This window comes from Photobacterium swingsii, assembly GCF_024346715.1.
In the GTDB taxonomy this organism is placed as follows: domain Bacteria; phylum Pseudomonadota; class Gammaproteobacteria; order Enterobacterales; family Vibrionaceae; genus Photobacterium; species Photobacterium swingsii.
In genome coordinates this window covers 1,037,933-1,095,603 of sequence record NZ_AP024853.1, presented here as the reverse complement: position 1 = coordinate 1,095,603, position 57,671 = coordinate 1,037,933, and the positions used below count along the sequence as shown (strand labels likewise).

At 44.4% G+C, this 57,671-nt stretch carries 49 protein-coding genes (2 of these 49 running past the window's edge); 38 read left to right on the top strand and 11 right to left on the bottom strand.

The window, feature by feature from the left end; genetic code table 11:
• Together OCU77_RS22205 and OCU77_RS22200 are read right to left on the bottom strand one after the other, a co-directional pair.
• Positions 1–2,108: the 5' portion of a TonB-dependent siderophore receptor gene (locus OCU77_RS22205; protein WP_048897482.1), read on the bottom strand. It extends 25 nt beyond the left edge of the window; only the first 2,108 of its 2,133 coding nucleotides appear in the window; it begins with the start codon at positions 2,106–2,108; its stop codon lies off the left edge, out of view.
• A gap of 136 nt (positions 2,109–2,244) precedes the next feature.
• Positions 2,245–3,171: a helix-turn-helix domain-containing protein gene (locus OCU77_RS22200; RefSeq protein ID WP_048897483.1), complete on the bottom strand. Its 927-nt coding sequence runs from the start codon at positions 3,169–3,171 to the stop codon at positions 2,245–2,247.
• A 211-nt stretch (positions 3,172–3,382) separates the two neighbouring features.
• Between OCU77_RS22200 and OCU77_RS22195 the strand changes: the two genes are divergently transcribed.
• The 3 genes from OCU77_RS22195 (at position 3,383) to OCU77_RS22185 (ending at position 7,214) form a co-directional block, all read left to right on the top strand.
• The gene (locus OCU77_RS22195; RefSeq protein ID WP_160314694.1) at positions 3,383–3,520 is read left to right on the top strand and encodes a hypothetical protein; all 138 of its coding nucleotides are present in this window, start codon (positions 3,383–3,385) and stop codon (positions 3,518–3,520) included.
• A gap of 113 nt (positions 3,521–3,633) precedes the next feature.
• On the top strand, positions 3,634–5,430 hold the full coding sequence (locus tag OCU77_RS22190; protein WP_048897484.1) for an ABC transporter ATP-binding protein: 1,797 nt from the start codon (positions 3,634–3,636) through the stop codon (positions 5,428–5,430).
• Entirely contained in the window at positions 5,424–7,214 is a 1,791-nt protein-coding gene (locus tag OCU77_RS22185) for an ABC transporter ATP-binding protein (RefSeq protein ID WP_107302583.1), read from the top strand. Before OCU77_RS22190 ends, OCU77_RS22185 begins: the two co-directional genes overlap by 7 nt.
• 68 nt (positions 7,215–7,282) lie before the next feature.
• Here the strand turns inward: OCU77_RS22185 and OCU77_RS22180 are convergent, their stop codons facing one another.
• Entirely contained in the window at positions 7,283–8,302 is a 1,020-nt protein-coding gene (locus OCU77_RS22180; protein WP_048897485.1) for a hypothetical protein, read from the bottom strand.
• 735 nt (positions 8,303–9,037) lie between these two features.
• Here OCU77_RS22180 and OCU77_RS22175 point away from each other — a divergent pair.
• From OCU77_RS22175 to OCU77_RS22165, 3 genes are all read left to right on the top strand, one after another.
• Positions 9,038–10,246 carry a dicarboxylate/amino acid:cation symporter gene (locus OCU77_RS22175; RefSeq protein WP_048897486.1) on the top strand — a complete coding sequence of 403 codons (1,209 nt, stop codon included), beginning with the start codon at positions 9,038–9,040 and terminating at the stop codon, positions 10,244–10,246.
• A gap of 166 nt (positions 10,247–10,412) precedes the next feature.
• Complete coding sequence (locus OCU77_RS22170; protein ID WP_048897487.1) at positions 10,413–10,787, top strand: hypothetical protein; 375 nt, start codon at positions 10,413–10,415, stop codon at positions 10,785–10,787.
• Positions 10,788–10,940: 153 nt separating this feature from the next.
• Complete coding sequence (locus OCU77_RS22165; protein ID WP_048897488.1) at positions 10,941–11,684, top strand: DsbA family protein; 744 nt, start codon at positions 10,941–10,943, stop codon at positions 11,682–11,684.
• An 89-nt stretch (positions 11,685–11,773) separates the two neighbouring features.
• Here OCU77_RS22165 and OCU77_RS22160 read toward each other — a convergent pair whose 3' ends face one another.
• The gene (locus tag OCU77_RS22160; RefSeq protein ID WP_048897656.1) at positions 11,774–12,496 is read right to left on the bottom strand and encodes an oligogalacturonate-specific porin KdgM family protein; all 723 of its coding nucleotides are present in this window, start codon (positions 12,494–12,496) and stop codon (positions 11,774–11,776) included.
• 49 nt (positions 12,497–12,545) lie between these two features.
• A complete protein-coding gene (locus OCU77_RS22155; RefSeq protein ID WP_107302584.1) occupies positions 12,546–14,099 on the bottom strand; it encodes a sulfatase family protein in 1,554 nt (517 codons plus the stop codon).
• A gap of 464 nt (positions 14,100–14,563) precedes the next feature.
• Here OCU77_RS22155 and agaR point away from each other — a divergent pair, with 464 nt between their 5' ends.
• The 12 genes from agaR (at position 14,564) to OCU77_RS22095 (ending at position 26,395) form a co-directional block, all read left to right on the top strand.
• Positions 14,564–15,340, top strand: a complete 777-nt coding sequence (gene agaR / locus OCU77_RS22150) for a transcriptional repressor AgaR (protein WP_048897489.1) — start codon at positions 14,564–14,566, stop codon at positions 15,338–15,340.
• A gap of 49 nt (positions 15,341–15,389) precedes the next feature.
• On the top strand, positions 15,390–16,676 hold the full coding sequence (kbaZ, locus tag OCU77_RS22145) for a tagatose-bisphosphate aldolase subunit KbaZ (protein WP_048897490.1): 1,287 nt from the start codon (positions 15,390–15,392) through the stop codon (positions 16,674–16,676).
• Positions 16,677–16,686: 10 nt separating this feature from the next.
• Positions 16,687–17,850 (top strand): SIS domain-containing protein, encoded by a 1,164-nt coding sequence (locus tag OCU77_RS22140; protein ID WP_048897491.1) that lies wholly within the window; start codon positions 16,687–16,689, stop codon positions 17,848–17,850.
• A 15-nt stretch (positions 17,851–17,865) separates the two neighbouring features.
• Positions 17,866–18,366, top strand: coding sequence for a PTS N-acetylgalactosamine transporter subunit IIB (gene agaV / locus OCU77_RS22135; protein WP_107302585.1), 501 nt, complete (start codon positions 17,866–17,868; stop codon positions 18,364–18,366).
• Positions 18,367–18,414: 48 nt separating this feature from the next.
• Positions 18,415–19,185, top strand: coding sequence for a PTS N-acetylgalactosamine transporter subunit IIC (gene agaW / locus OCU77_RS22130; RefSeq protein ID WP_048897492.1), 771 nt, complete (start codon positions 18,415–18,417; stop codon positions 19,183–19,185).
• Positions 19,175–20,068, top strand: coding sequence for a PTS system mannose/fructose/sorbose family transporter subunit IID (locus tag OCU77_RS22125; RefSeq protein ID WP_048897493.1), 894 nt, complete (start codon positions 19,175–19,177; stop codon positions 20,066–20,068). The genes agaW and OCU77_RS22125 overlap by 11 nt, the downstream gene beginning before the upstream one ends.
• Positions 20,069–20,124: 56 nt before the next feature.
• Complete coding sequence (agaF, locus tag OCU77_RS22120) at positions 20,125–20,568, top strand: PTS galactosamine/N-acetylgalactosamine transporter subunit IIA (protein ID WP_048897494.1); 444 nt, start codon at positions 20,125–20,127, stop codon at positions 20,566–20,568.
• Positions 20,569–20,570: 2 nt separating this feature from the next.
• A complete protein-coding gene (gene nagA / locus OCU77_RS22115) occupies positions 20,571–21,740 on the top strand; it encodes an N-acetylglucosamine-6-phosphate deacetylase (RefSeq protein ID WP_048897495.1) in 1,170 nt (389 codons plus the stop codon).
• A gap of 57 nt (positions 21,741–21,797) precedes the next feature.
• Positions 21,798–22,628, top strand: a complete 831-nt coding sequence (kduI, locus tag OCU77_RS22110) for a 5-dehydro-4-deoxy-D-glucuronate isomerase (protein ID WP_094958079.1) — start codon at positions 21,798–21,800, stop codon at positions 22,626–22,628.
• Positions 22,629–22,713: 85 nt separating this feature from the next.
• Positions 22,714–23,469 (top strand): 2-dehydro-3-deoxy-D-gluconate 5-dehydrogenase KduD, encoded by a 756-nt coding sequence (gene kduD, locus OCU77_RS22105; protein ID WP_048897496.1) that lies wholly within the window; start codon positions 22,714–22,716, stop codon positions 23,467–23,469.
• 35 nt (positions 23,470–23,504) lie between these two features.
• Positions 23,505–24,554: a glycoside hydrolase family 88/105 protein gene (locus OCU77_RS22100; protein ID WP_048897497.1), complete on the top strand. Its 1,050-nt coding sequence runs from the start codon at positions 23,505–23,507 to the stop codon at positions 24,552–24,554.
• Positions 24,555–24,784: 230 nt separating this feature from the next.
• Positions 24,785–26,395, top strand: coding sequence for a sulfatase-like hydrolase/transferase (locus OCU77_RS22095; RefSeq protein WP_261856006.1), 1,611 nt, complete (start codon positions 24,785–24,787; stop codon positions 26,393–26,395).
• 62 nt (positions 26,396–26,457) lie between these two features.
• On the opposite strand, the gene OCU77_RS22090 is transcribed toward OCU77_RS22095, so the two are convergent.
• Positions 26,458–29,538, bottom strand: a complete 3,081-nt coding sequence (locus OCU77_RS22090; protein ID WP_048897498.1) for a chondroitinase family polysaccharide lyase — start codon at positions 29,536–29,538, stop codon at positions 26,458–26,460.
• A gap of 558 nt (positions 29,539–30,096) precedes the next feature.
• Between OCU77_RS22090 and OCU77_RS22085 the strand changes: the two genes are divergently transcribed.
• The 8 genes from OCU77_RS22085 (at position 30,097) to OCU77_RS22050 (ending at position 39,621) form a co-directional block, all read left to right on the top strand.
• Complete coding sequence (locus tag OCU77_RS22085; protein ID WP_048897499.1) at positions 30,097–30,357, top strand: hypothetical protein; 261 nt, start codon at positions 30,097–30,099, stop codon at positions 30,355–30,357.
• A gap of 1,521 nt (positions 30,358–31,878) precedes the next feature.
• Positions 31,879–33,132, top strand: coding sequence for an anaerobic sulfatase maturase (locus OCU77_RS22080; protein ID WP_048897502.1), 1,254 nt, complete (start codon positions 31,879–31,881; stop codon positions 33,130–33,132).
• A 50-nt stretch (positions 33,133–33,182) separates the two neighbouring features.
• Entirely contained in the window at positions 33,183–34,790 is a 1,608-nt protein-coding gene (locus tag OCU77_RS22075; RefSeq protein WP_048897503.1) for a sulfatase family protein, read from the top strand.
• Between the two features lie 62 nt (positions 34,791–34,852).
• Positions 34,853–36,334: a DUF2264 domain-containing protein gene (locus OCU77_RS22070; protein WP_048897504.1), complete on the top strand. Its 1,482-nt coding sequence runs from the start codon at positions 34,853–34,855 to the stop codon at positions 36,332–36,334.
• Between the two features lie 109 nt (positions 36,335–36,443).
• Positions 36,444–37,298, top strand: coding sequence for a tagatose bisphosphate family class II aldolase (locus OCU77_RS22065; RefSeq protein WP_048897505.1), 855 nt, complete (start codon positions 36,444–36,446; stop codon positions 37,296–37,298).
• Between the two features lie 121 nt (positions 37,299–37,419).
• Complete coding sequence (locus OCU77_RS22060; protein ID WP_390624775.1) at positions 37,420–38,400, top strand: sugar kinase; 981 nt, start codon at positions 37,420–37,422, stop codon at positions 38,398–38,400.
• A complete protein-coding gene (locus OCU77_RS22055) occupies positions 38,390–39,043 on the top strand; it encodes a bifunctional 4-hydroxy-2-oxoglutarate aldolase/2-dehydro-3-deoxy-phosphogluconate aldolase (RefSeq protein WP_107302587.1) in 654 nt (217 codons plus the stop codon). The genes OCU77_RS22060 and OCU77_RS22055 overlap by 11 nt, the downstream gene beginning before the upstream one ends.
• A gap of 11 nt (positions 39,044–39,054) precedes the next feature.
• Positions 39,055–39,621 carry a DJ-1/PfpI family protein gene (locus OCU77_RS22050; protein ID WP_048897506.1) on the top strand — a complete coding sequence of 189 codons (567 nt, stop codon included), beginning with the start codon at positions 39,055–39,057 and terminating at the stop codon, positions 39,619–39,621.
• 98 nt (positions 39,622–39,719) lie between these two features.
• Here the strand turns inward: OCU77_RS22050 and OCU77_RS22045 are convergent, their stop codons facing one another.
• The gene (locus OCU77_RS22045) at positions 39,720–41,405 is read right to left on the bottom strand and encodes an ABC transporter substrate-binding protein (protein ID WP_107302621.1); all 1,686 of its coding nucleotides are present in this window, start codon (positions 41,403–41,405) and stop codon (positions 39,720–39,722) included.
• A gap of 66 nt (positions 41,406–41,471) precedes the next feature.
• Between OCU77_RS22045 and OCU77_RS22040 the strand changes: the two genes are divergently transcribed.
• Positions 41,472–41,627 carry a hypothetical protein gene (locus OCU77_RS22040; protein ID WP_162845614.1) on the top strand — a complete coding sequence of 52 codons (156 nt, stop codon included), beginning with the start codon at positions 41,472–41,474 and terminating at the stop codon, positions 41,625–41,627.
• 33 nt (positions 41,628–41,660) lie between these two features.
• On the opposite strand, the gene OCU77_RS22035 is transcribed toward OCU77_RS22040, so the two are convergent.
• The gene (locus OCU77_RS22035; RefSeq protein ID WP_048897507.1) at positions 41,661–42,257 is read right to left on the bottom strand and encodes a TetR/AcrR family transcriptional regulator; all 597 of its coding nucleotides are present in this window, start codon (positions 42,255–42,257) and stop codon (positions 41,661–41,663) included.
• 46 nt (positions 42,258–42,303) lie between these two features.
• On the opposite strand from OCU77_RS22035, the gene OCU77_RS22030 reads away from it, so the two are divergent.
• A complete protein-coding gene (locus OCU77_RS22030; protein ID WP_204375141.1) occupies positions 42,304–43,251 on the top strand; it encodes a DJ-1/PfpI family protein in 948 nt (315 codons plus the stop codon).
• 134 nt (positions 43,252–43,385) lie between these two features.
• On the opposite strand, the gene yidA is transcribed toward OCU77_RS22030, so the two are convergent.
• Complete coding sequence (gene yidA, locus OCU77_RS22025) at positions 43,386–44,195, bottom strand: sugar-phosphatase (protein WP_048897658.1); 810 nt, start codon at positions 44,193–44,195, stop codon at positions 43,386–43,388.
• A 293-nt stretch (positions 44,196–44,488) separates the two neighbouring features.
• Between yidA and OCU77_RS22020 the strand changes: the two genes are divergently transcribed.
• The 4 genes from OCU77_RS22020 (at position 44,489) to OCU77_RS22005 (ending at position 50,224) form a co-directional block, all read left to right on the top strand.
• Positions 44,489–45,289, top strand: a complete 801-nt coding sequence (locus tag OCU77_RS22020) for a TetR/AcrR family transcriptional regulator (protein ID WP_107302588.1) — start codon at positions 44,489–44,491, stop codon at positions 45,287–45,289.
• 461 nt (positions 45,290–45,750) lie between these two features.
• Positions 45,751–48,078 (top strand): efflux RND transporter permease subunit, encoded by a 2,328-nt coding sequence (locus OCU77_RS22015; protein ID WP_239685831.1) that lies wholly within the window; start codon positions 45,751–45,753, stop codon positions 48,076–48,078.
• A 79-nt stretch (positions 48,079–48,157) separates the two neighbouring features.
• The gene (locus tag OCU77_RS22010) at positions 48,158–48,940 is read left to right on the top strand and encodes an outer membrane lipoprotein-sorting protein (RefSeq protein ID WP_048897659.1); all 783 of its coding nucleotides are present in this window, start codon (positions 48,158–48,160) and stop codon (positions 48,938–48,940) included.
• A gap of 132 nt (positions 48,941–49,072) precedes the next feature.
• Positions 49,073–50,224 carry a hypothetical protein gene (locus OCU77_RS22005; RefSeq protein WP_048897660.1) on the top strand — a complete coding sequence of 384 codons (1,152 nt, stop codon included), beginning with the start codon at positions 49,073–49,075 and terminating at the stop codon, positions 50,222–50,224.
• An 81-nt stretch (positions 50,225–50,305) separates the two neighbouring features.
• Here the strand turns inward: OCU77_RS22005 and OCU77_RS22000 are convergent, their stop codons facing one another.
• Positions 50,306–51,313: a S66 family peptidase gene (locus tag OCU77_RS22000; RefSeq protein ID WP_204375147.1), complete on the bottom strand. Its 1,008-nt coding sequence runs from the start codon at positions 51,311–51,313 to the stop codon at positions 50,306–50,308.
• A gap of 224 nt (positions 51,314–51,537) precedes the next feature.
• Here OCU77_RS22000 and OCU77_RS21995 point away from each other — a divergent pair, with 224 nt between their 5' ends.
• Genes OCU77_RS21995 through OCU77_RS21985 form a run of 3 tightly spaced genes read left to right on the top strand, consistent with a single transcriptional unit; the run spans position 51,538 to position 53,597 of the window.
• Positions 51,538–52,161, top strand: coding sequence for an HD domain-containing protein (locus OCU77_RS21995; protein WP_048897510.1), 624 nt, complete (start codon positions 51,538–51,540; stop codon positions 52,159–52,161).
• 40 nt (positions 52,162–52,201) lie between these two features.
• On the top strand, positions 52,202–52,834 hold the full coding sequence (locus OCU77_RS21990; RefSeq protein WP_107302589.1) for an ABC transporter ATP-binding protein: 633 nt from the start codon (positions 52,202–52,204) through the stop codon (positions 52,832–52,834).
• On the top strand, positions 52,827–53,597 hold the full coding sequence (locus OCU77_RS21985; protein WP_107302590.1) for an ABC transporter permease: 771 nt from the start codon (positions 52,827–52,829) through the stop codon (positions 53,595–53,597). Before OCU77_RS21990 ends, OCU77_RS21985 begins: the two co-directional genes overlap by 8 nt.
• A 179-nt stretch (positions 53,598–53,776) precedes the next feature.
• Here OCU77_RS21985 and OCU77_RS21980 read toward each other — a convergent pair whose 3' ends face one another.
• Complete coding sequence (locus OCU77_RS21980; protein WP_048897511.1) at positions 53,777–54,826, bottom strand: trypsin-like serine protease; 1,050 nt, start codon at positions 54,824–54,826, stop codon at positions 53,777–53,779.
• 278 nt (positions 54,827–55,104) lie between these two features.
• Between OCU77_RS21980 and OCU77_RS21975 the strand changes: the two genes are divergently transcribed.
• The 3 genes from OCU77_RS21975 to OCU77_RS21965 form a co-directional block, all read left to right on the top strand.
• Positions 55,105–56,001 (top strand): LysR substrate-binding domain-containing protein, encoded by an 897-nt coding sequence (locus OCU77_RS21975; protein WP_048897512.1) that lies wholly within the window; start codon positions 55,105–55,107, stop codon positions 55,999–56,001.
• Between the two features lie 135 nt (positions 56,002–56,136).
• Complete coding sequence (locus OCU77_RS21970; protein WP_048897513.1) at positions 56,137–57,021, top strand: carbohydrate ABC transporter permease; 885 nt, start codon at positions 56,137–56,139, stop codon at positions 57,019–57,021.
• Positions 57,022–57,031: 10 nt separating this feature from the next.
• Positions 57,032–57,671, top strand: partial view of a carbohydrate ABC transporter permease gene (locus OCU77_RS21965; protein WP_239685833.1) — the 5' portion only. 329 nt of this gene lie beyond the right edge of the window; the window shows 640 of its 969 coding nt (coding positions 1–640); it begins with the start codon at positions 57,032–57,034; its stop codon lies off the right edge, out of view.

Sequence of the window (57,671 nt, the reverse complement as noted above, 5' to 3'; positions counted from 1 at the left end):
TCAACGGTACGCTCTGCACCAACCCAGCAGTTCATTGAGTTGTAGCATGAATAGTACTCTTTGTTGAATAGGTTCTTAGCGGTCAAGCTTGCACGTGCGCCTGTAAGGCTTGGAGCTAGCTCACCCAGATCATATTGCATACCTAAATCAACCACAGTGTAGCCTGGCACCATGTTAGTGTTGGCGGCATCAACATGTGTTTCACCCACGTATCGCACACCCGTTCCAGCAGTCGTACCCGCTAGTATACCGTTGTACACACTGTAGGTTGCCCAAGCAGAAGCAGAGTGTTTTGGCGTACGGATAGGCGTCTTACCTTCTAGCCCCGTATTGTCCTTGGTGATCTTCATGTCTAAGTAGGTGTAGTTCACTAGTAGGTTTACATTGTCAGTCGCATCGATTTGACCTTCAAATTCAATACCTTTTGAGGTGATTTCACCGGTTTGTACTTGGAATGTATCGCCAGGTTTGTTGTTAGGATCGGCGGTTAATGCATTTTCTTTCACGATTTGGAAGGCAGAAACAGTAGCGGTTTTGCTCATGTCGTTAGACATGTATTTCACACCAGCCTCAATTTGCTTGCCTTCAGATGGTTTGAAGTCGTTACCGCTGCGATCTTTACCTGCTACGGGTTCGAAGCTTGTCGCGTAGTTGATGAATGGAGACAGACCATTAGCGAATTCATACAGCGCACCAATACGGTAAGAGAAATTGTTTTGGTTAATGTCTGAGTTGTTTGATTTGTAGTTATCGAAACGACCACCCGCCATTAGCACTAACTGGTCAAGACGTACTTGATCTTGGATATAAACACCGGTTTGCTCAGAATCAACTTCGTAGCGAGTGTCTGACGCAGGCGTTAGCTTGTCTGGGTTTATTTGATTGTTGTTTGGATTGTTGGCATCAATAGAGGCAACACTTCCGTAGTTGATGTAACGTGAGTCACCTTTTAGCGTTTGATAATCGGCACCAAACAACAGGTTATGCTCAAGATCAGCAAGGGTAATCACCCCTGATAACTGGTTATCAATGATGAAGCCTTGCGAAGATTCATCTGTGCTGTAGGCGTAACGACTGATGTTGCTTGGATCTAGCTTGTTAGGATCATTTTCTGCGTGTGCAATGTTTTTTTGCTTCAGGCTTGCATCCATAAAGCGTGCGTTTTGCAAGAAGGTCCAACGATCATTGATGTTGTGGTTGATCTTGTAGCCAGCCAATAAGAACTCACGGTCCATCTCATGCCAATTATGATCACCCAAGAAAGTGTTTTGATCTAGGTTGCCACCGTTTGGATTATCGTAAAGTGTCCCTACACCAGGAACGGCATAGTTAACGCCTGCAGAAGGATCACGCTGGTAGTATAAGTTCACGTTGATTAAGGTATCTTCAGAAACATTCCAATCTACCGATGGTGCAATTAGGTAACGGGTTTCTTTAATGCCGCTAATTTGACTATTACGCTCGCTTGCTTTGGCAATTAAACGGTAATTGAAATCACTTTCACCAATTTGACCTGTGGTATCGATGCTGGCTTCTTTTAGGTTATGTGAACCTGTTGAAACACTGACTTCGGTGTTTTGTTCTTGTTGTGGTGCTTTGGCAATAATGTTGACCATACCGCCAGGTGACATTGCACCATAAAGCACAGATGTTGGGCCTTTGAATACTTCGATTTGCTCGATAGCGACAGGATCAATTTGAGGTTGCAGGTTCCAGCCGGTTAGGTGTTGAAGCGCAAGACCATCGTAATAACTTTTTTCTACGTCGAAGCCACGAATGTTAAAGGTATCGTAAAGTTTGACCGAGCCACCACGCAGTTCTGTATTGACGCCTGATACATAACGAAGGGCTTCGTTAACGGATTTAACGTCACGGATCTCTAGGGTCGCGCTATCTAAAGTTGAGATCGCTTGTGGTGTTTCCTCTGGTAGCAAAGCGGTTTTGGTTGCTGTGTTACGATATGCCTGACCCAAAACTGTTACCGTATCAAGCGTGGTGACGCCTGAATCATAGGTGGCTTGGTTTTCTTCAGCATGTGCTAGATTGGGGAAGGCTAAAGCCGTTGTAATGGCCAGAGCCAAAACAGAATGAGAATGTTGCTGCTGCATGGATACCTCAAAAAGAAAGCAATTCTAAATAGTAATTGTTATCAGTTGCATTTTAATCAACTCAAACAGATAAGAATTAACAATTTGGGGCATGATGGTGATTAACTCATGGCTTGTGGTGGTTAATTACCATGAGTTAACGCGCTAATTCAATCGGTAACCAATATTCCATTTGTGCTTCAGCGCTGGTGTAGTCGAAAGCGACGGTATAGATTTCAATCTCGAAACCTTCAATTCCGCGGTATTTGGACTCAGGTAACCAAGCACCTAAGAACCATTCTAGGGTCTTATCCAGTTCATTGATCGGCCCGGTGTAAGGGATGACTGCGTACTCTTGCTCTGGCACAAACAGTATTTGTTCTTGAGGTAAGCGCTGTGCTTCATTTTTACTCACGGAATAACCAGCCCAGTAAGGCACTGGATTCGCTTCGTTAATGTCTCGGGTGTCGATCACACCGTAAGTTGCTATATCAAAAGGCGGGCGAAGACCTGTTTGATCAATAAATTGTTGCCAAATTTGCGGAACAGCTTGGGTGTAATTGGGGTCGTGAGAAAAAAGGCCGTTGATTTCGCCTTTAGTACCATATAGATAGAAGCCTTCTTTTCTTTCTACCCGAATTTGGAGTAGCCGCTTTTTGATTTCATGGGCTTGGTAAATCGGAAGGGTGGCTTTTAATGGCGTTTTTAAACCGATCCGTTGCCCGCGTTTGCGGTAATGACTTGGTGAACAACTAAAAAACTGTTTAAAAGCACGGGTAAAACTGACTTCAGAGTTAAAGCCTGAGTTTAGGGCGATATCGACAATACGTTCCGAGCTAGACAGCAATTGCTCCGCCGCAAGGCTAAGTTTTAATTCACGTACATAGTGAGCGACAGTTTGCTGCGTTTCGTGAAGAAACACACGTTGTAACTGCCAGCGAGACCAACAACTTTTCTCAGCCAATAATTCAACCGATAAGGGTTGATCGATATGGCTGTGAATATACTCCAGCACACGCTCAATTCGAGTGAGTTGGTTCGTTGAGGGAGGAGTTGATGCGCCTGAGTTATGTGTTTCTTTCATGTTTTATCAGTATTGCCATCGCTTAGAGTCTAATCAATATGATAGCACTGTCTGTACCTAACTATCAGTCGCGTGCCTATTGTCATTATTGATAGAAAAATTAAAATAGTAAATGATAATTATTATCATTGCTTGCGTCGGGGTTTAGTTCTACTATGTGAGCACTTTGTACGCACTAGTTCATATCTGCGGGTTGTCAAAGGATAACGGTATGAAAGCTCACTCTAACCAATGGAACGTTAACCAGCGCTTAAATGTGCTTTTTGCCCTTGATGTTTTTCCTGTAAATGCCGCTGGGCGTACATCTCACGCTTGCCTTATCGCGACTTGGCTGCTCACGCCTTCTTAAATTCTCTCCACAGTTCCTTCGCATTGTTTGGTTTTATGCCTTCTGTTTGGGCTCAACCTTGTGCGGTATTGCATGTTCTTAATGTGTTTTAAATTTTGATTTAGGGATGAAATATGAAGAACCAATCCTTCCTCTGGCTGATGGAATTGGTCGGCACACAGAGAAAACGTGTCATCACGTCAATGTGCTTGGCGGTTGTCTATTCCTTATTTGCCGTTGTGCCGTATTTGATTATCTACCATATGGTTGATGGTTTTGTGCAGGGCACAATCACAGATAGTAATGAAGTGTGGTTGTGGGTGTTAGCCGCGGGTGGCTCGCTCATCGCGAAACAAGCCTTTCAACTGGCCTCGGGCTTGCTATCTCATAAAGCGGCTTTCCAATTATTGTTTGAGGTGCGCCAAACCGTGGTTGAGCGGGTCGGGCATTTAACGCTAGGCGAAAGTAATAAAAAGGCATCAGCAAGCATGAAAAGGATCATCTCGGATGATATCGAGAAGATGGAAAACTTCATTGCTCACCATTTGCCTGATATGGCGGCGGCAATCGTAACGCCAATTATGGCAACTTGCGTGCTGTTCTATATTGATTGGCGGCTGGCTTTTTGGGTGCTATTACCTTTGCCGATTGCGATTTTCCTTCAGATGCAGATGTTTAAAGACTTCAATCACAGGGTCGAAAGCTATTACCGAGTGGTGAACAACCTTCACATCAGTATTGTCGATTATGTGAAGTCTATTTCGGTAGTGAAAGCCTTCAACATGAAAGTGGACTCGCATAAAAAATACCGAAATTCGGTTGATGAACATCACCAATTGATCACTGATTGGCTGTGGGACAGCAAAACAGCGGCTTCTTTGTTTAAGTTGTCATTAGAACTTGGTTTTATCTTCTTATTGCCGGTTAGTGTGTGGTTGTATTCGACGGGCGACTTAGCGCTACCTACCTTGTTTGTATTTATGCTGTTGGGGGTAGGCTTGATGGATCCGCTGAATAACTTGCTTCAATTTGGAGGCATGTTTAGTGAAATGCTCAAAGGGGTCGAGTCCATCAAGCAGTTCTGCACTCACCCTCCGCAAAACGAAGGCAGCAAAGAGCAGCCAATTTCCTCCACCGATATTGTGTTTGATAAGGTCGATTTTCGTCATTACCAAGCAGCGCAAAATACCTTAACCGATGTCAGCTTTGTTGCTGAGCAAGGTCAAGTGACCGCGATTGTTGGCCCTTCAGGGGCGGGTAAAACCACCATTGCACAATTGATCCCGCGTTATTTTGATCATCAAGCAGGCACCATCTCGATTGGTGGCGTCGCGATAGAGACAATGCCAATTGATCAATTGATGTCGTTGATCAGCTTTGTATTCCAAGATGTGTTTATTTTCGAGCAAACCATTGCCGATAACATTCGAATGGGTAATGAAGCGTTGACGGATCAAGACATTGAAAATGCTGCGAAGGCAGCTAGTGCCCATGAGTTTATTCAAGAGCTCCCTCAAGGCTATCAAACCAAAGTGAAGCAAGGCAGTTTGAGCGGTGGACAAGCGCAACGTATCGCCATAGCGCGCGCGATAGCGAAAGACTCACCCATCTTGATTTTGGATGAAGCTACAGCGTATGCCGATGCCCGTAACGAAGTCCGTATTCAGCAAGCAATTTCGCGCTTAATGAAAGGAAAAACCGTACTGGTGATAGCTCACCGCCTTAATACCTTAACGCAAGTCGATAAAATCGTGGTGATGAAAGATGGCTGTAAAGTAAGTGAAGGGACGCATTTACAGTTACTTACAGGGTGCGAGCTTTATCGCTCGATGTGGGAGGCTCACCAGCGTTCTAAATCATGGCATTTAGGAGGTCAGCAACCAGAGTTAGCAGAGACGGTGGCTACACGTGAAGGAGAGCAAACATGTTAGTTCTTAGACGGTTAAATAAACTGACAGGCAGCGCATTAAAAGGCTTTCGTAAAACCTTGCTGCTCACTGTGTTGGATGCGTTTTTAGCATCAGCACCGTTTGGTTTTTTGTATTACATCTTGCTCGATATGTTATCGGCAGCACCTAATGTGCAGTATCAATTTGGATTGGTGTTTGCGTGTGTGGTGATGATGGCAATACGGGCTTTACTGGCTCGTACCATTTATATGCAAATCAATCTGATTGGTTTTGGCGCAGGACGACAAATTCGTGAGCAACTGGGTAACCATTTACGTAAGCTGCCGATGGGCTTTTTCCAGCGCTCCGACTTTAGCAATGTGAATAACAGCTTGCTGAAAGACATAGATCAAATTGAGCGGATCTTCACTCACTTGTATGCCCCAATGATAGCGACCGTTGCCGTGTTACTGTTTTTTGCTATTGGCTTAACAGCAACCGACTGGCGGATGGGGTTAGCCATGTTATCGACTTTGCCGTTGGCGATGCTGGCTTACTGGTTAACCCGCAATTACGCCAGAAAGTGGCAAAGCTATATGCAAGGTTTGATGCATCAGCTTAACGATGCGGTAATGGAGTATGTGGATGGCATCAAAGAGCTGAAAGCGCACCGTATGGTGGGAGGGATGTTCGCTCGCTTAGACGAGGTGCTCCACAATACCCGTAACAATGCGCTAAAAGCTGAAGTGGCTGCGGTGTATCCGGTGTTTAGCTTTAACTTCTTAGTCGAACTTGGATTCATTATTTTGCTGGTGGCCGTGACATGGGGTTGGTTAGGTCAAACGTTGACTTTAGCCGAAGTCTTATTGTTCTTGATTGCCGCGACACGCTTTTTCAAACCATTGTTAAGTATGTCTATCTTCATGGCAGAGCTTAATTTCTTTGGTTTAGCTATTGGGCGATTAGAGAAAATCATGGCATTGCCTCAGCTTAAAAACGGAAATCAGACCCCGATTTTTGACCAACTGAACGTTGAGCTTAAGGATGTGACTTTCGCTTATCCCGGCGCTAAGCCATTGTTTAAAGATCTTAACCTCTCAATTAAACATGGCGCTGTGACTGCGTTAGTAGGGCCTTCAGGTTCAGGTAAATCAACCTTAGCAGCCTTAATTGCCCGCTTTTGGGAGTTAGATAAAGGTGACATCTGGGTTGGAGGCAATAAAGATAGCGCGCCACTAAGTGGGCTGCCGCTAAGCCAGCAACACATGGTGAGGCTGACCGACATGGATGAAGAGTATTGGTTGAAACATGTCAGTGTAGTGTTCCAATCAAGTTATCTTTTTAATGACACTATCGCCAATAACCTTCGCGTCGCCAAAGCCGATGCCAGTGATGAAGCACTATGGCAAGTGCTTGAAACTGCCAAATTAGCTGAGCGTGTGCGCATGATGCCTAATGGCTTAGCAACTGAGTTGGGGGCTGGTGGGGTGCATTTATCGGGTGGTGAGCAACAAAGGCTCGCGATTGCTCGAGCGATTTTAAAAGATGCGCCAATGGTGATTTTAGACGAAGCTACCGCCTCGTTGGATCCGGAAAATGAGTTTGATATCCAGCTTGCGATGCAGGCATTGGTCAAAGGCAAAACCGTCTTAGTGATTGCCCATAAGCTCGCAACGGTTCAGTATGCGGATCATATTGTGGTCTTAGACAGTGGCAAGGTTGTTGAACAAGGTAAGCACCAAGCATTACTCGATAACCACAGCTTGTACCATGAGCTATGGCACTTGCAACAACAAGCTCAGAGTTGGGTGTTGGCCGCTAACTAGAGTGTCTCATTTATATCTGTGATTGATGGAATGAAACCACCTGCTGATTCGGGTGGTTTCACTGCGGCTTAAGGTGTCAAGCGGCGCGAATAGCGCACTAAATTTGCGTTGCCTTCGGTTGGAGCAAGTGTCCGTATGCCATCTTTACGCCACGTTTCTTTGAGTACCGCCCCTATGAAGGTGTAGAATTTCTCTAACTCTTCAACATCTTTGATGATGTACCAGTTTCCGCGTGTGACCGCAGCAAGGGGAAAGGCTCCCGGTTGAGCAACAGCGGCAATGAATTGCTTGTCCTCATTTTGGCTTATTTCATGGCTGATCATATGATCCATGAAGTTCACCTGTGCACCATGGCGAATTGGCAAGAAATCATTCAATGCATCGTCTTTATCAATACTGCTTTTAGAAATCCCTTTCGCTTTGATGCTGTTAATCAGTTGGCTTTTTCTTTGATCTGTGAGGCTTGTTGTTCGCTTTGAGTCTTCTTGTAAGATCTCATTATTGATGGCTTGAATAATTTGCCTTTCTTCGACTGAACCTTGTAATACTGTACGTGGGCGTCCACTGCGATGAGTAAGCATGTCGTGAGTATCATAGTCGCCTGTAAAAGCGGCAAGTGTGCCATCACGGTAGAGTTTTTGCTGAAGATCGACGGGATCTAAATTATTAGTGTCTATATCAACAATGCGGTACATCCGGCGTTCAGCATGTGGTTTATTGAGTTCAGCGGCACGCTCTTCTGCTGTTAAGGTGACATAGATCCCGGTGAGTCCTTGAGTATTATCCCAATGTCCGGTTAGCCCGAATAAATTAGCGGCTTTGAGTCGTGCCATCAAAGCTTCACGCATAGCTGCATTTCCCTCACCGGCATACGCTGGTGCTTTTGAAATCGAGCCTTCTTTGATCGATTTCTCAAGGATGTCATGCCCCTTCATTGGCGCGCCTTTGCCGATGCAATTGATTGAGTGCACGCCTGTTTCACGGAACGATACGGTAAAAAGCCCTTTTTTTGATGCTTGAGTTATTGGTTCAAAGTGATCGGGATGAACAAAGGTTTTGATTACTTCACGTTTGGTAGCTTTCTTCATATTAAACCTAATGGAGAATGTTTTAAAAAAACTTACGCTGACTAAATAATTTTTGAAATTTTATATAATAAAAGCTGTAGATATTAAGCATAGCTAATACTTGATTTATATCATAGGTGCATATTATTTATCTAGGATGAAGAATATACTTAATACACCAATATAATTGTTCTTTTTGGATGTATTAAGGCTAATTGGAATATATTATTCAGCATTTCCATGCTAATTCCTTATAGATGAAAAGGTTTATTTTTAGCTTCGTTAGGAAATGAATTTTTCTATTAAAACTTCATCATCAGACAGTGACTATAAATATAAGGATAGTTTGACTAGGAATGATAGCGTTTTTGTTGCCAATTAAACCACATTATTGACTGAAAAGTTATTAAACCAAGAGTCGAACTGAGGTCACAAAACGTCAGCCAATTACGTAAAATTGTCGTAACCATGTTGACAGTCACTTTCTTATGTTGGCTTCAGTTTATAATTATGTATGTATTTAGTAATTAAAACTGTTACTTAGCATAATATATAGCAAATCGTTCAGTTCTATACTGTGCTTTTCTTATAGTATGACTAAGTTGAATTTTGCTTGTAGTACATTGTTTGCACAAGGTTGCTATTCATTCGTCTATATGGCGTTTTTTAAGCTTGTTTTGCTTTTTATTGTTTATTTTATTTGATTCCATCGAATAGCGTGAATGCTTTTGTATATTGATAAAGAAGTTATACATTATGAAAAATAAAGGGAATGTTAAAAACGAATGGTCTTTGATCATTAAATTATTGATGGGGATTGTCTTAGGATCTGTTATCGGCTTATTGGCAACTGAGTCCGTAATGTCTGTCGTGGTATCGATTAAATACGTGCTAGGGCAATTTATCTTTTTTACTGTACCTTTGGTGATAATTGCTTTTATTGCCCCTGCGATTACCAAGTTAAAAAATAATGCTAATAAGATGCTAGGGATGGGTATCGGTATGGCATATTTATCTGCAGTTGGGGCTGCCAGTTTTGCTTATATCGCTGGTGTATTAATAATACCGCATCTTTCCGTGCCAAGCGTGATGGACAGTTTACATGAGCTTCCTAAAGCGAGTTTTAAACTTGCCATTCCTCCCGTCATGTCTGTGATGTCTGCTTTGGTGATTGCTATTTTACTCGGTATTACCACGCTTAAAACCAAGGCTGAAGTTTTTGAAAAAGCCTTGCACGAGTTTGAAAAGATGATGCTAATGGTGATTAAATCAGCGGTGATCCCTGTTTTACCCTTCTTTGTTGCGAGTACTTTTGCAGGTCTAGCGTATGAAGGTACCTTGACGCTGCAATTACCTGTGTTCTTAAAAATCGTGGTGCTGGCACTGATTGGTCACATGATTTGGTTAGCCGTGCTTTACACGCTAGCGGGTGCTGTTTCTGGTAAGAATCCGTGGGAGGTGCTCAAGCATTACGGCCCTGCTTATCTAACTGCTGTCGGTACTATGTCGAGTGCGGCAACTTTGCCTGTGGCATTAAACAGTGCTCGAAAATCGACAGTGCTGAGTAAAGAAACGGTTGATTTCATGGTACCGCTGGGTGGCACGATTCACCTATGTGGTTCGGTATTGACTGAAACGCTGTTTATTATGGTGATCTCACTGATGCTTTACGGTGCGATTCCATCGGTTGGCACTATGGCGCTATTCGTGTTGTTGTTTGGTATTTTCGCCATTGGCGCGCCTGGCGTACCGGGTGGGACAGTGATGGCATCGATGGGGATTGTGGTGGGGGTTATCGGTTTTGATCCCGCAGGGGTTGCACTGCTAATCGCAATTTTTGCATTGCAAGACAGCTTTGGTACTGCGTGTAATGTGACGGGTGATGGCGCCTTAACGTTAATGCTAGAAGGCGTGTTTAATAAAGAGGGCGAACTGACTGCCCAAGTTGAACGCTCAAACGCTTAAGCCGCGAACTGAAAGGTTAAAAAATATAGCATCATCTACGAGTAACCTTGTTGCTCACTAGGTGGTGCTTTTCTGTATTTTATTCGAATAAAGTTGGCATTCGATGGAACTATCAATAGAAGCATAAGTCCTAACTAATCTACTTTTGTAAACGAAAGATATATGCATGTTTGTTGCTAAGCGAAAACAGAATGAACTAACCAAGCTAACGCTCTTGTTAGTGTGGTGGGTTATTTGTGTCTGTTTAGCGAACAATATAGGTTTACTGAGTGCGTGTTCTGCAAAGTATAACAATACCCATCAAGCTGTTGAGCAGCTTAACCAAAGTGCAGATGATCATTACGCGAAATGTGATTTATCTGAACACTTAATCAATTTTGAACAGCTCCAAATTGCGCAATATGCTTTGGTTATGCTGTTTTTCGCCTTCGCGTTATGTCTTGGGCTGCTAGCTTCCTTTCATTCTCTCCCTCTATTTGCCGAGCCTATTCTGTATAAAGGAAGGCGTCTTCATCTCACATTGTGTGTCTTTAGAGAATGAGTTTAGCTTGTGTCACTACAAGTTAAAACGCTATCCGTGGGGTAGCCATGTATCAAATAAAGACAAAGCAACAGGTATAACACTATCTTGAGAGTGCTCACTCTAAGGGTTGGTTATCTGCCGTTGCTGTTTACGATTTAAGTTGGAAACGAGATGAAAAACCAAAACCAAACCCGAACTAAGATAACGCTCATTTTTACATTTATTTTGACTGTGACTTTTTCACCTTTGACATTTGCGAAGACACAGCAAGAGAAAATTGAAGATATTAACGCGATGCTACAGGCTAACCCTGAGATCATCGATGTGCTTTATGACAACCTGAATGCCTATTTTTCGCAAGAAGAGCAGTTTAAACAGGTGCTCAGGGATAATCATGACTATATCTACAATAATCCTGATTTACCGTCATTTGGTGCGAGTGATCCTAAGTTAACCATAGTGGTACTGACTGACTTTAGCTGTCCTTGGTGTAAAAAATTAGATCCAGTTGTAGAGCGGATCGTCAAAGAAAACCCTAACGATATTAAAGTGATTCATATTTTAGTTCCGCTGAAAGAGATGTCTTCCTCGGCAAACTCAACCACATTCGCGCTTAATGTATGGAAAAATGCCCGTGATAAGTTCGATGCCGTAAATAAAATGCTGATCAGTAAGCCTGGCTTGCATGATGCACGTTCTATCATGACAGTTGCGAAAGCGAATGGTGTTGAACAATATGTTGCAGAGAATGCAGAATCGACTGAGATGGCGAAGAAAAACTATCAGCTATTTAACGATCTTGGTGTGCGAGGAACACCAGCAATGCTAATTGACGATCAGTTGCTACCTGGGTATTTACCTTATGAACAGTTAGCGCCTATGGTCGAAAAGATGATAGCGGAAAAGTCGAAGTAATCGATCTAAGCATCATGACAATTATCTTTTAGTTAATATAAAGCCTCCGTCTGGAGGCTTTACACATAGCTAGATGAGCAATGTAGATATTACCATGTGTATTTAATACCCACACGGTAACGGATTTGTCTTTCATCGGTAGTGCGGCTTTGTTTCACTTGGCCCACTTCAACAAATGGACGCCAGTTTTCACCGTCTGCGGTCTTAATGGAGTACATCACGCGCGCATTGTGTAAGTAGTCGGTAGAGCCGTTATCAAATAGTGGTTGCGCGTTGTCAGACATCTCTTTCCAGAATTGGAACTCGTACTGGAAGTCCCAGTCACCCGTTTTATAACCTAGCCAAGTATCAAATTGTTGGATTTTTGAATGGTAGCTATTGCCGTCAGTACCTTGTTGACCGTAATCCCAGAATTTCCACTTATAACGGCCTTGGATACGGAAACCATTGTCGAACGCGTAGTTCAAACGTGCATACGGCACGTAGACAAGACCCGCAGAAGTAAAGTCGAGTGAGGTACCAACTAACCCAACGATGTTCTTATTCAGTTTCTTGTAATAGAAGGCTGAAAATTCTGAGCCATTCATGGTCATCGCATCGAAGGCGCCGTCATCATTTGAGTAACGTGCATCGAGTTCAAAACCAATGTTTTTACCTGTATCTAAAAACGCTTTAAAACGATCAGCATGTTTTTCTGAACCGTCTAAATATTGGTGGCGGTATTCAACCGTAGTTTTATAGTCGTTAGCCAGTGCTTGTGCTGATGATGCTGCTAATAAAGAGGCCAGCATAAATTTTGTTGTCGTGTTCATAATAACCTTATTGTTTAAGTTGGTATTTAAGTTGGTTGTAATTGCTAAATTAGGTGTAAGCATTCGCGGTATTGGCCGGTACTTCGGTCGGGCGCCAAGGATCACCGGTATGTTCAAGCCAAGGCATCAATTCCTCTTCGACTAATTGATGTACTAGGCTTTCGTTTTGCTCAGCGATATTTTGCATTTGATAGGGATCTTGCTGGTTGTCGTGCAGCACCACAGTCAGTGGCTTACCAATTTTTCTATCCATCATGAGGGTGTAGCGATCGGTTCTTACGCCACGGCGGCCATAGGATTGCCCACCGTATGGCATAAAGGTGTAGAACTGCGAGCTAGGTTTATCATCCCCTTCGATGCCATTGATGGTATTGGCAAAGTTGGCCCCTTCAACGGTATCTGGGATCAGATCAGGGATACCCATTAAGCCAAATAAGGTTGGGTAAATATCTGGTGCTGAGAATAAGAGATCATCTTGGCGTGGGGCGAGTTTGCCCGGCCAGCGGAACATCATAGGGATCCGCATAGACTCATCGTAATGGTTGTTTTTGGTTGGCATACCGTGTGAGCCAAGGCAGCAGCCATGATCCGAGAAGAAGACCACAAGGGTTTCCTCTTCAAGGCCTAAGCGGTCAAGCTCGTCGACAATACGGCCAAACTGCTCATCAACCCCATTCACCATCGCCATGTATTCTTTGAAATACTCAGGGCCGTAACCTTCAAGGTATTCCTTATCCCATTGCACATTTGGTCGGGTATTCAGCGCTCGTGAGGTTTTATCTTTATAACGATCTAAATATTTTTGCGGTACTTGATCGTACGGAGAGTGGGGTGGGTTCATCGACACCACTAACGTAAAGGGCTTATCGCTATCACGGTAGGCGCCGTTTTCATTGCGTAAATATTTAATCGCAATGTCAGCTTCATGTTCTGGACTCCATTGATTCACTTTTATCGGTTGATCGCGTGGTGTTTCATTGGTCCAGTACATAGGTGTTAGGTGTTTATCGTAAGTGCCATAGGCATACCAGAAGTCGAAACCATGGCGACGATCTGGGGCTGTCCAATCATTCCAGTAACGACCTTCCATTGGGTTGTTATAGCTTGGAATAAAGGGAGCTTCTGGCGTATCAAGGTGCCATTTTCCGATATAGCCCATGCTATAGCCTTGATCTTTCAAAATATCTGACCAAGTACGGGTCTGTTTCTTTAATTCAATTCCAAAATCTTTACCGCCAAATTTGCCTGGCATTGCGGTATGGCTGTTGCCTTGAATGCCGTTACGGTAAGGGTATTGCCCTGTCATCAGCATGCCACGGAAAGGGGTGCAAAGCGGGAAGTTAGATACTGCCTGACGCAGTACCACACTCTGTTTCGCAAAGCGGTTCAGGTGTGGCGTGTCAGACGGGTCTTGCTTCATAAAACCTAACGCGTGGGCACGCATTTCGTCAGGAAAGACGATCAGTAAATTGGGTTGTTTCTTTGGTGGTGCTTTGCTGTCACTAGCGGTGAGGGTACTGGGTGATGTGGCACACCCTGCCGTTGCCGCGACAGCACTGGTGGCTGCCATGCCTTTTAGTAGGCTACGTCGCGAAATAGACATATGGTCTCCTGAAAGTGAAACGTATTGGATGTTTAAAAACAAATGAAAGGTCTACTTTCTTTCATTAATCTTGTGTTTGGTTATTTTTATGACCTAGCGCAATCACGTGCTTGCGAATTGCTTCGGATCGTAAGTGATCGAAATTACAATGGCTGTGTATTCGATCACAAAAAAGTAAACGAAAGTTAATTCGTGCTTTTAGCGAAAGTTTTTATCTTTATATGTCACACAATTCATTAAAATTGAGAGCGATGTTGGTGGTTAGAGTTTGGCTTTAGGGTTGGCGAGGGTTATGATATGAACAAATGCGTAAGTCTACGCAAGAGTAAACGTAACAATGCGAAAGATTGTGAAAGAGATCAAAAGTTTTCATTTCTTGCGTTGTTGCTTTCGTTTTTAGGTGTAAGCTGTATTCGAAATCAAGCGAAAGAGATTTTGCTGGTTTCGTAAGGAGACAAGGTAAAGTGAAAAGTGCAGTCGAAAGGCGCATGGAAATTGTGAACGTGGTTAACCGTGATGGTAAAGCACGTGTCGAGGACCTTGCCGCACAGTTTGATGTCTCTAGTGTCACGATTCGAAGTGATCTTAGTTTTCTAGAAAAGAATGGTTATGTTGTCCGCTCTCATGGCGCAGCCATTCCGAATACTGGGGTGATTGCAGAGCTGACTGTTCATGAGAAACGCCGCCAAAATGCGGGTATTAAATCTCTGATTGGTCAGGCTGCAGCGAAACTTATCGAAAGTGGTGACACTGTTATTCTGGATTCGGGAACGACTACGCGAGAAATCGCATCCAGCTTGAAATCGCTGGAAGATGTAGTGGTTATGACCAATGGTCTGGATGTTGCAATGGAGTTGGCATCGGCACCTGGAGTAGAGGTTCTGATGTCGGGTGGTGTACTTCGTAAGAATGCACTCTCTTTTTCGGGCTCTCAAGCTGAACACAGTTTGAAAAATTATCGTTTTGATAAAGTTTTCCTCGGTGTGGACGGTTTTGATTTAAGAGCTGGTATCACGACACACAATGAGCAGGAAGCGAGTCTTAACCGCTTAATGTGTGAGATTTCTGAGCAAGTGATTGCGGTCGCCGATTCAAGTAAGTTCGGTAAGCGTAGTTGCCACATGATTCGTGAGTTCGGAAACATTGATATCTTAGTGACAGATTCTGATATTCCTGAAGACTACGTCCAAGGTCTTCGTGAAATGAAAGTTGATGTGATTATCGTAGAAAAAGAATACTAACCCACTAACTCCATAACAGCATCTCAGATGTGGATTGTGGAGTTAGTACATGAACACCCTTCAAAATCTCGTTCAACGTCATAAAGCGGGTGAACAAAACGGTATTTATGCTGTTTGTTCTGCTCACCCTCTGGTGATAGAAGCCGCTCTCAAGCAGGCGTTGAGCGACGATTCTTTATTATTAATTGAAGCTACCTCCAATCAGGTCGATCAATTTGGCGGTTACACAGGCATGACGCCTGTCGACTTTCGAAATTTCGTATTGGAGATGGCGGAATTACTTCAATTCCCTACTGAAAAACTTATTTTAGGTGGTGATCATCTAGGTCCAAATCGCTGGCAAGGCCTTAATGCCGATGAAGCTATGCGAAATGCGGATGACTTAATTGCGGCTTATGTCGCTGCTGGCTTTAAGAAAATTCACCTCGATTGCAGCATGTCTTGTCTTGATGATCCTGTGCCGCTTTCTGATGAAATTGTCGCTGAACGTGCAGCAAGATTGGCAAAAATTGCGGAAAGTACCGCGATCTCAAATTTCGGTGCTAGCGATCTTTCCTATGTGATTGGTACCGAAGTACCAGTACCGGGTGGGGCGGCAGAAGCGCTTAATGAGCTGGAAGTCACCTCTCCTGAAGCGGCAATTGAAACCATTGAATGCCACAAAGCTGCCTTTGACGCCGCAGGTGTTGCAGATTGTTGGTCACGGGTTATCGGTTTAGTGGTGCAACCTGGTGTTGAATTTGACCACACGGGTGTTATCGATTATTGCCCAGAGAAAGCCGTGTCTTTAAGTCGCGTAGTGAACAACTACCCACACTTAGTGTTTGAAGCACACTCTACCGATTATCAAACCGATAAAGCCTATCAGGCATTAGTTGAAGGCCATTTTGCGATTCTGAAAGTAGGCCCTGCTTTAACGTTTGCAATGCGAGAAGCGCTTTTCAACCTTTGTGATATTGAAGAAGAGATTGTCGCCAAAGCACATTGTTCCAACCTCCGCGAAATGATTGAGCAGCAGATGTGTAATGCGCCCGATTACTGGAACAAATACTACCACGGTGATGAACACCAACAGCGTTTTGCACGTTGCTACAGCTTCAGTGATCGCATTCGTTATTACTGGCCGAATGAACAAATTCATCACGCACAAGAAACATTGTTTGCCAACTTATCGCGCACTGGCATTCCACTTCCTCTATTAAGTCAGTATTTGCCTGAACAGTTTCAAGCGGTTCGTGCTGGACTGATTGAATCTGAGCCTAAAGCTTTGGTTCTCGACAAAATTCATCAGGTGCTTCGTAGCTATGCGAAAGCCTGTAAACAAATTAAAGGTTAAGAGGTACTACATGAACCAATATCTGGGCTACTCAGAGCAAGATCTTGAAAGCTTAAGTGCTTTCTGGACCGCTAAAGAAGTTGAGCAGCAACCTTCATGCTGGCGTAAAACGCAGGCGACGTTTAGTGAATGCCAGCCTGCGATCGAAGCCTTTATGGCAAAGGTATCTGCACATCAAAATTTACGTATTGTGATGACGGGCGCGGGAACATCAGCTTTTGCAGGGCGAGCGCTTGCACCAGCATTAGCAGAGAAAACTGGCCGTCGTGTTGAAGCCGTTGCCACAACCGATTTGGTTTCCAATCCATACCAGTATTTTGCTGAAGACCTACCAACATTATTGGTGTCATTTGCTCGCTCAGGTAATAGCCCTGAAAGTGTTGCTGCGGTTGAGTTAGCGAACCAATGCCTGACGCATTGCTACCACCTTGTGCTGACCTGTAATGCCGAGGGGCTGCTATATAAAAATAGCGCTAACGATAGCCGCAGTTTCGCATTACTGATGCCTGAAGAAACCAATGACAAATCGTTTGCGATGACCTCCAGCTTTTCCTCAATGATGGTAGCTGCATTTTCGATTCTTGATGGGAAATGTGATCATTCGAAAGAGATTGAAAGGTTATCCTTATGTTCTGAGGAGCTGATCAAGGAAATTAATATACCTATCAGTAATATGGCAAAGCTAGATATTAGCCGCGTCATTTACCTAGGAAGTGGTGGTTTGCAAGGGTTAGCGCAGGAATCTGCTTTAAAGCTTCTTGAGCTGACAGCGGGCAAAGTTGTAGCTGCATATGACTCACCGCTGGGTTTTCGTCATGGGCCTAAATCCATTGTTGATAACGAAACGTTGATAGTTGTGTATATCTCAAACAATCCATACACCCGTCAATATGACCTTGATCTGTTAAGCGAATTACGTCGCGACAAGATTGCTCGTAAAGTCATTGCTATTACTGCTCAGCTAGATGACCAAGTCACCAATGGTGATTACTGGCATGTCCCTACCATGGAAGCCGCGACTGATATCGAGCTCTTATTTCCATACATTATTTTTGCTCAGATTTATGCATTTCATCGTGCTATAGCGCTGGGTAACACGCCTGATAATCCTTGCCCTACCGGTGAAGTAAACCGCGTTGTTCAAGGTGTCACTATTCATAACTTTAATAAGTAGACAGGAAGAACTCTTATGACTGCACCTAACATTGTTTGGACCCGAATCGACGAGCGTCTATTGCATGGCCAAATTCGCATCACTTGGGGTAAGCATACCGAAGCAAACTTAATCCTTGTTGCTAATGATGATGCTGCTGAAGGGCCAAACGCCGCCTTTATGCAAGCGGGTATGAAAGCTTCAGCCGGTGGTGAGTATGCCGTTCGTTTTTTCTCTATCCAAAAAACCATTGATGTGATCCACAAGGCGTCAGAGAAACAGAAGATCTTCATCTTATGTAATAACCCTACAGATGTTGCTCGCTTGGTTGAAGGTGGTGTGCCACTGACACATTGCAATGTTGGCAATATGCATTTTCATGAGGGTAAACGCCAGATCGCTAAGACTGTCTCGGTTGATGAAAAAGATATTAATGCTTTTGAACGTATGGTGGAACGCGGTGTGACTTGTACTGTGCAAAACACGCCGGATCAAAACCCTGTCAACGTTCTTGAACTTGCCATGACGTCGGCGTAAGCCGCGTCATACCTCACTATAAACAGAGATTTAAACAAGGAATAAATCATGTTTTTTGAAGCTACGCTGGTCGCAATATGGGCGTTCTTCTGTGGTATCGATAAATACGATGTCGCGTTGAACATCCACCGTCCGCTCATTACAGGTCCTGTTGTTGGTCTGATTATGGGTGATATGCAAATTGGTCTGATTGCTGGTGCAACCTTGGAACTGGCATGGTTAGGCTTAGTGCCTAACGCTGGTGCACAGCCGCCAGATGTGACCATGGGTACGATTGCTGCTGTTGCTTTTGCCGTGATGACAGGCCAATCAGCAGAAGTAGCAATGGGTGTAGGTATGCCGATTGCCGTCATGATGCAAATGTTAGTCATTGGTTTCTTCGCACTAACATCATTCACCATGGGTAAAGCGGACAAATTTGCTGAATCAGGAGACTCTGGCGGTATAGACAGACTACTGATCACCACCATCTCGTTACGTTCTTTACTGTACGCCTTAGTTGCTTTCATCACTGTGTACTTTGGTGAACACGCTGCAAGCTGGATTGATGAAAACGCGCCGAAAGTATTACTAGAAGGCCTAGGCATTGGTGCCAAGATGGTTCCAGCAATCGGTTTTGCAATGTTACTGAAAATCATGTGGTCAAAAGAAGTGGCGGGTGTGTTCTTCATCGGCTTCGTAATGACAACATACCTCAAGTTACCAATTATGGCTGTAGCAATTCTAGGTGCGTCAGCAGCCGCGCTTTACTACTTCTTCAGTGGAAATAATGGAAGTTCAAACAACCAACAAGTAGAGGAATTTGAAGATGGCATCTGATATCACAGCAGGCACTTTAGCCGGTAAAAACACCAAGGTTCATGAAAGTCTGGTTGATGATATTGATTCATACGAAGACACCACACCACGTAAAGTGATTTCGAAAAAAGATCTTTGGATCTGTGCGCTACGTGGTCTGTTCATGGAAGGTAACTTTAACTTTGAGCGGATGCAGGCAGGTGGTTTTGCTTACTCCATCATCCCAGCACTGAAGAAAATCCACGGTGATAATAAACGCGATTTTGCGAAATCATTAAAGAACCATCTGCAGTTCTTTAATGCCAGCCCTAAGTTGTTCACTTTCTTGCTAGGCACAGCCATCGCAATGGAAGAGAACAAAGAAAAACCATCCACCGTTAACGTGATGAAAGTTGCGGGTATGGGACCAACAGGCGGTATCGGTGATGCGATTGACCACATGACCTTGATGCCATTGACTTTGGCACTGGGTGCGTCGATTGCGATGGAAGGGTCGATTGCGGGTCCATTCGTGTTCTTCTTCTTGTACCAGATTGTTCACTTTGCTGTGTACTTCGGTTTGATGTTCATGGGTTACAGAGCGGGTACTGCCGCCATGGTGAACATGAGTGATGCCACCGAGAAGCTCGCCAAAGCCGCCAATATCATGGGTATCTTTGTTATCGGGGCGCTATCGGCCACCTTTATTCGGGTCCAGACCACGGCCTCACTCGAATTAGGGGGCAAGGTTGTTGAACTACAAAGTGCCTTATTTGACAAGATCATGCCGAACATTCTGCCACTGGCATTGGTGTTCTTTATGCTCAAGATGGTGAAGGGCACGGGCTTTTGGGCTAAACCGCCAGTGTTGATTTTCTCAACCCTTGCAGCTGGTGTTGTCGGTCACTTCCTCGGCATTTTGTAAGCCATACGTTTCAATAGCTTGGGGGGATAAGTTCCCCCCTAATCAAGGATTTTAAGATGATTGGTATTGTTGTTTCAGGCCACATTAACTTCGCATCTGGGATGCAGTCGGCAGTAAAAGCGATTGCAGGTGAGCAAGAGCAAATGGCGTTTATCGACTTTGTAGAATCAATGTCGACAGAGCAACTTGAAGCGGATCTTCGTCAAGCGGCACAAGATGTGGATTCGGGTGAAGGGGTACTGTTTTTAACCGATATTCCAGGTGGTTCACCGTGTAACCGTGCGCTGGCGATTTTGATGGATCAGCCAAACGTTGAGCTTATAGGCGGTGCGAATTTACCTATGATCGCTAATGCCGCTTTTGAACGTGAAGACGTGACATTGCCGGTGCTGGTGGAATTATTACTCGAGATTGGTACTTCGTGTATGCAAGACATGCGTAAAGAAGTCGAAGCGCTGATGCAACCTGAGCCCGTTGTTGAATGTGAAGATGGGTTATAACCATGCGCTACGCTTTACACGCCGATCGGGTGTTTACACAGCAAGGTATTGCGACGGATACCCTCGTCATTATTGCTGATGGAAAAATCGAAGCACTGACGGCAGAGACCCCAACCGATTGCCCTGTTATTCGCCTTGAAGGGCAATCTTTAATGCCGGGCTTTGTGGATATTCATATTCATGGTCGTGACGGCGCCGATGTGATGGATGCAACCGATAACGCATTGCAAACCATCGCCAATGCGTTGCCACAAACGGGTGTTGTTGCTTGGGTCGGTACCACAGTGACAGCACCTTGGACCGATATTCTAAATGCTTTAGAGCAGGTTCGTCGTTTCACTTCAAGGGTTCAGCACCAAGGTGCAGAGCTACTGGGCAGCTTTTTAGAGGGCCCGTATTTCACCGAACCTCATCGCGGATCGCACCCAACGGCGTATTTAAAATCGCCATCATTGTCTGAGCTCGAACAGTTGCATCAAAGCGCAGGGGAGTCGCTACTTCGCGTGGCAGTTGCACCTGAAGCGAAAGGGGCAATGGAAGCGATCAGTTGGCTGACCGAGCGTGAAATCAAATCGTCAGTGGCACACACAGATGCCACCTTTGAGCAAGTCACAGAAGCTTATCACCGTGGCGCCGATTGCGGGGTTCATCTTTTCAACGGTATGCGAGGGCTACATCACCGCGAACCGGGATGCTGTGGCGCGGTACTTTACCACGACATGCTCGCTGAATTGATTGCTGATGGTATTCACGTTAACCCAGTCATGATGCAACTCGCCTACCGAATGAAAGGGTATCAGGGCATTGCCTTAATCACAGATTGTATGCGTGCGGGGGGCTTAGCCGATGGTGAATACTTACTGGGCGCACAAACCATTACTGTCACTGATGGCGCAGCACGCACTAAGTGTGGTTCGCTCGCAGGTAGCACTTGTAGCTTAGATCAAGCGCTGCGAAACATGGTGTTTAACAGCCATGTACCTGAATGGGAAGCGGTGCAAATGGCATCGTATGTTCCTGCCAATTATCTTGGGCTTGCCCACCGCCTTGGCAGTATTGCCGAAGGCATGGATGCCAGCCTGATTGTTATGAATGAAGCATTACAGGTGCAAGGGACCTTACTAAAAGGTGAATGGGCCTACCAAGCCGCTGCGATGAAAAGCGGTAACTAAAAGCCACGACGACATAACGTTGTGTACCTTGCCAAACAAATGAATAAGAGGTTTAACATGGAAATTCGTCAACCAATTCATAGCGAACACGCTAAACAACTCGACACAGCAGGGCTTCGTGAGCAGTTCCTGATCGAAAATATGTTTCAAGAAGGTCAACTGAACCTGACTTATAGTCACATTGACCGCATTATTGTTGGCGGTGCCGTACCGACTGACGAAGCATTAATGCTTGAGGGCGGTAAAGAAATCGGTGTTGATTACTTCCTAGAGCGTCGCGAACTGGGTGCGATCAATATCGGTGAGCCTGGTTTAGTCATTGTGGATGGCAAAACCTATGAGATTGGCACACGTGAAGCCATTTATGTGGGCAAAGGGGCTAAAGAGGTTAAATTTGAAAGTGTCTCGGCTCAACAGCCTGCTCGTTTCTACGTGAACAGCGCGCCAGCCCACATGACGTACCCAACCCGTAAAATCACTCGTGAAGATGCCTCGCCAGAAACCCTAGGTAGCCAAGAAAACTGTAACGTTCGTACCATCAATAAGTACCTGCATCCTGCGGTTCTGCCGACTTGCCAGCTATTAATGGGGTTGACGGAGCTAGCACCGGGTAGCCTTTGGAATACTATGCCGTGCCATACCCACGAACGCCGTATGGAAGTGTACCTGTACTTCAACATGAAAGATGACAATATCGTTTTCCACTACATGGGTGAGCCACAAGAAACCCGCCACATTGTGATGCGTAACGAACAAGCGGTGATCAGCCCTAGTTGGTCAATTCACTCAGGCGTTGGCACAGCGGCTTACACCTTTATTTGGAGCATGGTGGGAGAGAACCAAACCTTCCATGACATGGACCACGTCGCAATGAGTGATCTGAAGTAACACACTCTCTCAATTAGCGGTATAGCGAAGAGTCATTGGCTTTTTATTGCTTGCTATACCGCCCAGCTTAAATTAGGAATTCCAAATGAACATGTTTGATCTTTCAGGCAAAGTTGCCATCGTTACTGGCTGTAACACGGGTCTTGGTCAGGGTATGGCGTTAGGGCTGGCGAAAGCGGGCGCAAATATTGTGGGCATTGGCCACCAAGCAGCCCCAGAAACTCAGCAGCAAGTGGAAGCACTGGGTCGTAAGTTCCACTACATTACGGCTAACCTAATGGAACAAGATAAGCTTGAAGCCATTGTTGCTGAAGCCGTTGAGGTGATGGGGCAGGTTGATATTTTGATTAACAATGCAGGCATCATTCGCCGTGAAGATCTGCTGAAATTCTCAGAATCCGACTGGGATGATGTGATCAACATTAACCAGAAAACCTTGTTCTTCTTATCGCAATCTGTTGCCAAGCAATTTGTTAAGCAGGGTAATGGCGGCAAGATCATCAATATCGCTTCAATGTTGTCTTACCAAGGCGGTATCCGCGTTCCTTCTTATACTGCGAGTAAGTCAGCGGTGATGGGCTTAACCCGCGCCTTGGCGACTGAACTTGCCGAGCACAACATCAATGTGAATGCGATTGCGCCGGGCTACATGGCAACCGACAACACTGCAGCTCTGCGTGCGGATGAAGCGCGTAATGCAGCAATTTTAGAGCGTATTCCTGCGAATCGTTGGGGCTTGCCAGCAGACTTAGAAGGCCCTGCGGTATTCCTTGCTTCTTCTGCGAGCGATTATATAAACGGCTACACCATTGCAGTTGATGGTGGTTGGTTGGCGCGTTAAGCAAGCAAGCAGGCGAAAGAAAAGGGAGAAGCAAGATGACGTTAGGCACTAAACAAGCCATTCTCGATACCATGAAGCGGGTATATCGTTACCAAGCGGCCAATCAAACTCGCAGCGTGATCCGTCGTAGTGGCAAAACCCGTTTTATTAAAGATACCGATTGGGAACGAGGTGTGTTTTGGTCTTGTACCTCAGCAGCATGGCTAGCAACAGATGACTCTGAATACCTTGATGGCGTGATGAATTATGCGCTGCACACAGGTTTCCGCGCGGGTCCCAATGCCCGCTTTGCCGATGATCACATCTGCTGTCAGGCATACCTAGATGTTTACCCTGTGGTGAATCAAGTTGAAGCCCTTGAGCCGACGATCAAAGCGTTGGATCTGATGGTTGAGAACCCAGAGCTCGGACGTAAAGATTGGTGGTGGTGTGATTCATTATTTATGGCGCCGCCAGCCTTTGCCGCCTTGTCGCAGCAAACCGGTGACAGTAAATACCTTGATTACATGAACACCGCTTACTGGGATTCGGTTGATCATTTGTTTGATCCAGAAACAGGTTTGTTCTACCGCGATCATCGCTACATTCCAGACGGCAGTGGCAATGAACTACGCGAAGCAAATGGCAATAAAGTGTTCTGGAGCCGAGGTATCGGTTGGGTATTAGCCTCTGTACCGCGCTTATTGGCACGCATGCCAGAAGACTATAGCGAACGTGGTCGCTACCTTGAGCTTTTTAATAATCTTGCGGCTGAGGTAGTGAAATACCAACAAGATGATGGTTTTTGGCGAACCAGTTTACTTGACCCTGAAAGTTTCCCTGCACCTGAAAGCAGTGCCACTGCGCTGTTTTGTTATGGCTTAGCATGGGGGATTAATACCGAGCAACTAGATCGTGATACTTACCTTCCAGTGGTTGAAAAAGCATGGGCCGCTTTGCAGGGCTGTATTCACGACAACGGTATGATGGGCTGGGTACAACTCCCAGCCTTTAATCCGCGAGATGTGAAGTTTGAGCACAATATCGATTATGGCGCTGGGGCATTTATGCTCGCGGCGACAGAAGTTGCAAAGCTTGCCGAGTAATTAATTTGTATTTGATTAAAGCTGAGTCGTTATGACTCGGCTTTTTTTATATTTAAATATTGGAGAAGGAGATAACGACTGACAATTTATAAGGAGAGTTACCATAAATATTTAGCCATTAATAAACATATTAAATATAAGCGTCGTTATTTCTTTTACTCAGAGTTAAGCGCTGTAACGATTGCTTGTGGCTGAAATTTAACCCTGTATGTATTTATATTTAAGGATAAATGATGTCTATAACACGAAGACGGTTTATGAAAGGTGCAGCGGTAAGCGGTGCGTTGGCAGCCACTTCACCAGTGCAAGCTTTTTCACAATCAAACCAACCTGTTGCGTTAAATACCCCGACTAACCCCAAGAACATCCTCATTATTACAGCAGATCAATTAGCCAAAAAGGCGGTGGCAGGCTACGGTAATACGTTTGTAAAGACTCCTGCTATAGATAGCTTAATCCGACGTGGTCACCGCTTTGAAGAGGCCTATTGTGCTTTTCCTCTTTGTGCTCCGTCTCGGGCTTCATTTTGGACAGGAAAACTCCCACATCAAACAGGCGTATACGCAAATAGTAGCCCTAATATTCCACAATCGATGCCGACATTAGGTCAGATATTTACTCAAGCTGGTTACGAATGCGTTCACTTTGGCAAGCAGCATGATTATGGTTCATTAGATGGCTTTAAACGAGCACAGCAAGTTGAAAAAGAGTTAGCGTCGAATAGTGCTTTCCCTGTCAATTACGATAGTCGAGAGGATGTTTATTGCCTTGAAGAAAGTGCGAAGTATTTAAAGCAGTATGACGGTAAAAAGCCATTTATGATGGCAGTAGAGTTTAATAATCCCCATAACATTTGTGGTTGGGTTGGTGCTTTTGAAGGCGAGCATGGAGAGGTAGAGGGGATAGGTGAGTTACCGCCATTACCCGATAACTTCGACACTGAAGCGGATTTAATGACACGATCTAAATCTGTGCAATATTCGTGCTGTACTCATAATCGAACAAGACAATCAACACAATGGAATGCACTTAACTTTAGGCAGTATTTAAAGGCTTATTATCATTACACCCAGTTGGCTGATGAGTGTATTGAACAAGTATTAGAGACTTTGCGTCAGCGAGGGCTTGAAGACGAAACATTAGTCGTATTTTTTTCTGATCATGGTGACTCAATGGGAGCGCATCGTTTAGTGACGAAAATGAATTGGTTTTATCAAGAAACCACAAATGTACCTCTCGTCTTTTCAGGTCCAGGTATTACTGCGCGTCAAACTCATAATGAGTTGGTTTCCTTGTGTGATTTATTGCCAACATTATGTGATTACGTTGGAATAGCGCCGCCAGCCCAGCTTTATGGCCGCTCACTGTTGCCGCTGTTACGTGGAGAAAAGGTCGAAAATTGGCGTCAAGAAGTGGTATCTCAGTGGCATACCAATCGGGAAATGACCATTCAACCGGGCAGAATGATGCGCACGGAACGATACAAGTACATCGTGTATCAAGAAGATAATGACGAAGAACTCTATGATTTATTGACGGATCCCGGTGAAAAGAAAAACTTGAGCAAGATGAGTGAGTTCTATCCACTGTTAACGCAAATGCGAGCTCAGTTTAAATCCTATTTGGCAGAGCAAGTGGATCCATTTCTCACTCAAGAAGCTGTTATTGATCAACGTTGGCGAGCTCATCCAGTTGGTTATAAACACCATAAAGGTGATTCATCAATTGATCTTTATCTACGTAATATTCGGCCGTTAGAGAAGCAGCAAGATTATGCGGCAGTTGAAAAAGCGAAAAGAGAGGTTATCGCCAAGGCGAGAGCGTCCACTTGTAAAGTGTGAGGCTAGCTTCGATCCTAATAAATAGAACCAGCAGCTGTAATAAGCTGCTGGTTTTTTCTTACTTATACTTTTTTCAGCATGAATTTTTCAGGTTTTGCGTCTTTGGTGGTAACACGTATTGTGGTGTTTCCTTCGGTAGTAGATTGGACAGAGACTTGACTGTTGCTACCTATCAGTTGCCATTGCCCTTTGAGCGTAAACTCGCTGCTGACGGGTTGTGATAGGTTAAAGCGCCAATCTCTATCGTAGATACTGACTTCGACTTGCTCGCCATTGGCGTCTACTTGGTCAGGATCTTGCCCTTGGTAGAGCGCGAGATCTGGATTCACCACACTCAGTGACAACTGATCTTGAGCAGGGCTGGCTTGAAGCATGATTTGGCTCGCGCTTGCCGATGACAATACCCAACCCGCTTGATTGGTTGTTGTTGGGCTAAAGAACGCATAGCTTTCGACACCTTGCTCTGTTCTTACCGCGTGCAGTTTTTGGTCTTTTTGCAGCACAGTATAGATTGGTTTCACAGCATCTTGAGCCGCAATCTTAATCGCATACTCATAGTTACCATTGGTCGGCGCTTTGCCATGCTCTATCACAGCGGTCGCAAATTGACCTGTTGTTGGTGCGCCATCATCTTCATCATTGGATTGCTGCGTTTGATAGGTGAAGTGGATTTGTTGTCCCGCACTGCTGGTCACAAAGTAGCGATTGCCTGCTGGGTCTAGCAAAGTGGTGTCGTTGGCATAGATAGAATCGGTACCAAGGGTGTCTATTTGTTGTCCATTGATCTCGACAGGCTCAAGGTTTTTAACACTGTGCTGGAATAACGTCGTTTGGGTTTCGTGCTCAGCAATATTGTTCTTGATGCCAGAACCCAGCGCGACCACTTTATTCCCAAAGATGAAATAGGATTTATGGGCGTAGAAGCTCTGCTGTTGGTATTTTTTATGCCCGTGCAGCGTCATCGCAAACATTGCATTGTCGTTGCCTAGCGTATTCGCGCCAGAGTAGCTTTCTGTAGATAACAGCATCTCCTCAATGCCAGCTCCCGGCAATTGGTTCAACTGAGCACGAAGTTCGTTATTTGGCATTTGAATCGTGGTTGTGCCCGGGTAGCGATTCCAGTCCCAGCCATCATGGCTAAACGCCCGTTTGCTCAGATCAGCTGGTGTGATCTCAAGTTGACCATATTGCAGGTAACGCCCATAAAGGTTGTTGGCAGCATAGGTTTCGTTGCCCACTAAATAGCGACTAAAGCCTCTTGCGGTCGCGAGCCAAGACTGTGTGGTATCAACAGGGTTAGCGCCTCGTGCTATCGCCATAGAGGCGTAGTTCATTGCCCATACCCCAGTCGGTTCTTTTTCGGCAGAGATACCTTCAAAGCTCGGCTTGTTGGTTAAGTTAGCGTAGGCCGCAGCAAGTTCGTGATCGATAGCTTCGGATTGATCAGGTTCGCCAGATTGTGCCATCCATTTAAATGGGGTCGCAGATATCTTTTGCTTACCGTCTGGGTGACGACCACTTAATACAATGGGGGTTTGAGTTTCTTTGGTGTAAACCCGCATTTTGAGTAAGACGTCTTTGATCCTTTCATGAGCCTGTTGGGATATTTGATAGCTGCTGTGGCTTAAACCAAAAATAACCCCAGATAAGCCGCCAAAAGCATCTTTGCCGTAGGCTGGGTAATGTTGTGAGTGATGGAATACACTGCCATCGGGTTTAAAGCCACCGCCTAAACCATCAGAGCTTAATAGCGTGGTGCTTAACCATGACTGCAACTGATGAAGCATGGTTTGGCGCTGCGCCTGATCGGGCAGTAACAAAAAGCTCTTTGTCATCCACTGCAATTGGGTATTAAGAATATCCACGTTAGAAGAATTAATGTCTTTATCTTGTTCATATACGCGGCCTGTCGCGTTAAACCACATCATGGATTGCTGGGCTTGTTGAAGCAGATTTTGTTCAGCGAGCAGTTTTCGGGCAACAAACAATGCATCGAAGAACTCCCGAGTTTGGTAGCCAACATGGGTGATGATTTGGAAACCTGAGCCACCTTCCCAACCTTGATCAAAGGCGTATCGCGCTGCGTCGGTGAAGGCTTTTTCTAGCGCCGCTTTGTTTTCAGTTGATAGCGATAGGCTGCGAAGGTACTTGGCAGTTTCAAGCATGGTTTTACCCAGCGTCCGAATACTCATGGTGTCGGTGAGCATGGCCAGAGTATCGTCACTCACTATGCCTGTTTTTAGGAAGTTGTGCCTTTTAGGGTGATCGAGTGGTTTACCCACATAGCTGCCATCACTGTTTTGGCTGATCATGAATGCTTGGTATTTTGCTAAGTTATCATCGACCTTTTGTTGGGAAATGACTTGCTGACTATTTACCCCTAAGTGTTTATCGAAGTTTTGATACAAGACAGCGGTATCACCTTGGCTGTCATCGAAGGCAAGATCGTAGTTAAAGCTTGGCTGTTGGTCGCGCAGCATTTGATCGTACATCAATAATGCCGTCCAGTTTTTACTGGCCATGTTAACGACATTCGGGTTAACAAAAGGCTGCTGAATATCGGCGGTTGGCCAACGGTTATCGACAGGAACTGCCATCATTGCCTGATCAAAATAGAGCGTGCCGTTGGTGTCGGGAGCTGTGACGGTTAAGCGGTTCATGCCTGCGCTAGGCGTGCCTTTCATATCTCTAAACGGCACAGATATACCGCGCCACCCTTTGAAGTTTAAGCCATAGCTAAATTGGCTTTGCTGGTTGTCATCGGTGCCAAATTGAAATGTCAGTGACTTATCGGATGGCGTTTCGTTGTAGATCCACGCCATGAAAGTGTAGGGGGTGATGTCACTGTCATCGGTTTTGTAGCCAATATCTTGGGAGAAAACTAATTGGCTATTAGGGTTAAAACGCCACTGCAAAGCATTATTACCATCTTTGAAGTGTTTATTGCTGATCGTTAATGGCTTTATCGACGTTGTTGTAATCGACGAGGGGAGTCCATGTTCAAAAAAATACATATACCCGCCGGGTTCGGTTTTTCCTGCTCCGCCTTTGTCGCTTTCAACATTTTCGCTATTACAGCCCGTTAAGGCCAATAACAAGCTCACTGCGAGGTAGCTTGGCTTACACCATTTTGTTGTGTTCATTGTTTTCCCTTACTTACGTTATTTGATAACGAAGGGTAATGAAAGTGTTATAGCGTTTTGTTGAGCGACCTCACACTGAATAGCAATCAATGGCTTTCAAATGGTTTCATTTGTGGTTTTTGATCGGTTATCACATTTCATAATATTTCGTTGTTGGATTTGATTTGATTTTTTTGACTTATCTGTTTTCGTTATTGGCTGGTGGTTACTTTCAAAAGTGATGCTTCGTATGTGTTGTGAAAGATTACACTTGGTGTGGTTTAATATTTTAACGTTGTTGCTGTTTTGCACTCGTTACCTTTTGCATCGACAGTTAATTGGGCTTGTGCTGATCAAGTGGTAGGCGGTGTAACTGTTATGCGAAAGTAGGGAGCTCGCTGGAAATGTGCAGAGGCGCGCTTGTGTGCTCATGGCTAGCACGTTTATTCCCCTGAATGGGCTCTCTCTTTTTATTATAAAACTGCAATGTGCTTTGATTTGACTAAATTTTTATAACCTAGGTAACATGAGCCAACGCGGATTACGATTTGCTACTTCAACTTGGTTTATGAGGATACCATGAGTTTAAAAATAACCACCCAAAGAGTTGATACGTGGAAGAAACGTATTCAAAGAGATGAGCTAAAAGGTTCAACATACTTTTGTCAACAAGGTGGAAAAGTCTGGGTTTCTGCATCGGCAGACCATCAAGCTATATGTTTTAAAGTTTTGGGTAAAGACTCTGGAACCAGTTCTCTGGAAAGCTACTTGAGATGGGATGATGTTAGCTCAGTTGACCTAGTTGAGTTGTTATTTCAAATCGAATTTACGAAACAATAGTTGAGGTTCAACATATATCTGGCAGAGGTGCATTGTGAAAAGAATCAAGAATGCAAGATACCCACATTTTCTAAGGCAAAATGAGTCTCTGATAGCTCGTAATATCAAATGCTTATTTTTGAACTTATGGGATGTTATGACAGGAAATCGGGGCTACATCGGAGTGGATTATGACGATTATCGAAAAAATTGGTTAAATAAAGATATGAGGATTAACCATAGAGCCAATTTGATTCAGTCGCTTAGCCCATACTTAAATCACAGTGCAGTCAAGGATGCAATAGACTCGCTGGCTCAGTCAGAGGACCTCACTTTATCTAGCAATGAGATATATCTAGTGTGGCAAAATGTTTCTGAAACAATTGATGAGGTTTGTCGATATGACGTCAAGCACCCGCTAGTGGAGGTGGAACGAGACTTGGCTAGAGTATATCGTTCAAGTTGAACTCCCTTAGTTCTTGGGTGATGCAGTCAAGCCTGAATTAGTGCGCATTAATCTTTATTAAGCTAAATGCCCACTGGCGTGTTATTGATGACGGACGAAACACCGTCTATGTGAAGAGCGTGTTCTCACCAAAGGTTGAAACACGCTATATTCGACAACGCCTTTGATGATTAAGCAATATCCTTCATGACATGATTACTTTTTCACTTCATAGACGTTAGTACTTCAGCCCAGAAATCCTTATCATTAGGATGGTGGTACATACTACATGAGAAAACCAGCCCGAACACACTTGGTTTATCAGTGCGAGTCTTCTCACTCCTTAAGACTCCCTGTGCGATTGAATTCGCCACAACCATGCTTGGTTTGTTTTCAATAGCCAGCTGCAATTGTGATTGCGCAAGTTGAATACTATTCCAATACTCAGATAGAGCATTATCAGAGTAAGCTTGTGTATATAATGAAAGGCATTGGCTTGTGTTAACAACCTCTGAATCGTAGAGATGTTCATCTGACAGCACTGATAGGTTTGCCAAACTGATTCTAGGGAAAGTTAAAAATAAAAGTACCAATGAATACACTATATTTTGATTTGCCTTCAAACTAACAATACCCCTTTATTTTCAATTTGATAGATTATATTAACATTTTCGATGCCGTTGGTTGCATATTTTCTGGCTGATATGACAGCGGAGCATTCGTTGATAATTTAACTGAATCTAACGCTCTTCATCTTAAAGGTTTTCAGCTCGTTAATAGTTATCCCTTTCAAGATGATATTTCTAATAGTTAAAGAGAAGTAAGATCAAAGCTCTAACATTGAAGTGCCTAGATATTAGCCCCTCCTTATATTCTCTCCACCATGTCAACTCCCGATGTAGCACCCCCAATAGTGCTGCATACGCCTTTCACTTCCTTCGCTTTACATCTTTCATTTTCGATTGATATCGATCTTTAGCTTTTCTCTTTCTTTCAGTTGCTTTTGAAATAGTCTTTATTGTGACTTTTGTCATTTTATTCTTACGATTTCTTTCGTAGTATTTTCAAACTCCTTCGATTCGAGAAATGGAATTACGATGAAGCAAACACAGAACGCCCGTTTTCATATGATGGCAAAGCCTGCGAGTTATCGTTGTAACTTAAAGTGTGATTATTGCTTCTATCTTGAAAAAGAAACCATGCTCGATGGCGGTGAGGTTACGCCTGCGGGCATGTCATCTGATCGTATGTCGGATGGGATGCTAAAGCGCTATGTGCGTGATTACATTCGATCTCAAGATGCCGATACCATCGATTTTGCATGGCAAGGAGGTGAGCCAACACTGGCGGGATTGGCATTTTATGAATCGGTTGTGAAATACCAAGCGCAGTATGCCAACGGCAAAACCATTACCAACAGTTTTCAGACCAATGCGATAGCGATTAATCGCCAGTGGGCGGCATTTTTCAAGCAACATAACTTTCTGATTGGGGTGTCGATTGATGGTGTAGCCGAGGTGCACGATCAGTATCGTATTTCGGTAAACGGAAAACCAACCTTTGCGCGTGTTAAGCAAGCGATTGATTTACTCAAAGAGTATCAGGTTGAGTTCAATACCCTCACGGTGATTAACGATAAGAACTGGCACCGTGGTAAGGAAACCTATCTCGCGCTAAAACAATTAGGCGCGCAGTTCATGCAATTTATTCCCATTGTTGAAGTTGAGCCTAGCTGCCAAAGCGCGGCCAGCGGCCATTACACCCTAAATTTAGACGCCAAATTAGCCCACTTTTCTGTGCCTGCTAAAGGCTATGGCCAGTTTATGACGGATGTATTCGATGAGTGGGTGAAAGAGGATGTCGGTACTGTGTTTGTCCGTATGTTCGATAGTATTCTCGCCACTTGGATGGGTTACCCAGCTTCGGTGTGCGTGCAATCCAAAGAGTGTGGTCAAGCCATGATCTTGGAAGCCAATGGCGACATGTATTCATGTGACCATTACGTTTACCCCGCCAATAAATTGGGCAATATCGCAACCACGAACATCGCCTCGCTAGCAACCAGCAAACAGCAACTGCGATTTGGCAAAGCCAAGCAGACCAAATTGACCGATAAATGCCAGCAATGTGAAGTCCATGCATTGTGTTATGGCGGTTGCCCTAAACACCGCATTTCGCCCATTCAAGGCGAGAAATATAAGCAGAATTATCTGTGCGCTTCTTATCAACGCATTTTCCACCATACAGCGCCAGCCATGCACTTAATGACTCAAGAAATTCAGCGTGGTGGTGTTGCCGCAAGCGTAATGGCGACTCTCAAGAATTTAAAGCATAGCGAGCAACCTCGTTAGTTTTACTCGGTTTCAAATCAACAGTTAACCCTCAAATAAAGGAGTAGAGAATGAATCTGTTACTGCCGAAAAAAACCATACTGGCTGGTTTTGTTGCGGCTGCTTGTGCTGTTACCCCGACCCTGAGTCAGGCGGCAGAAAAAGTGGAACAACCCAATGTGTTATTGATTGTGATGGATGATCTTGGGTCTGCGCAATTGGACTTTGCCCTAGATAATATAAATAAAGATGAATTGGTTAAGCGTCCGGTACCCGCGCGCTACGACGGCGATTTTGACCAGCTTTATGATGCGGCGAAGCGCTCGATGCCAAACATCACCCAGCTAGCCAATGAAGGCGTGCGGATGACGAATGCCTACGTTGCAACCCCTGTTTGTGGCCCTTCTCGTGCAGGTATGATGACAGGCCGTTTCCCTCATAGTTTTGGTACCTACAGTAATGATGATGCCAAGCTGGGGATCCCGCTTGATATCAAACTGCTGCCTGCATTAATGAATGAAAACGGTTATGCAACGGCCAATATTGGTAAGTACCACAACGCCAAAGTCCGCAAAGAGTTCATACCTAAAGATGAACAAAGTCGTGATTACCACGATAATCAAATCTCGCTTGCTGAACCAGGCTACGGCCCTGAAGAGCGTGGCTTCGATTATTCCTACAGCTACTATGTGTCAGGCGCTGCGTTATATAATTCACCGACCGTATTCCGTAATGGAAAGAGTGCGCCAGCGCCAGGTTACCTCACTTATAACCTGACCAATGAGGCGATCCAGTTTATTGAAAAAGCGGATAAAGAAAAGCAGCCTTTCTTCATCAACTTAGCTTACAGCGTGCCACATATTCCGCTAGAACAGCCGGCACCTGCTAAGTTCATGGAGCGCTTTAATACCGGTAATCTTGAAGTCGATAAGTACTATGCCCACGTGAATGCGTCGGATGAAGGAATCGGCAAAATCATCGCTAAATTGAAAGAAATGGGTGAGTACGAGAACACCCTGATCTTCTTCCTTTCAGATAACGGCGCCGTGCATGAATCACCTATGCCAATGAACGGCATGGATCGCGCATTTAAAGGCCAGCGTTACCGTGGCGGGGTACATGTTCCGTTTATTGCCCACTGGAAAGGTCATCTTCCAGAAGGCCGTTCAGATAATACGATGATTTCTGCAATGGATATTCTGCCAACCGCACTGGCGGCTGCAGGTATTAAGATCCCAACAGAAATGAAAGTGGACGGTAAAGACATTATGCCCTTGCTAAAAGGCAAGGCTGAGCAACCGCACCCTTACTTGTACTGGGCGGGTCCACGCGCACTTCACTACGATTCAAGTAATGCTGATTTTTGGAGTAACTACTGGAAATGGATCACTTACGAGACCAATGAATTCATTCCAAGCCCTTACATTGAAAAGCATTCAAAAGGGGAGTGGGCGATTAAAGATCAGAACTGGTCTTTGCATTATTACGATGATGGCAAAGGTGAGTACGAGCTTTACAACTATGCCAAAGATCCTGCTGAGTCGAAAAACCTCGCTAAGCAATACCCAGAAAAAATGAAAGAGCTGAAAATGGCTTTTTACGATTGGATTAAAACCAAGCCAGCACCAATCGCTTGGGGGCAAGATCGCTACCAAATTCTGACTGATTCTGCCAAGTAACGTGTAATTAGGCCTCTTCGGAGGCCTTTCTTTATCTGCTTCTACCTGTAAAGAGACATCCCATGCCTAAGACTATTGCTGCGACGCCGCGGCCAACCATCCCCTATGAACACCCTGATGCGGCCATGTATTTCAAGCTATTTAAGGAAAACATCGTGCGCTTGTGTCATCGCAAGTCGGCCTATCAGCAGCATGATGAAACCATTCGTAAGTTGTTCAGTAACGATGGCGCGTCACTGAAAGCGCAATGCGAAGCCTTGGTGGCTTATACTGCGGAAGCCTTTGAACATTATGCAGTATGGGATTATACCCACGCCTATTACCCCGGTCGGCCGAGCCAACAGACCGCGCGTACAGATGCTATCGAAGGCGTTAGCCGCGTGCTTCCAACCTTGGCGACTTGGCTTCATAGTCAAGAGGGCGAGTACACGCCTTTACAAGGTTTAAATGGTAAGTCGATTGATGTGGTAAACATTATCCGCACAGCATTGCTAGCAGGAACGGATCCGAGTCATAAAGGCTACTGGGGCACATTGCACGACTATGATCAGCGAATTTGTGAAAGTGCAGATTTAGCGTTAACCCTCTGGCTGACCAAAGCGCATATTTGGCAGCAACTGGATACCCAGCAACAACAGCAAATTGCCGCGTGGTTTGAACAAATTCCGCCACTTAAAACACTGGATAATAACTGGCAGCTTTTCACCTTAACCGTAAGTTTCGTGTTGAAAGATTTAACCGGTAAAGAGTGGGTTGATCACAGTAAATATCAAAGAATAAAAGAGTTTTATGTCGGTGATGGCTGGTTCCGTGACGGCGCGAATGGCAATTACGACTATTACAATGTGTGGGGCTTTTTCTATTCTCTGTACTGGATCGATCAGATTGATCCTGACTACGACGCGACCTTTATTCACCAAGCCATGAGTGATTTTGTGGCGGGTTATCGTTACTTCTTTACTCCTCAAGGTTTGCCCTTGTTTGGCCGAAGTGCCTGTTATCGCTTGTCTGCTGCTGTGCCCTTGTTGGCTGCTGTCGATCAACAATCGAGTGCGATAGAGATAGGTGAAGCAAAACGCGCTTTTCGCACTAATCTTCAATACTTCATTGCGAATGGCGCGCTTAAGTCAGGTGCTCCAACCCAAGGGGTTTTCGACGATGATAGCCGCTTAGTTGACAATTATAGCGGCCCTGCCAGTAGTTTTTGGTCGCTGCGCGCGTTGAACATAGCTCTTTATGTAGGCGGGCGTACTGGCTTGTGGCAAGCACAAGAGCTGCCATTAGAGATAGAAAAAGGCGATTTTGACTTTCAAATCCCAGCCATAGACGCCCATGTTATCGGAACTTTCAAAACGAAAGAGGTAACGGTTTTGTTTTTGAGTGACTACACCCAAGAGCAGACGCCATTATCACGCCGTTTATTACGACAAAATCTAGCTGATAAGGCGTTAGAAGTGGTTAGTGGCAGGGCGTTAAGGCCTAAAAACAACCTTTTACGTAAAGGCATTACCTGTTACACATCGAAAATGTCACATTTCTTTTAGTTTCGTAAGTTTTCACTTTGAAAGTGTAGTGTGATCTTGATCTATTTACTTTCTTTCTTTTTCGAATAAGATTAAAGCGAAAGTTAACGAAGGTCTTTAGGGGTTTTATATGTTTTTGGTTTCATCGCGTGAAATGCTTCACAAAGCGCAGCTTGGTGGCTATGCCGTCCCTGCATTCAATATTCACAATCTAGAGACGGTACAGGTTGTTGTGGAAACCGCAGCAGAGATGCGTTCACCGGTTATCTTAGCGGGTACACCGGGCACGTTTTCTTATGCGGGTACTGACTATTTAGTTGGAATTTGTAAAGAAGCGGCCAAGCGTTATGAAATGCCCATTGCTTTACACCTCGATCATCATGAGTCGTATACCGATATTCGCCAAAAAATCGAAGCGGGTATTAAGTCAGCCATGATTGATGGTTCACACTTACCTTTTGAAGAAAATATTGAATTGGTTAAAAAAGTGGTGGCGTTCTGTCACCGTTGGGACTGCTCGGTTGAAGCTGAGTTAGGTCGTTTAGGTGGTCAGGAAGACGATCTGATTGTTGATAGCAAAGATGCCCTGTTTACCGATCCTGATAACGCCATTGAGTTTATCGAAAAAACGGGCATTGATTCGCTAGCGATTGCGATTGGTACTGCACATGGTATGTACAAAGAAGAACCATGTTTAGACTTTGATCGTCTTGGCATTATTCGCAGTAAAACGGATGTGCCTTTGGTGTTACATGGCGCATCTGGCGTGCCAGATCAAGATGTTCGCCGTTGCATTGAATTGGGTATCACCAAGGTTAATGTGGCGACTGAGTTGAAGATTGCCTTCTCTGATGCCGTTAAACAGTACTTCCTTGATAACCCATCAGCTAACGATCCTCGTCATTACATTGTTCCGGGTAAGGCGGCAATGAAACAAGTGGTGATCGACAAAATTCGCGTATGTGGTAGCGAAGGAAAACTCTAATACCTGCGTAACTCTGACAATTTACAAAACACTATCTTAATGCTCCTGGCTATGAATATTGGTGTTCCCCCCATCGCTAATACCATAGCCCTTTTTTTAATCTGATTCGTTAGGTCAATAAATGATGAAGATGCGACAACCCACTTCCCAAAAGAAAGTTGCCATTATTGGCGAATGCATGATTGAACTCAGTGGTAAGCCTTTTGAAAGTCAAATGCAAAGCTATGGTGGCGATACGCTCAATACTGCCGTTTATCTTTCCCGCCTTTGCACTGGGCTAACACCTTATTACGTTACAGGCTTAGGTTGTGATAGCTACAGCCAAAACATGCGAGCTATGTGGCAGCAAGAAGGCATTGATACTTCTCTGGTACTGACGATGGAAGGTAAGCTGCCGGGGCTTTATGCCATTCAAATTGATGATTTTGGCGAGCGTAGTTTTCATTACTGGCGTAACGATTCTGCCGCGCGATATTTGTGCGAGCACAATGGCTTTTTTGCTGTCGTTGAGCAGCTTAAAACCATGGACCTTATTTATTTGTCGGGTATATCGCTAGCGATTCTACCTGATGAAGGTAAAACGGCGCTGTTGCATGCTTTGGCTTCGTTAAAACAACATAACGTGAAAATTGCCGTGGACTCGAATTATCGTCCGCGTTTATGGCCGAATCCCAGTGATGCGCGTAAGTGGCTAGACCGTCTTTATCAACTCAGCGATATCGCGCTGGTGACAGCTGATGATGAAGACTTATTGCTTGATCAAGACAATACGCCACCAGAGCAGATTGCCGATCGTCTTCATCATTTGGGGATTGACCAAGTGGTGGTGAAGTTGGGGGCTGACGGTGCGATGTGGTCTTGTCACCAAGAGCGAGGTGTTGTGGCGGGTCAGAAAGTTGACCAAGTTGTTGATACAACAGCGGCAGGTGATTCCTTTAATGGCGCTTATTTAGCGGCGTGGTGCCATGGCATGTCTATGGCGGAATCGTGTTATTGGGGCAATGCATTAGCCGCCCAAGTTATTCAATGCAAAGGCGCGATTGTGCCCACTAACCAAATTAATCATATAACGACAGCGATGAGTGAAGTAAATGAAAACTAATACATGGATAGATGCGTTACGGGCGCTGCGTGTGATGCCGGTTATTCAAATTGAAGATGCGAAAGATGCAGTCCCTTTGGCGAAAGTGCTGATGGAAAATGGTTTGCCAGCGGCTGAAATTACGTTTCGTACCGAAGCCGCCGCTGATGCTATCGCGCAAATTCGTGCTGCTTACCCTGAGATCACCTTGTGCGCTGGCACGATATTAACGGGCGAACAGGCAGACGCGGCAATGGCAGCAGGCGCTGATTTTGTGGTGAGCCCTGGCTTTAATCCCAATACCGTTAAGCATTGTCTAGAAAAGGGCATCAAAATTATTCCTGGTGTTAATAATCCGAGCCAAGTGGAACAGGCCTTGGAGATGGGCATTCAAGCCATGAAGTTTTTCCCTGCCGAAGCCTCAGGTGGGATCAGCATGCTGAAATCACTCACTGGCCCTTATGGCAATATTCAATTAATGCCAACAGGCGGTGTTAAGCCTGCCAATTTAATGGAGTATTTGGTTATTCCTCAAGTCTTTACGTGTGGTGGAACTTGGATAGCACCAACCGCTGCCATTCGTGCCAATGATTGGCCGACGATAGCAAATAATGTACGTGAAACGTGCGCGCTGCTCGGTCTAAACCAGAGCCAAAGCGAATAGGAGCGAACAAGATGGAAAAACACGTAGCGGTACTGTTGGCAGACGGCTTTGAAGAAGGTGAAGCGGTTGTCTTTATCGACATTATGCGTCGTTTAGATATTAAGGTGGATGTGCTGTCGTGCATGGAAACCACGGCGCTGCAAACCTACTTTGAAACACGGATCAGTGCCGATGACACCTTAGCCAATAAATGCCATCAAACTTACGATGCCGTGATGATGCCTGGCGGCCCGAAAGGAACGGATAATTTATCGGCTAACCCTATGGTGGTTGAGTTTTTGCAGCAGCATATTGAGGCCGACAAATACATCTGCGCCTTATGCTCATCAGGCGCTAAAGTGTTAGCGGCGAATAACTTGTTACAAGGGCGTAATTACACCACAGGTGGTGGCCTTGAGAAGAAGTTTGCTGATGGCAATTTTGTCGATCAAAAAGTGGTGATCGACGGTAAATTTATCAGTGGCAAAGGCTTAGGGGTTAGCTTTGAATTTGCTTTCACTGTGGCAAAAGCTCTGCTCACAGACGATCCGCAAAAAGTTGATTGGCAAGCGAGCCATATTTACTTTGAGCACTGGTAAATACGATTAGATCTGTCAGCAGAACTGACGGGAGAGAAATAAGATCAAAGAGGTATATGAAAATATACCTCTTTTCTTTTGTTAAGCGGCTAACAGTGTTAATCCTCAAACCACAACTTTCTTAGCGATACCGTGCCTGCGCTGTCTGTTTCTGCACCTTGTAGTGATTTATCAAAGTTATAACTGAGTGAATCTCGCCATAAAGGGAAGAAGACGCCATGTTGAATGAGCCAATCTTCACAACGGTGAAGCTGATCTAAGTAATGGGTTTCGCTACTGCTGGTGAGTAAGAGCTTATCGACAATATTCAAAAAGACCGCTTGTTGTTGTGGCGATAAGCAGTACTTAAAGACTGAGCTGCAAATGAGCCACTTGTAGTAACCAAACATATCGTCATCGGAGAATACATAGCCACCGATAGCCATGTCGTATTGGGTATGTTGGGATTCGTCGTCAGAAAATACTTCAATGTTAGCCCCTTTGCTTTCTAGATAGTGAAGCAATTGGATGCGGTATTTATTGGAGTGTGATGCCAACACCTTGAGTGTTTGAGTTGGTCGCTTCATCTCATGATGATATAGGTAGACGCCTTGGTGCTGGTGGTAACCGACGACCGAGTTGGCGACAGGCAAAATATCCTGAGTGACATGATGACAAAACTCTCGCGCATGGTGAAAAATCCAGGCTTTTTCATCCATCGACAATGAGCTTTTGGTGGTTGGAAACGAAATGATATCGCAACCCGTTTGGAGTGGAATTTGATCGCAAGCGATGAAGCCATTAGATGAATAACCGTGATGGACAATATGGCCCTGAACTTTTGCCTCTGCGGTATCGCTGGTCCAAAATTCAGCTTTATCGATAAAACCACCATTGGAAAAATAGTCTGGGTTTTTAACCAGCACCCATTGATGTTTATCGTATGATTCCAGCTTGAATGGTCCTGTACCATAGGGAATATCATCGTCATTTGATTCGAGATAGATGGCCGAGTGCATATCAGCAAGAATATGGAGAATCGCGTGTTGCTTGTGAGTCATTGCCAAAATAACCCAAGATCCCTGAGTGCGAACGGCTTTAATATGGCGATACAGCTGTTGATAGGTGTGAGGTTTACCTACCCGATCGGTTATGCAAGTTGCGACATGTTTGGCTGTGAGCTTCTCACCATTGTGAAAGACCACATCGGGGCGAAGACGGAGCCATAATTCATTGTCTCTAAATTCATAATAGTGCGCTAAATGAGGACGAATAGTTTTTGTTTCGCTGTCATACTTCAATAAAGTATCGAACAGGGCATCCACATAGAGCCGTGAAGCCGCACGGTAAGCCCAGAGTGGGTGAAAGTTGGGGATGGTATAAGGAACAAGCGTAATAAGGGTGTTCTGTGCTTTTAGGTTTTCTTGTGCTGCTGATAGCCAATGCGGTAAGCGCTTTCGGAAAGTGTTGTTAAACCCAAATATATCAGCATAACGCGATGCTTCACTCAATTGCCCTTTGTGACAGTACAGCTCAAGAACCTGCATTAAGGTCGCTTCAAAATTCGTCAGGATAGTGATTTCTGATTTATTTCCACGCCCTCTTCCCGGTTGCCACGAAAGCCAACCAATATTCGCTAGTGTTTTAACTAACTTGGCAACATTTCGATCAGAGCAGTTTAGTTGCTTAGACAGGGTCGGGATGTCTGTTTTGGTGGTTTGGTGCGGCTCATAATGATCGCACAGCTGCTTGAGGCGCTGCAGATGAACTTGATTAATAAAAGGTGAACTCTGGTTTCCTACCATATCATTATTACTTCCTGTTTTTTGACTAATAATAACCACAACAAAATGTGAGTACAGGAAAAAATCATGAATCCATTAAGCTATACCCTTCATACTTTGAATGCGAAGCAGTTGTTAGTCGAACCAGAGATAAGAGCAACCACGACGAATGAAAAACAAAATCACATTGGCTTATACCTGATGATCTTTGTGGTTGGTGTTGTATTGGGTATGACACTCTAGTTGGTTGTTATATAAGCCATGAGACATATACGGCTATTGGGGATTTGTTTCGTCTTTAAGAGCGCCGGCAATGATTGATCTGGTCATTGTTTGCATATGCAGTGCTTGCTTGTTCACACTTAAGGGAGATGTTCTATGAACGAGTTGGATAACATTTTCTATATACATTGCAGCTAAGGTGGCAGACAAAAGCGGAATTGGAATGATCATTGGCTGATTATTGAAAGCAATGACGAGCTTCTGCTCGATATAGCCAGCGAGCTTGGCTTTTACTAATCGGAAGCCTTGAGGCCAATCTTTATCTAATTTAAAGCTCATTGGGCGTCTAAAGTTACTTTGGGTGGTTAGTGTTATAAACATAGTTTCAACGGATGGACGTACCTCAGTGCTTAGCCAATCTTCTTTTGTTGTTAGATCGGATAAAAAACGCTCGAAAATAGCATCGTGCATCTCGAGTAGCACTTCTAACTTTCGCTCAAAATGTCGGTAGAAAGTGCTTTTACTAACATCGGCTCGATCTAAGATTTCTCCGATAGAAATATCACAATAATCTTTACTTCTAAGTAAGTCCTGGAAGGCACTAATTATACGTGACCGGCTTTTATTGTTTTGTTTTTTTGCTTGTCCCATGTTTGGCTCGAGTTCATGTTTAGCGACTTCATTATATTAACTTACATTGAAAGATGAGCATTGGGTTTTAGTGGGACTTTTTCGCCGAATTGTTCCAATTGGGACTTTTGATGATAGTTGTTTCTTCTTGCTATTAGACGGGTTTGTCAAAATTGAAGTAACAAACATAAATGAAGTTTTTAATATGAAAGATCTAATATGTGGCCGACGTCGATTTATCAAACGTAGCGTTATCGGGGCTTTAGGCGTGGGCTTATTTAATAATACTTTAATTTCTGAAGTAAAAGCCGATGAGCTAGCTTTGGCAAAACCGATAAGAGATCGAGTTAATAATAGCGGGAAGCTGAATGTAGGTATTTATTTATACCCTAACATGACAATGCTAGATGCTTATGCACCATTACAGGTGTTGGCTTTGCAGCCAAGCATGAATACTTTTACTTTTTCTAAAGAGAAAGTGGCCTTGCCTTGTGATGCGAAGATTCAATTGTTGCCCGATTATGGCTTTAGTGATTGCCCTGAAATCGATATTTTGATTGTTCCTGGCGCGGCTAATCCAAGCGAACAAATGAAAGATAGCGACGTTATCTCTTTCTTAAAGAAAGCCGGTGAAAAAGCTAAATATATTACTTCCGTGTGTACTGGTTCACTTATTTTAGCGGAAACTGGGCTACTTGATGGCTATAAAACAACAACGCATTGGGCATATGCTGAGGCACTGAACGCGTACCCAAAAGTGTCATTTGTCGATGAGCGAGTTGTCATTGATCGTAATCGTGTAAGTGGCGGCGGTATTACATCGGGCTTAGACTTTGCTTTTAGCTTGATTGCAGAAGTTGTAGATGAGGAGCAGGCAAAAGCGGCGGAATTATTGTTAGAGTATAACCCTCAGCCTTTGTTTAATTCTGGTGATCACCATACAGCTGACCCCATCTTGAAAAATAATATTCAAAATAAAATTTATGGCTTAGCGAGCGACCTTTTTAATCGATAGATTTTACTTTATATGTATATTTATCAGGTGGGTAGGATGTTGAGTGACTAAAGTCAGCGAGTCGCTAAGGGGAGAGCCGATTATTCAATATATTGGGAAAATAGGCATAGATATAAATATGCCTATTCCACGTATTAACGATTAAGAATAAAGGTTTCAATCACTTTAGCCACGCCATCATGGTTGTTGCTATCTGTGATGTGATCAGCGATCGCTTTAATATCGTCGGTCGCATTGGCCATAGCAACGCCTAAACCTGCGTATTCCAGCATGTGTTTATCATTGCCAGCATCGCCCATGCAAATCACTTCACTTGCATCAATGCCTAGGTGCTCGGCTAACATGCCAACACCTGCACCTTTGTTACTTTTCGGATTAAGAAACTCTAAAAAGAAAGGGGCGCTTTGCACGATAGTGTATTGTTCATGCAGCATCGAAGGCAGTTGCGCTATTGCGGCAGATAAACGGTCTGGTTCATCAATCATCATCACTTTCATGATGTCTTCATTGTTGTCCAGCTCTGCAAAATCAAGCTCAGTAATGGTAAGGCCATTTATCTTCGCTTCATGGCGAGTAAAATCGTTGTTTTCTGGTGTAATTAACCCAAAACGACGTGAAAAGGCATGTACGTGTACGCCTAAGTCTCGGCTAAGGCTAGCAATGTTTTTCGCATCGCTGCCTTTTAAGATCTGGCTGCGAATGACAGTTTGGCTTGCCACACGTTGAACCATAGAGGCATTGTAGCTCAGTACATAATCTTCATCGCTGGTCATGTTGAGATCACCGAGCGCTTTTGTCATGCCTTCTAATGGACGACCAGAAGCTAACACCACATGTACCCCCATGCTACGTGCTTTCGCGATAGCGTCTTGGGTTCTTGGCGAGATCTCCCCATTACTATTTAGGAGTGTGCCATCCATATCCAGTGCAACCAATTTATACATGTATGCTTTCCAACCGTAAAATTTTTGAGGCGCCATTCTAACGGAACTTTGTGATCAGCTCGATAGATTTTTAAGCGAAACGATGGGTCATTACACGATGCATTGACGCTGATCTATTTGATCTCCCATGATCGGCAATCCGCGATGCTTGAGTCATGACGAAAGGTCAATATTTTGCTGCTAGCCGATACAGAGGGTGATATTCTTTATATGCACGACTCGTATAGGGTTCGGGCAGGTGATTGTATAGTACGTGTTTGGTACGCATGAAATGGACGTTGAGTGAGGTTGCTATGTTTGGTGCTGTGGGCTGTAAAGGCGGGAAAAAAGTATTCTGTAAGTTAACAGAGAACCGTGCCACTGCATTGACTAAAAAGCAGCAAGCGATTGAAGATCGTGAGTATGAACTACTGGTGATTGCAAAAGCCTTGGTGGTGAAAGAGGGCTTTGCGAGCCTCACCATGGATAAGATTGCAGCGGCAAGTCCGTACTCCAAAGGGACGATTTACAACCACTTTTCTAGTAAAGAAGATGTTATTTCTGCATTGGGTAGCCAAGCATTATTGCATGAGATCTCTTTGTTTCTTCGTGCACAAAGTTACCAAGGTTCTAGCCGTGAAAAAGTGGTCGCTATGCATGTGGCTTATCATCTTTTTGCCCGTATAGAGCCTATTTTATCTATGTGTGTGCTGACGTCGAGAACGCCATGGGTGATAGAGAAAACCTCGCCTGAGCGCTTAGCATATATCAATGGTTTGGAAGAAGAGCTGGTGGCGATCACGGATGCTATTTTTGCGTCTGGCCTATCGAGCCATGATCTTACCTTACCAGAAGGGATGACGACCGACAGCATTATCTTTGCAAATTGGTCGATGGCATTTGGCTCAAACGCCTTGATCAACAATGCCGCTAATAGCAGTTGTGTCGCACGCATCTTACAGTCGCAATCTATTTTGATGAACATTAACATTATGCTTGATGGGATGGGGTGGTTGCCGCTCTCTACTGAGCATGATTATCTGAAAGTATGGCAACATATTGAAGAAACCGTTTTTAGCGATGAAGTTGATTATATTGCATCGTTAAATCTATAAGGCTTTGTTTTTAATTATTTCTATTTTATTTTTTGTTGTTTCTGATGGCATGACTTTACGCGCTTGATGCTCATGTTTTTTAATCATTACAAGTGTTTCGCCTCTCTCTTTTCCATGCTGCTTTCGCCACTGTTCCGTTATTATTGTCCAAAATGTTATTAGCGTTTACTGACAAGAAAGTGCTTGATGCGAACAAAAAAACAACTATCATGACGAAAGGTCAACTTTGACGATTGGTCACAAACATGCAGCGCATGTTTTTTAAGGTTTACTTTTTGACGAATCGTCAATTTAGCCTCTGAGCGTGATTTTTCGGAGGTTAAGATCGAACTACTGCCACCTTAGTCGGTGACAGTTCATATGTGCTAAGGAAGTACTAACCAGCCTAAGCTCACAGCGTGGGTAGATGTGTTGGTTTTTAAAGCGCTATTTTTTGACGAATCGTCACAATGGAGAGAGTGATGAAAGTTAATTTTTTAAAATGGCCAATAGAACACCCTAAATGGGTATTAGTGAGCGTATTGCTGGCCGTAATCCTCACAACATTGGGTATGAAAAACCTTCATTTTAGAGGTGATTACGCTATCTTTTTTGATGGTGCTAACCCGCAACTTCAAGCTTTTAATGAAATAGAAGCAACCTTCAATAAAACGGATAACCTGTCGATAGTGATCGCCCCGCAATCGGGTGCCATTTTTACTTATCGTCACCTCAGCTTGATTCAACAGCTTACCGATGCAGCATGGCAAATTCCGTTTTCAAGCCGTGTTGATTCAATCGCGAATTACCAACATACCTCTGCCGTCGATGATGACATGCTAGTGGAAGATCTCCTGTTCGCAGATCACCCTCTAACGCCGACACGTATTGCTGCTGTTAAGGCGATTGCGATTAACGAACCACGATTGCGGAACAGCTTGATATCTGAAAATGGGGATGTGGCTGTTGTAAATATTACGATGCAGCTACCTGCTGGCGATAAAACCGAGAATATCGCGGTGATCAGTGAATACACTGAAAACTTATTGATGGAATATCGCGCACATTACCCAGAAGTGGATTTTCACACAGCGGGTGTGATTGCGCTTAATTCCTCGTTTACTCAGGCAGCTCAACAAGACAGTAGTACTTTAGTGCCCTTGATGTTTCTAGTGATATTAGTGGTGCTAAGTGTACTTATTCGATCTGTGGTTGGTGTGTTAGCCACATTGATTGTGATTGTCGCAACGATTACAGCCACATTGGGTTTCGCAGGCTGGATAGGGATGTTTTTAAGTGTAGCAACCGCGAATGTTCCGACCTTGGTGATGACCTTGGCCGTCGCTGATTGTGTGCATGTTATTGCGACCTTTCGTCAAACCTTGCAGCAGCAGGGTGTCAGTAAACTTGATGCCGTTATTCATAGCATGAAACTGAATTATAAAGCCTTACTAGTGACATCCGTGACAACCTCTATTGGCTTTTTAATGATGAATGCCTCTGACTCGCCGGTGTTGCGTGATATGGGTAATTTAGCTGCGGTAGGGGTAATGGTAGCGTTTGTATTATCTATCACATTATTGCCTGCGCTCTTGGTGCTATTACCGGCCAAAGTAAAGCAAGTTTCAGAACCACAACCGTCTCGCATTCTGCAAGGCTTGGCTGATTTTGTTATTCATCGCTATAAGATTATTTTGCCATCTTTTGCTGTGATCGCATTAGGCGCAGGAGTGTTGATTGGGCAAAACAAAATTAACGATGACTCGGTGAAATATTTCGATACCAGTAATGCGTTCCGCCAAGCCGCTGATTTCATGGAGCAAACCATCAGTGGTATGACGACCATAAGCATCGCGATAAAAACCAACCAATCTCAAGGAATTAGCGATCCGCAGTTAATTAATGTGCTCGGTGATTTCACACTCTGGTTACGCGAACAGCCTGAAACCGATCATGTGGCCAGTTTGTCCGATACTTATCGTCGCCTAAATATGAACATGCACGGTGACGATGCTGACTACTATCGTTTGCCGCAAGATCCTGAACTGGCTGCCCAATACTTGCTGCTGTATGAAATGTCATTGCCATATGGTCTTGATCTTAACAACGAAGTGAATATTGATAAGTCTTCTGTCAAAGTTCAGCTGACGATCGATAATTTAGGCAGTCAAGAGTTGGTTGAATTAGAACAACGAATTTACAACTGGTTCAGTCAGCACGCCCCACAGTATGACGTGGTTGCATCTAGCCCATCGCTAATGTTTGCCCATATAGGGGAAGTGAATATGGATAGTATGCTGAAGTCATTGCCGATCAGTTTATTGCTTATCTCGGGCCTGCTTATTTTCGCCTTACGCTCCTTGCGTCTTGGCATGATAAGCCTGCTCCCCAACTTGATCCCGGCTATTCTAGGTTTTGGCTGTTGGGCTCTGATTTCAGGTGAAATTAATCTTGGCTTGTCGGTCGTTATTTCTCTCACACTTGGCATTGTGGTGGATGACACAGTGCATTTTCTGAGTAAGTACCAATATGCTCGCCATCAAGGCCAGACGGCCGAACAAGCGATTCGCTACGCCTTCAATACTGTAGGACGCGCATTAGCCATTACCACCTTGGTACTGGTTGCTGGCTTTATGGTACTGGCTTCTTCTTCGTTCCGATTAAATGCGGATATGGGGCAGCTGAGCGCCATTATCATCATTTTCGCGCTGGTGGTTGATTTTCTATTACTGCCTGCGGCTCTGTTGTGGCTGGATCGCCGTGAGTTAAGCCCTAGCACCCAAGCCGCACCTGCGGTAATAACCTCATAGTTTGTTTTCAAGGAGAGAAAATAAGATGAATGTATCTATTAAAGCGAGAGCAGCATCTCGTCTATTTGCTAAACGTTTCATGATGTTATGCGTTGCTAGCACACTATCAACTTTTGCGGTCAATGCGATAGCTGCAGTGGACGCTAAATTAGATAAAGGGTTGGCTATCGCGAAAGAACGTAAGCTGCGAGATAGTGGTTGGCAAGATTCAAAAGCATCGCTCAGTATGGTGCTTAACAATGCACAAGGTGAAAGTAGCGATAGAAAGATCCGCATTAATACACTGGAGATAACAAACGATGGTGATAAAAGTTTAACTATTTTTGATGAACCACGAGATGTAAAAGGGACGGCTTTTTTAAGCTTTGCGCATGCTGCGAAACCCGATGATCAGTGGTTGTATCTGCCTGCGTTAAAGCGCGTCAAGCGGATTGCGTCACGCAATAAATCGGGGCCTTTTATGGGCAGCGAATTTGCCTATGAAGACTTGAGTTCGTTTGAAATCGAAAAATATCGCTTTAAATACTTAGGGGATGAGCAGCAACAAGGGCAGAGTAGCTATTTGATCGAGCAGATACCAACCGATCAATATTCGGGTTATACCAAGCAACTGGTGTGGCTTGATAAAGAGCACTACCGCCCGCTTAAAATGGAATTTTACGACCGAAAGAACACCTTATTAAAAACGCTAACTTTCAGTGATTACGCACAATATTTGGATCAATATTGGCGAGCCCACACCATGACAATGGTGAATCATCAAACAGGGAAAAGTACGACGTTAACCACGCATGATATCGCCTTTCAAGTTGGATTGAGCGATAGCGACTTTAGTCAATCTAGCTTGAAGCGTGCGCGTTAAGGAGGCGGTGTGAGGTCGTTGAAATTAGCGCGAAGCTTGGTGCTTAGATTGGCGCAGGGGCTTGGCAAGTGGTTTGATGTATCATCAAAGGCGAGGCGATGGCGCAGAGAAAGCGGTCTTGTTTTATTACTGATGATTACTGGTATTTCACCATCACACAGTATGGAGGTTCGAGGGCAAGTCGCCCTTGAACACCGCCAGTTTTTTGAACAAGGCAATACAGGACAGGCCCGTGAGCAAACATCGGTTACGTTAGAGCCTGAGTTTTATTGGGAGTGGCAGAGTGGTCAATCGAGTATTACCTTTACCCCGTTTGGACGTTGGGACAGCCTCGATGATAACCGCACTCATGCTGATATTCGGGAATTATCTTATTTGTATTTTGCCGATGAGTTTGAATTCAAAGTGGGTATCAGCAAAGTGTTCTGGGGAGTGACAGAGTCTCAGCATTTGGTGGATGTGATTAACCAAACCGATGGTGTCGAAAGTGTGGATGGTGAGACCAAGCTAGGTCAACCTATGATCCACTTAACATGGCTACAAGATTGGGGAACTGTTGAAGGTTTTGTCCTCCCTTATTTTCGAGAGCGGACCTTTGCCAGCTCGTCTGGGCGTTTAGGCATGCCACTACTCGATAGCGATAGTGCGCGCTATGAGTCATCCCACGCGCAGCGTCATATTGATATTGCACTTCGTTATTCGCACAGTATTGATATTTGGGATCTGGGCTTTAGCCTTTTTCAAGGCACAAACCGTGATCCGTACTTACAAGGTGAGAATCCGTCTGCAATTACGCCTGTATGGGTGCCGTATTATGCGCAAATGTCTCAGATAAGTACGGATATTCAAGGGATATTCGGTGATTGGGTGTGGAAATTAGAAGCTCTGTATCGTGATAGCTTGGATACTTCAACGGCCGTGACGGGGGGCTTCGAATATACCTTTATTGGCGTGTTAGACACCAGTTGGGATATCGGTGTACTAGCAGAATACCTGTATGACTCCCGTGGTAAATCAGCACCTGTTATCGGTCAAAATGATGGCTTTGTTGGTATGCGGTGGGTCGCAAATGATATGGCGGGCACTGAAGTATTGTTCGGGGTGACGCAAGACTTTGATTATAGCGATTCACGCACGGCTCGGGTTGAAGCGTCGAGTCGGATTGGTAATGCGTGGCGATGGAACGTTAACGCGTGGTGGTTTAACAGCGATGATCAGCAAGACCCACTCTATCTTTATCGGACAGAAAGCTTTGCAGAAGTTGCGCTGACCTATTACTACTGAACCTGCGATGGATAGTGCAATAAAACGACAGCACAAAGTGAGCGTGTAAGCTGACTTTGTGCGTCGTGAATGCCGTCAGTGCTATGAGCGCTTTGCTAGCCAAGGCTCAATGATGTCGACAGTACCGAGGTCAAAATTGAGCGTCACTGTCGCGCCTATTGGCATCGTCAGCATAGGATGAGTATGGCAACTGTCAAAGCCATTGACGATGGGCATAGGCTGACCATTTAATACTTCACGGTAAACATCGATAGGGCGGCGACCTGTTCCTAAATCTTTAAAAAGCTCGTGCTTGCCAAGAATAATGGCGCTAACGCGATCAAATACTCCTGAGATTTTCAATTGGGCAGTGGTACGTTCCAATGTGGCGATGTCTGAGAGCGAGTCTTCTACCAATAAAATATCACCTTGTTGAATATCCGGCATGTAATCGCTACCCCAAATGGCCATCATGGTATTTTGGTTGCCGCCTATTAAGCGGCCGCTATAGACGCCTTCGCCTTGAAACTCACATTCATTCACTTTTACAGGTTTAGTTTCTGTTTGTTCTTCCCAGTTAATAAAGGCATCACTCCAGTATTGCGGCTGGCTATAGCGATAGGGCAAGGGTTGGGGTTGAGTCAGTGCTAAAAATGAAGCAAAAGTGTCGTCAACTAATGGGGCGAGTTCACCAAATGACGCGACCAATGCTGGGCCGTAAAAAGTGATGATGCCTGTTCGCTGATATATCCCTAGCAATAAGGCCGTAACATCTGAATAGCCCATAATAATTTTTGGATCGGCTTTCAGGGCATCGTAATCAAGATAGGGTAGTAGCGAGTTACTGTTCATGCCACCTATGGTCGACATAATGCAGCGTACATCGGGATCGCGAATTAATGCGTTTAGTTCATCAGCCCGCTGTTGAATTGTCCCTGAACGGTAATGGTCGCTCTGACTTGTTAATGCGCCTGCTTTTAGTTTGTAGCCCTGTGATTCAAGGTATTGTTTAGCGCGTGCAAAGCGAGTTGGAGCAAAGTGGGTGGCAGGTGATGATGGCGAGAAAAAGCCAATGGTATCACCTTGTTTTAGTGGCTGCGGTAGTCGTATTTCCATATACACCTCAATGCGTTAATCACTGTCACGATTATATTTAGCCTAATAGATTTATGACCATATAGTTTTATATTCATGATGCCAATGGCAATTGAGAGAATAGAGCTAAATGTCACTTATGTTGCATATCTTTGTATGTATCATTCTGAGAATGAATGGAAAAATAGGGGGCGTAGGGTGTATTTGATACTATGCCCTTAAGGCTAAGGAGAACCTTTATGTTAGCAATAGAAAAACACTGTTTAGCGTTACTGGAAAGCAGTATTGCGACCGATGCCGCTCATGATAAAGCGCATATACTTCGCGTGGTCAAAACAGCAAAGCACTTGTGTAATATCGAGCAAGCGGACCCTAGTATTGTTATCCCTGCGGCATGGTTGCACGACTGTATTACCGTACCTAAAAATCACCCAGATAGATCGAAGAGCTCCGTCATGGCTGCCGATCATGCACTCACCTTGCTGGCGGAGTGGCAGTACCCTGAACAGTATTATTCGGCCATTCATCATGCCATTGCGACGCACAGCTTTAGTGCTAACATTCCCCCTGAAACATTAGAAGCGAAAATTGTACAAGATGCTGATCGTTTAGATGCTTTGGGCGCGATAGGGGTGAGTCGATGCTTACAAATTAGTGGCGTATTAGGATCGGCCTTGTACAACGATGATGATCCATTTTGTGAACAACGCACACCAAATGATAAGGTGTTTACGGTGGATCATTTTTATACCAAATTGTTCCGTATTGCCGAGACCTTACATACCCAAGCGGCAAAAGATGAAGCGCAACAGCGTGTGGCATTTATGCGTGACTACCTTATTCAGTTACAGCGTGAAATCTAACTAATTGACTTGAACATACAGACGGCATGAGTGGACAGGAATGGTAATTGATCAGCTAGATATTCAGCACCTCACATCGGGCTTTGAGTCTGTGCATGTAGCGCCGCTGCATCAAACATTATCGGCTTATGAACATTTGGCTATTTCAGGGCCATCGGGTTGCGGTAAAAGCAGTTTATTACAAATATTAGCGGGATTAGCACCGCCCAAGCAGGGCACGTTCAGCTGGCAAGGAAACCTTATTACCCCGCAGCGGTTACCTCAGTGGCGACGTGACATTTGTTATTTGCCACAGCAACCTGTCATGGGGGGAGAGACAGTATCGCAAGTTTTGTTACTGCCTTGGCGTTTGAACGCGATGCAATCGGCAATACCGAACGAAGCCGAATGCCAAGAGGCGCTTGAGCAACTTAGTTTGCATCATAGCCTTGATAAATCTGTGGCCGCATTATCGGGGGGTGAAAAGCAACGTTTAGGTTTTGCTCGGGCATTACTGATGAAAAGAGCCATCTGGTTATTGGATGAACCCACCTCAGCGTTAGACGCTCGAAGTCGTGATAAGGTTATCGAACTTTTAGCTGCAATTCAGGCTATTAAAATTTCAGTTTCACACGATCCTCATTGGTTAGCCTGTTGCGATTTTGTTCACCAAATGGAGAGCAGGGATGAATGATACGGTTGTGATCAGCTTGTGGGGGATGGCGGCTTTTTACCTGTTGTTACTCATACCGATCGCGTTGTTTGCGCGATGGCAGCTTGGGTTAACACGCAGTATTGTCACGGCTGTTTTGCGTATGACGCTGCAGTTGGCGGTAGTTGGTATTTACTTACAGACTTTGTTTGATTTCCAAAACCCGTTGCTTAACTTAACCTGGTTAACCATCATGGCGGGTGTGGCGGGCGTGAGTATATGCCAGCGCGCAGGGCTTTCTCTGAAAAGGGTACTTCCCGCTGTGCTAACAGGGCAAGCTGTTGCATTGATTGTGGTGTTGCCCATGCTTTTAGTTATGGCGATTCAACTCTCACCTTGGTGGCAGGCGCAGTATCTCATTCCTGTTGCGGGCATGTTGCTGGGTAATTGCTTGGCGGCCAATGTGCTTGCTCTAGAGCGTTGGCACAGCAGCTTGAAAAGCCGATTAAATGAATACCAGTATTACTTATCACTGGGGGCGCCTCAGCCGGCACAACCCTTCGTTAAAGAAGCGATAAAAACAGCATTAGCACCGCAGTTAGCATCAATGACGACCTTGGGCATTGTGAGTTTGCCGGGCATGATGACAGGCCAGATCCTTGGCGGGACTGAGCCATTATTAGCGGTGAAATACCAATTGGTGATCATGGTTGCGATATTTCTGGCCGCTGTTTTCTCTGTTGCCACCACCTTGGTATTAGTTAATAAGTATGCTTTTAATCGCTACGGTCAACTGGTCATCTAATATCCATTAACATGATGTTTAATAAGAAAATAAGCTGCTAAAGCATACGAGCAGCTTATTGTTAAGTTTAGATGGTATGATGATTGTCTTTGTCTGTATTTAGAGCTTTTAGATGACTGCTTGCAATAAGGACGAAGGGGTAGGCCATAACAAAGGGGACAGCCTATTTTCCGGATTTCTTAGTGGCGCTTACGTGCAAGTAAACCTAAAGAAAATAATGTGAATAAACCTAGAGAGCCACCACCACCACCGTTATCTGGGGTTGGTTTTGGATCTGGTTTTGGGTCTGGTTTTGGATCTGGTTTTGGATCTGGCTTAGGTGGTTCAGGTGGTTTTTTGTTGAGCAGTACATAAGCGTTAGTGGTGTTATCTAAAACTAACTTACCTTCATCACCATTGCTGGTTATGTCATACGTACAGGTAGCGTAAGGAGCAATGGCATTATTACCAACACAAGAGCCAGATGTAATTGTGGCGTCACCTTCTGTATAAGCTGTATCCGCAGTTGGGTTTACGTGCAGTGATTGAACTGTCACAGTATTAATACCTGCAACTGTTTTCAAGCGAGTAGGGTAATGCCAGTCATTGATAGTGGTCGTGATAAAATCCTTAGCACCATGAATGTACGAAGCACTGTAAACGCCAAGACCATGGTCGGCAGAAAATATAGCTGCAATGCGGTTTTGTGAGTCTGTCACCGCACTACCAGAATCACCACCTATCGGTTTGCCTTTTCCTGTAATATCCCGCAAAAATAGTAAATAGGGGTCATTGGGTACTGTAGGTTTATTAAATCCTTCAAGCTCGATTTGGCCTAACTCGCGCTTTCCTCCCCCAAACCCTTTAAGGCCAACAGTTGAGCCGTATGATGGTTTTTGTGGAGTAAGAATATTAATAGTATCGTAATCAACGCGTGATGATTGTTCCCACAGAGCAATATCAATACCGAGGGTATAACCGTTGGGAAAATCGTGAATAGCTTTTGTTTCAATGGCGTTATTTTTTTCTCGATATTTAGGGGAGAAGCCGACGGGGCGTTTTCCTTCCCACCCACAGTGAATTGCAGTTAAAACCCACTTACCCGCTATAAGCTCGCCTGTGCAGTTGGCTTCAACTTTAGAGTTCTCGGCTGACCAATCTAATACCGCACCTCCTTCTACCGCCAAAGCGCTAGAGGAAGCCGTAATTAGTGTTAATAGAATAGATGCCGCAATGGTGTTGTATTTCATGTGTTTGAGTCCTTTGTATCGTGAGTTAATTTCAACATATCACGGCTTCTAAAAATGCAACTTGTTTCTCAAACCCGTATTTTGTAATTAATAAACTAATTTTTACGGCAGTATTTCACTACGTAAAAGGGCATTTGTTTTTTGTTAAATTCATTAACTTCCATATTTATGGCGAGGTGTTTGTCGATTGTATGCATTGTCACCAACCTGACTTAATTTAGTCATCTCCTTGTCAACTTCCTGAATTACATTGCCCTTTTTTACGAGAGAGCAAAGGTATGCTGCCTCCACTTAAATCACTCGTCGCTTTTGAAGCGGTTGCTCGATTAGGATCGATTGGAGCGGCCGCGCGTGAACTGCATGTCACGCAAGCTGCGGTGAGCCTTCAGTTGAAAAGCCTCGAACAGTTTCTAGGGGCGACCTTGTGTCACAGAAGCCAGCGTGGCGTGACCTTAACCCATGAAGCCCAGCAATATTTACCTGTTGTGACAGGCACGCTCCAGCACCTGAAAGTACAAACTCAATTTTTGTTTGGGGAGCAACAAGCCGATGTGTTGCGGGTGAAGGTGAATCACTCTATTGGTCACAATTGGCTGCTGCCCAAGTTAACTGATTTTGCTCAGAAGCATCCTTTCATTCGCCTTGATCTTTCCTTGGTTGATTGGCCATCACAGTTGCCTTGTCAGGAAGCTGATGTGGAGATAACCAATGGTTTTACCGAATGCGGTAACACGCGTGCTGAGCGCTTATTTCAAGAAAACTGGTTAATGGTGTGTAGCCCTGAATTTAAACGAAAGCACATTGAAGAATTAGCGACCGCGCAGTTACAACACTTGCCCGCTATTCAAGTGAAAGGGTACGAAGAAAGCTGGATTCAGTGGCTTAATCATAATCAGTATGTGCTTCATCCCCCTTCGGTTCAGCTTGAAATAACCAACTCACTTCATGGCTTACAAGCTGCGAAATATGGTTTGGGTATTTTGCTTGTGCGCTCTTTTGTTGCCAAAGAATGGCTAGAAAGTGGTGATGTCGTTATTGCTGTGGAAGGGGCGATGCCATCGGAATCGGCACATTACCTAATAACCAATAAACAGCGGACGGCAAAAGTGAATTTCTTTTGTGATTGGCTGCATCAGCAATATAGCGAGCTCACACCACCTGTATGTCAGCGATAGCTTTTCTTAGGTTAGATGACAAGGGCCATAAGTTTTTCTTGGGGCTGTGTTTGGAAAAAGTGATGTGTATGCAAATACCGCTGTCACAGACTGAATATAAGCTGATCCTGTCTTGAATAATAAGTGACAACAACAATGAACCTGAATCTACAAAAGTGGCAAAACAGCAGCAAAGTTCTGTTTTTTATTGCTCCTTTAATGATCCCATTAATTACATTTTGGTTAGTACCTTTTGGCTGGAGTGTTTATATCAGCTTTACTGACTGGGATTATATTTCGCCTGATTATTATTTTGTTGGATTGGAAAATTACCAGTACATGCTTGAAGACGGTGATTTCATTCAAGCGATGCAAAATACTTTTATATTTGCGCTCGGTGTTGTTATTCCCACTGTCATGATCGGCTTAGTCTTTGCGTTATTACTTCATAACAATTTCAAAGGCAGTCAATTTTATCGTGCGGTTATCTTCTCGCCTTGGATTACCCCAACGGTTGCGATTTCTATTGTTTGGTCTTGGGTATTTGAATCCAAATCGGGTCTGGTGAATTTACTGCTCGATAAAGTCGGTATTGCCCCTATTCCATGGCTAGAAAGTGGTGATACCGCGATGTTTGCAGTAATGGTCGTGACTGTGTGGCAAGCGGTGAGCTGGACCATGCTGTTTTATATCAGTGCGCTCAATAAAATCCCTACCTCTTTGTATGAAGCGTCATTAATTGATGGCTGTAGTCCATGGACACGTTTTTACAAAATCACCTTACCACTGATATCACCGACCACTTTTTTCTTGGTGATCGTCAATATGATCACCGCGATTCAAGCGTTTGATCAGTTCCAAATATTAACTCAAGGCGGCCCAAGTGGCAGTACGCGTACTCTGTTGTATCTCTTTTATCAGCAGGCATTTGAGCAATACGACATGGGCCCTGCAGCGGCAACTTCTCTCATTATCTTACTGATCACAGGTGCATTAACCATTGCCAATACTGTGATGGGTAAACGCTGGGTGTATTACTAAGGATTAACCAATGAGCACTATGGATACGCTGGCTATCCCAGCAAAGAATACCCACAAGGTTGTTATCAATGAAGCGTCTCGCAAGCAGGGCATCAATACAACCAAACCTGTAAAAGCGAACAGCACCACTCAGCTAGAACGCGTGCTTGAACGTGGTTTTAAGACGACGTTGAAACATGGTTTCTTGCTGATGTCAGGCTTATTAATGGTCTTTCCATTTATTTGGATGTTATCTGGTTCGTTGAAATCAAATGATGAGATTTTTACTAATCCATTAATGATTATTCCGAGCACCTTTAATTGGCAAAGTTTTGTCGATGCTTTTAATAGTGCGCCATTTGGCTTGTACATCATTAATAGCTTTAGCGTGGCTTTGTTTACCACTTTGTTAGTGATTATTAACTCTGCCATGTTTGCTTACGCCATCACGCAGCTGAAATTTAAATCTAAAACCTTTTTATATTTCGTGGTGATGGGCTGCTACATGCTGCCAGGGGCTGTGACTTATATTCCTTCTTATATCACCTTGGCACGATTGGGTTTATTGGACTCGCACATGGGCTTAATTTTGTCTAATGCGGCCAGTGTGTTCGGGGTGTTTTATCTACGTCAGGTATTTTTGAAAATTCACCCTTCGCTCATCGAAGCAG

Bases quoted from the DNA above. Each gene is read 5' to 3' on its own strand.
- OCU77_RS22200 (WP_048897483.1), bottom strand. From the start codon at position 3,171: ATGAAAGAAACACATAACTCAGGCGCATCAACTCCTCCCTCAACGAAC.
- OCU77_RS22195 (WP_160314694.1), top strand. From the start codon at position 3,383: ATGAAAGCTCACTCTAACCAATGGAACGTTAACCAGCGCTTAAATGTG.
- OCU77_RS22190 (WP_048897484.1), top strand. From the start codon at position 3,634: ATGAAGAACCAATCCTTCCTCTGGCTGATGGAATTGGTCGGCACACAG.
- OCU77_RS22185 (WP_107302583.1), top strand. From the start codon at position 5,424: ATGTTAGTTCTTAGACGGTTAAATAAACTGACAGGCAGCGCATTAAAA.
- OCU77_RS22180 (WP_048897485.1), bottom strand. From the start codon at position 8,302: ATGAAGAAAGCTACCAAACGTGAAGTAATCAAAACCTTTGTTCATCCC.
- OCU77_RS22175 (WP_048897486.1), top strand. From the start codon at position 9,038: ATGAAAAATAAAGGGAATGTTAAAAACGAATGGTCTTTGATCATTAAA.
- OCU77_RS22170 (WP_048897487.1), top strand. From the start codon at position 10,413: ATGTTTGTTGCTAAGCGAAAACAGAATGAACTAACCAAGCTAACGCTC.
- OCU77_RS22165 (WP_048897488.1), top strand. From the start codon at position 10,941: ATGAAAAACCAAAACCAAACCCGAACTAAGATAACGCTCATTTTTACA.
- OCU77_RS22160 (WP_048897656.1), bottom strand. From the start codon at position 12,496: ATGAACACGACAACAAAATTTATGCTGGCCTCTTTATTAGCAGCATCA.
- OCU77_RS22155 (WP_107302584.1), bottom strand. From the start codon at position 14,099: ATGTCTATTTCGCGACGTAGCCTACTAAAAGGCATGGCAGCCACCAGT.
- kbaZ (WP_048897490.1), top strand. From the start codon at position 15,390: ATGAACACCCTTCAAAATCTCGTTCAACGTCATAAAGCGGGTGAACAA.
- OCU77_RS22140 (WP_048897491.1), top strand. From the start codon at position 16,687: ATGAACCAATATCTGGGCTACTCAGAGCAAGATCTTGAAAGCTTAAGT.
- agaV (WP_107302585.1), top strand. From the start codon at position 17,866: ATGACTGCACCTAACATTGTTTGGACCCGAATCGACGAGCGTCTATTG.
- agaW (WP_048897492.1), top strand. From the start codon at position 18,415: ATGTTTTTTGAAGCTACGCTGGTCGCAATATGGGCGTTCTTCTGTGGT.
- OCU77_RS22125 (WP_048897493.1), top strand. From the start codon at position 19,175: ATGGCATCTGATATCACAGCAGGCACTTTAGCCGGTAAAAACACCAAG.
- agaF (WP_048897494.1), top strand. From the start codon at position 20,125: ATGATTGGTATTGTTGTTTCAGGCCACATTAACTTCGCATCTGGGATG.
- nagA (WP_048897495.1), top strand. From the start codon at position 20,571: ATGCGCTACGCTTTACACGCCGATCGGGTGTTTACACAGCAAGGTATT.
- kduI (WP_094958079.1), top strand. From the start codon at position 21,798: ATGGAAATTCGTCAACCAATTCATAGCGAACACGCTAAACAACTCGAC.
- kduD (WP_048897496.1), top strand. From the start codon at position 22,714: ATGAACATGTTTGATCTTTCAGGCAAAGTTGCCATCGTTACTGGCTGT.
- OCU77_RS22100 (WP_048897497.1), top strand. From the start codon at position 23,505: ATGACGTTAGGCACTAAACAAGCCATTCTCGATACCATGAAGCGGGTA.
- OCU77_RS22095 (WP_261856006.1), top strand. From the start codon at position 24,785: ATGATGTCTATAACACGAAGACGGTTTATGAAAGGTGCAGCGGTAAGC.
- OCU77_RS22090 (WP_048897498.1), bottom strand. From the start codon at position 29,538: ATGAACACAACAAAATGGTGTAAGCCAAGCTACCTCGCAGTGAGCTTG.
- OCU77_RS22085 (WP_048897499.1), top strand. From the start codon at position 30,097: ATGAGTTTAAAAATAACCACCCAAAGAGTTGATACGTGGAAGAAACGT.
- OCU77_RS22080 (WP_048897502.1), top strand. From the start codon at position 31,879: ATGAAGCAAACACAGAACGCCCGTTTTCATATGATGGCAAAGCCTGCG.
- OCU77_RS22075 (WP_048897503.1), top strand. From the start codon at position 33,183: ATGAATCTGTTACTGCCGAAAAAAACCATACTGGCTGGTTTTGTTGCG.
- OCU77_RS22070 (WP_048897504.1), top strand. From the start codon at position 34,853: ATGCCTAAGACTATTGCTGCGACGCCGCGGCCAACCATCCCCTATGAA.
- OCU77_RS22065 (WP_048897505.1), top strand. From the start codon at position 36,444: ATGTTTTTGGTTTCATCGCGTGAAATGCTTCACAAAGCGCAGCTTGGT.
- OCU77_RS22060 (WP_390624775.1), top strand. From the start codon at position 37,420: ATGATGAAGATGCGACAACCCACTTCCCAAAAGAAAGTTGCCATTATT.
- OCU77_RS22055 (WP_107302587.1), top strand. From the start codon at position 38,390: ATGAAAACTAATACATGGATAGATGCGTTACGGGCGCTGCGTGTGATG.
- OCU77_RS22050 (WP_048897506.1), top strand. From the start codon at position 39,055: ATGGAAAAACACGTAGCGGTACTGTTGGCAGACGGCTTTGAAGAAGGT.
- OCU77_RS22045 (WP_107302621.1), bottom strand. From the start codon at position 41,405: ATGGTAGGAAACCAGAGTTCACCTTTTATTAATCAAGTTCATCTGCAG.
- OCU77_RS22040 (WP_162845614.1), top strand. From the start codon at position 41,472: ATGAATCCATTAAGCTATACCCTTCATACTTTGAATGCGAAGCAGTTG.
- OCU77_RS22035 (WP_048897507.1), bottom strand. From the start codon at position 42,257: ATGGGACAAGCAAAAAAACAAAACAATAAAAGCCGGTCACGTATAATT.
- yidA (WP_048897658.1), bottom strand. From the start codon at position 44,195: ATGTATAAATTGGTTGCACTGGATATGGATGGCACACTCCTAAATAGT.
- OCU77_RS22020 (WP_107302588.1), top strand. From the start codon at position 44,489: ATGTTTGGTGCTGTGGGCTGTAAAGGCGGGAAAAAAGTATTCTGTAAG.
- OCU77_RS22015 (WP_239685831.1), top strand. From the start codon at position 45,751: ATGAAAGTTAATTTTTTAAAATGGCCAATAGAACACCCTAAATGGGTA.
- OCU77_RS22010 (WP_048897659.1), top strand. From the start codon at position 48,158: ATGATGTTATGCGTTGCTAGCACACTATCAACTTTTGCGGTCAATGCG.
- OCU77_RS22005 (WP_048897660.1), top strand. From the start codon at position 49,073: ATGATTACTGGTATTTCACCATCACACAGTATGGAGGTTCGAGGGCAA.
- OCU77_RS21995 (WP_048897510.1), top strand. From the start codon at position 51,538: ATGTTAGCAATAGAAAAACACTGTTTAGCGTTACTGGAAAGCAGTATT.
- OCU77_RS21990 (WP_107302589.1), top strand. From the start codon at position 52,202: ATGGTAATTGATCAGCTAGATATTCAGCACCTCACATCGGGCTTTGAG.
- OCU77_RS21985 (WP_107302590.1), top strand. From the start codon at position 52,827: ATGAATGATACGGTTGTGATCAGCTTGTGGGGGATGGCGGCTTTTTAC.
- OCU77_RS21980 (WP_048897511.1), bottom strand. From the start codon at position 54,826: ATGAAATACAACACCATTGCGGCATCTATTCTATTAACACTAATTACG.
- OCU77_RS21975 (WP_048897512.1), top strand. From the start codon at position 55,105: ATGCTGCCTCCACTTAAATCACTCGTCGCTTTTGAAGCGGTTGCTCGA.
- OCU77_RS21970 (WP_048897513.1), top strand. From the start codon at position 56,137: ATGAACCTGAATCTACAAAAGTGGCAAAACAGCAGCAAAGTTCTGTTT.